Origin of the sequence: Geovibrio ferrireducens (assembly GCF_026226615.1) — a bacterium.
GTDB classification, from domain to species: Bacteria; Chrysiogenota; Deferribacteres; order Deferribacterales; family Geovibrionaceae; genus Geovibrio; species Geovibrio ferrireducens.
The window spans coordinates 57672-110501 of sequence record NZ_JAJAPB010000008.1; the positions used below are offsets into that span (position 1 = coordinate 57672).

Sequence of the window (52830 nt, forward strand, 5' to 3'; positions counted from 1 at the left end):
CAGGCTCGGCGGTGTTTTCATTGCCGAATATCAGCCTGCGTTTGTCATCGTCTATGTATCTGAGCCAGCTTTGCATATTTATTACCTTTTCATAAGCCGCTTGGCGAGGTTCTCGGCAAATGCCCATACCTCCGCCTTGTTCATAAGACTGCGCGGCTTCTTTCTCTCAGCAATCTCAAGGTCGCTGAAACCTGCCATACGGTAGAAATAATCCATGCCCTTCCTGTCCGCTTCGGTCATTTTTGCATAGACCATCTCTCCGTGAAGCATTTCACCGTAGATGCATGACTGCGTCAGCGCCGCATACTTCTCGAAAATCTGCACACCGCCCATGGTTTTGCCCCTGACCAGCATGCTCTCGGTCTTCATGGCGACACCGAAAAATGCCGTCTTAACCTCGGTGAGTTCATCCTTACGCTGTTCGATGAAGCTCTCCATCTCCGGCAGGAAACCGTTTGCGTAAATACCCGATCCCATCAGGACGAGATCATAGCCGGAAAAAGAGGAGGGAGCCTCGCGGGCTTCTCCCTTTTTTGTCTCCCATCCCTCATACATAAGCCTTTCGGCTATCCAGTCCGCAATCACCGCCGTTGTTCCGTAGCGGCTTGCGTACATGATCAACACTTTCATGCCCGGCCTTAGAAATCTGCGGAAACTTTGAGAATGAAATGTCTCCCCGGTTCGGGAATCGGCGACATAGCAAGCTCATAGTCCTGATTATTGATGTTAAGTGCTTCCACTCCCAGCATTATCCTTCTTCCGTCCCTGTAGGTGTACGAGCCTGTGAGAGCAAGGTTAAGCGTGGTGTAGGATTCGGTGGTATCTATCTCGCCGCTGCCTGAGGTGGACTCGGATTCGGCTTTGGATGCGTAGCGGCCGTAAATATCAGTATTCAGCGTGAATTTCTTTCCGAATTTCGCATCATGACGCAGACCGAACCTTGAAGTAAGCTCCGGAGAACCGACCTTATATGTACTGAATGTTTCAAGCTCATATTTGCGCCTCATGTAAGCACCGTTAACATAAGGGGTGAAATCGCCCAGAAATACCTGTGCAGTGAGTTCCGCTCCTGTGGTTTTCGCCTTTTCAACATTGGTGAACATGCGGGCGGTGGAAGAACCGTAAGGTATTGTTACTGTTGTTATATAATCTTCTGATCTCGTATGGAACACGGCAAGGTCTATATCTGCCGCTTTGTTGGCAAATCTTGCACCTATCTCAAAGTTGTCCGAGGTTTCAGGATCAAGATCCGGGTTTGAGAATGTTGGTGTGCTGCTGCCATGTGTTGTGCCCATATAAAGCTGCTGAAGGTTAGGAGTTCTGTAACCGCTGGAATACAGCGCGCGCAGAGCTGTGTCTTTTACCCCGGTATAAACCAGAGAAAGACTGCCGACTATATTATCATCGTCAGTGTCCTTATCGGGGATGCTTGCGTTGTTTGTTTTCTCAATTTCGTTATCCACCTTGGTGTAGCGGAGTCCGGCACTGAGGATGAAATCACCCAGAATCTGCTCATCCTGCACGAACGCCGATATTGTGGTCTGTTTCGCGTCGGTATCCGTCAGGGTCGCAACAGGAGCGCCAAAGGTCTGTATATTGTCCTTGGCATTCAGTTCATCCGTATTGTATTCAAAACCCGCTATGAGAAGATTACTCTCTGAAAGCGAAAAATCGAACTGACCAAGAAAACCGGTGGTATCCAGAGTGTTTTTAGTAAGCCCTCTGTAATACATCGGCATGGTAATCGGCCCCATACTTACAACCATGTCCATGTTGTTTATGAATTTTTTGTAGGTTTCCTGTGTGAACACATCAAGTCTTGCTTTGTTAAGGAAACCGCCCGGATTGCGGTATTCAAACCATCCGGCGTATTTTTCCCTGTTCCACTCAGGAAGCTGCATGAACATATCCGTAAACGGCGGTTCTATCTCGCCGACATAAACATCACTCTCTGATTCGTACTTGGTATACTGAACGCCTGTATCAAACCTTTTGTTTTTGTACCCTGCAAGAAGGCTCATATTGGTGTTTTCATATTCCGTGCCGTCAAGCTCATCACCGTGGGAATCTTCGCGCTTACCGAAATCATTCTGCGAAACTTCCGCTCTGTAGTAGAAGTTTTTCACTCCGCCGTAAAGTGAAGCTGCCGCATTGAACGAATCGCTGTTTGTGTTGTATGTGTAGCTCAGCATGCCCTGCACGGGTCTGTCGCCGCCCTTTTTGGTGATTATATTGATTGCGCCGCCTATGGCCTCCGAACCGTAAAGCACAGAGCCGGGCCCTTTGATTATCTCTATCCTTTCGATGCTGTTGACATCAATTAAGAGAGGCGTTCCGTCCATGGACTTCTGCTCTGTAATCTTCATTCCGTCCACCATGATCAGTGTTCTGGAACTGCTTTCTCCTCTGAGGCTCAGCCTCTGGACTCCTGCTGCTCCGGTACTTGTCATCTGAACGGAGGGGATGTCCCTTAAAAGCTCTGCAAGGCTTGTCGCGCCGGACTTGCGTATATCCTCTTCGGTGATTACGTTTACCGTGTAAGGAACTTCTTTCATCTCTTTTTCGACCCTAGTCGCCGTTACTTTTATCTTCTCCGTCTCTATCTCCGCAGCGGAAGCAGAAATCAGTGAAAATGCAAGCAAAGGAAGCACTAAAAACAGTTTTCTGTACATAGATTCTCCTTAACCTTATGAGTTTTATAAACAGGGGGATCCGCCCTTTAGTCCGTATTTCAGTTGTGAAGGCTGTAATTAACCGGAATCAGGAGAGTCACAGGCTCCGGCAGCTTTTCCTGTATGGGAAAAACCGACGAGGCAAGAGAAAGCGCCTCTTTATCCAGAATGTCAAACCCGCTGGACTCCACCATTTTCAGCCCCTGAAGCCTGCCTTCACAGTCTATATGAAGCTTCAGAAGAACCGTTCCTTCGTACCCTCTGCGCCTTGCTGCGTAAGGGTATTTCTTGTTTCGTCCCATTCCGTCCGTTAGCCGTGCCTTGAACCCTTCAAAGTCAAATTCAGGCTGAGGAGGCATAGATGGTTTTTCCGCCGCAGGCTTCGGGACACTCACCGCCACAGTATGGATTACAGGTTCCGCTGGGGCGGTTTCTGCGGCTTTTGTCTCCGTGTGTATCTCCTGTTCCGCCGGGGCTTTCACTGCGGAAGGCTTTTTGCTGACAGGCAAAGGTTTCTTTACGGGTTTCGGCTGTTTCACAACAGGCTGAGGCTCAGGAAGCGGTTCTGTGACTGGCGCAGGTTTTTCCGCCTGCACTGTCTGTCTCAGACTTACGGTGATTTTCTCCGGTTCTTTCTGTCCGGCGGGAGCTTTTTCCACCTTAACCAGAAACAGAACAGCACCGTGCATCAGTAACGAGATAAGAAGGCTTCCGATGAAAACACGCCCGTTATTATTGCTCACTCTTGCTCTCCGTAAGAAATTCAACCGATACAGCTCCGGCTCTCACCGCGTTGTCCATGATCTTCACTATGGACTCAAAGTTGACCTCTCTGTCCGCAGCGAGGGTTATCACCTTATCGGCGCTTTCAGAAATAATGCCTGTCAGAGCTGCTTCAAGCTCATCCGGCGCTACTTCGGTTTCATTTACCAATACCCGCCCGTCCGCCTTGAGAGTGACAAGGCTTTCCAGCTTGTCGGTTTTCTGCTCTGTGCTGCTTGCCGGAAGGTCTGAGTTAATGGACGGAACAGCAAACACCGAGGTGAGCAGAAAGAAGATCAGAAGAAGAAACACCATGTCTATCATTGGTGTCATATCCACCGACCTGCTTTTGCGGGCAAACATGCTGAGATTAATCACCGCTGACTCCGGCACGGCGGATCATTTCCTCGCTTTTCAGTTTTATCATCAGCGCTTTTTTGCCGAGTTCGTTTTCAAATATGTGAAAAATAATCAGAGCGGGTATGCCGACCATCAGCCCGAACACTGTAGTCAGAAGCGATTCCCATATCCCGCCCGCCAGAACGGAAGGATCAACAGCGCCTTTCTGCGCGGAGATAGACTGAAAAGCCTTCACCATGCCCAGCACTGTGCCGGAAAGACCTATCATGGGGGATATTCTGCCTATAAGATCCATTATGTGGAGCCCGCGTGAAAACTTCTGGAGCTCGGAGATTGCTCTGTTTTCGGCTATGTGCTCAAGGTCATGTTTTGAGCAGCTAATGTGGGTTATTATCTCTGCGGCCACTTTTTCCATTGCGCCGCGGGAATTTTTAAGAGAGGAAAGTGCGGATTTGAAATCACCTTTGGAAAATAAATGCTCGGCGTTTTCAAGAATATTTTTCGAGCTTCTGTTAAAGATAAAGAATATCAGTCTTTCAATAAAAACAGCCGTAAGCACAACTGAAAAAAACAGCAGAGGGTACATCATCACCCCGCCCTTGCTGAAATATTCCTCAATCATACAAACCTCCGCCTGAGTAATCTCAGCCCTTATTATCAAGAGCACTAACAATTGTCAAGATCTTTAACATAATTAGATCCATCTAATATAGTGGCTATACTTATAATATACTGAAACTTTTTTAGACATGTAAGATTTGTAAAGAAAAAAGAAAGGATGTACAAAGGCAGGCTTGAGCCTGCCCGTTATTTCTCTATACCTTTTCGGGCTGGGATGCCCTGTGAATAGTAATGTTTAACCTCACGCATTTCGGTTACAAGATCAGCCGCCTCCATAACTTCTTCCGCTGCGTAGCGCCCGGTGAGCACAAGCTCCACCCCTTCGGGCAGGGTTTTCATCAGTTCCAGCACATCATCCGCACTGATAAGCCCCTTAAATACGGCGACATTTATTTCATCCGCCGCCACAAGCCTGTACTGCCCTGAGAAAACAGCTTCCTTCACCCTCCGGAAGCCCTCACGCGCCATGTTTATATCTTCCTCGGAAGGCTCCCCTTTTATGAAGCCTCCGCGGCCGAAGGTCTCATGCTTTATCCTGCCGCCGAACAGCCTCAGCGATTCCGTTTCGGAATAATCGCCGTCTTTCAGGAACTGGCCGAAATACACACTAAACCCTGCTCCGGCACAGCGGACGGCAAGCCCCAGAGCCGCCGTGGTTTTCCCCTTGCCGTTTCCGGTGTAGACATGCACGCATGATCTGTTATCCGGCATGATTAACTATCTCCCCTATGATGATTGTCGCAGGGTGTTTGACAGCATTTTCCTCAACGAACCTGCCCGCATCACCCAGAGAGGTGAACATTATCCGTTCCCCGGCGGTTTCGATATTTTCTCCTATGAGCACGGGAACAGAAGCCTCCATGCCGTTTTTAATGAGCCTGTCTGCTATTCCGCCGAGGTTTTTAACCCCCATGTACACGACTATGGTGAGCCCCAGCTTTGCAAGCGCCTCCCAGTTGTATGCATCATCAAGAGTGCCTTCCTTTGTGTGTCCGGTAATGAACACCACGCCGGGTATATTCCTGCGGTCAGTGAGGGCGCTTTTAAGCTTTGCGGAGAGAACGGAGGCGGAAGTTACCCCCGCTATTACCTCAACATCCGCTCCGGCGGCTCTTGCAGCCTCAACCTCTTCCGCGGTGCGCGCAAAGACAGAACTGTCGCCCCCTTTGAGGCGGACAACGGTTTTGCCTTCCGTGAGATGCGCTGTTATGATTTCGTTTATATCTTTCTGCAGTATGCAGTTTTTATCATAAGGATGCTTACCTACATCTATACATGTGCCGGAAGCATATTCAAGCAGGGTTTTATCAATCAGCCTGTCATACAGCACAACATCGGCCGTTCTGACAGCATCTGCACCTGCAAGGGTCATGGAGCCTCTGTTAAGCCCCGCGCCCACTATAATAAGCTTTTTACTCATATAATTTCCTCAGCGCGGAATTAAGCTCAAGAACCGCATCAAAAGAACCTGTGTTGGCTCTTGAGTACTTCGTTTCATCCGCATGTATCCATTTTGTTTTCATTTTCGTGAATTCAGGCCGCTTCCACGGCTCAGCAGGGTTGCGGTTCATGGGGCCCGTCTGCCATATGTAAACATCCGGTCTGAGTGCAACCGCCTTTTCCAGAGACAGCTTCACAAGCTTGCCGTCCGCATCCGCCGCCATCTCCCCGCCTGCGGCGGTGATCACCGCTGTCACTATATTTCCTCTTCCCGCAACAGTGTAGGGAAGCTGGCTGACTTCATATATCACCTTCGGCTTTGACTTAAGCGGCTTAACGGAGGCCAGCCTCGCTTTCAGTTCCGCAGTAAGTGCAGCGGCTTCCGTCTGCCTTCCCGTAATCTCCCCTATCTCTGCCGCAGCAGTGAGAATCTCCTCAAGGCTCAGCGGGTCGTACTTATAAACCGAGGCTCCGGTGATAGCCTTAACTGCATCCGCGTAATATTCATCGGCCGAGCCGGTAATTATCAGATCAGGCCTCAGAGAGCGTATTATCTCCGCATTGGGGCGGATGTGCGTACCGACCTTCACAGCGTCCGGAAACTCGGTCACAGTCTTAGTAACACCGACAACCCTGCCGCCCGCGCCGAGCCTGTAAAAAATATCTGCGGCGGCGGGAGCCAGTATCACCACCCTTTCGGCAGCGAATGCGCTAAATGCTGAAAGTAAAATGATCAGCGTGAGAAACAGCCTGAACATTAAAAACCTCCGAAAGCATGGATGCATCCGCTTTTTCCGCGGGCACGTCATATATCAGTTTTCCTTTATTCATCATCCATATCCTGTCAAAATACTTCACCGACAGATTCACCTCGTGCATGGAGGCGATAAGTGTTCTGCATGAACCTGTGAGCAGGTTCAGAATCTCCAGAGAATGCCTAACATCAAGCATGGATACAGGCTCATCCAAAAGGAGAACATCCGGCCGCTGATTAAGGGCACGGGCTGTCATCACCCTCCTTTTCTCCCCGCCGGAAAGCTCCGTGAAGGCTCTGTCCCGCAGTCCGGTGAGAGCAGTCAGCCGCAGAACCTCTTCCGTGAGCCTGTCCGCATCTTTCATATACCCTGCGGCATAAACCCCCAGACGCACAACCTCAAACACAGTGAAAGGGAACACAACTGACGGAAGCTGAGGCATGAAGGCTATCATCCCCGCACGTTCCTTTCTGCCTGTTCTGCCCAGTTCTTTTCCGCTAAAGCTGACTCCCTCAGCGGGTATAAGCCCTGCAATGATATGCAGAAGCGTGCTTTTGCCCGAACCGTTCTCACCTATGAGGGCTATCTTTTCGCCTTTATGCACAGCAAGATCCGGCACACTGAGTGTAAAGCCGCCCCGCCTGAACTCAAGGCTTCTGATCTCAATCATGCCACATCTCCGTCTGCCTGCTGCGGAGCATATATAGAAAAAACACTCCGCCCAGAACAGCGGTCACTATCCCCACAGGAAGCTCGGCTCCGTTCGGGATAACGGTTCTGGCAACCGCATCCGCAGTTATCATAAGCAGAGCACCGAAAACGGAGGAGTAGAATATCCCCTGCCTCACGTCACTGCCGTAAAAACTTCGGGCTATGTGCGGAACAATAAGCCCCACAAAGCCTATTAGCCCTGTAAAACTCACCGAAACTGCCACAAGGGCGGTGGAGAACACAAACGCCCTCATCCTTTCGGCGCGCACATTAACGCCTGAGGTCTCTGCGGACATTTCATCAAGGGCAAGTATGTTCAAAGGGTGCGCCCTTAAACGGAAATATCCCGCACACAGGCAGAAAACAGCCGCCGCAAAAGCGGCCTTAGCCCATGTAATCATATAAAAGCCGCCCATCAGCCAGAAGACGATGGACGTTAAAGACTCTTCAAAAAAGAATTTGACGAAGCCGATCACCGATGAGGCAACTATATTCAGCACCACACCCGCCAGAATCATCGTAACGGGACTTATGCCGCTTCTGCGGTATGACACTCCGTAAACCAGCATCAGCCCGCCGAGACCCGTTGCAAGAGCCACAGGGGATGCGAGACCGGCCGGAAGACCGACAGCAATGGCGACAACTGCTCCCAGAGCAGCGGATGATGCCGCGCCTGTGGTAAAGCTGTCCGCAAGGGGGTTGCGCAGCACAAGCTGATATATTGAACCGCTTAAGCCCAGCATAGCGCCGGTAAGCCCGGCGAAGACAACCCGCGGCATACGCATATTCAGAAGAATATCCCTCTGCACCTCATCAGTGCGGAAATGGCTTATATCCGTGGAGCCCACAAAAGCCGCCGCCGCACATACACATAAGAGAATGAAAAGCCAAAAGGCTCTCAACCCTCAACCCCTTTCAGAATCCGCCCTGCTGTAATAAAGAGCACTGCGGCAACAGTGAGCATCACTCCCATATTAAGAAGCACATCGCACTCAGTGCCTATGAGGGAACACCTTATAAGCTGAGTGGAATAAGTCAGCGGGGAAATATGCGCTATCAGCTTTGCGATGAGAGGCATTTTATCCACCGGGTAAAAAGTGCCTGAGAGGAATATCATAGGTGTTATCACAAAAGTGTTCACCGACATCTGATCTCCGTGGTTTTTAACCACAAGGGCTACAATTATCCCCAGCAGAGAGAACACAACAAGATGAACAAACATCACAGGCACAAACATCGGGCTGATTTTAAGCCCCGCTCCGGCAATAACTCCGTAAAGAAGAATAATGCCGACAGGGATAAGCCCTTTGATGACACCGTAGAGCATTTCGCCCGCCACTATCTCCCATCTGCTCACAGGAGCAAGGAGGTATTCGTCAAAAACCTTGAAGTAAAATCTGGAAATATTTATTTCGCCTGAAATACCGTAACTCTGGTTCAGGCTGCTCATGGCAATCAGTCCGGGTATAAGAAACGTAAGATAATTAACACCGTCAACAGAGGCGAACCGCCCTATTCCGTACCCGAAGGCAAGAAGGAACAGAAAAGGCGATACGGCGGATGAGACGAGGACCTTCCAGAACCTGCTGCGCAGAACTCTGGTTTCGCGGTATAAAACCCCTTTTATGCCGTTCATGCGTCTATCCTCCTTCCTGTGATGGTGAGATAGACATCCTCAAGGTTGGTTTCCCTTATTCCGGCGGTTTCAGTCAGCAAGGCGAGCTGCTCAAGCCCAGCTTCACGGGTTTCGAAGAACTCTGTTACCGTTTTGCCGTTTCTGTAGATGTCAAGCGCCCATTTGCCGACCTTTGCCTTAAGCTCTGCTGCTGTGCCTTCTGTGACAATCTTAGCCTTATCCATAATCATCACACGGTCAGAGAGCAGTTCCGCTTCCTCTATGTAGTGAGTTGTAAGGAGGATTGTACATCGCTTTTCCTGATTTATGCTGCGTATGAAGTCCCACATGGTTCTGCGGACAGAGGCATCAAGCCCCACAGTAGGCTCATCCAGAAAAAGTACGGAAGGTTCATGCAGAAGGGCACGGGCAATTATCAGCCTGCGTTTCATCCCGCCGGAGAGGTTTCCGGCTGTTTTATCCGCATGGTCGGAAAGACCCGAAAACTCCAGCGCTTTTTCTATCCTGCTTTTGATATTGTCAGCGCCGAACAGAATCGCATGGGTCTTGAGGTTCTGATACACAGTAAGATCCCTGTCCACATTGTTATGCTGGGGAACAACGCCGATTGTCTGCTTAATCCGTCTGCTCTGCGGGTCGAAGATCTCTCCGCCGTAGCATATTTCGCCGGAAGAGGGAATCGTGAGCCCGGTCAGCATGTTTATCGTGGTTGTTTTACCTGCCCCGTTGGGACCGAGGAGAGCAAGTATACTCCCCTCCTCCACATCAAAGCTTATTCCGTCAACGGCAGTCTGTCTGCCGAAAACCTTGGTAAGGGATCTTACTGATATTTTATTCATACTATTTAAGCTCTATCCCCGCTTCTTTTGCTGCGGCTTCAAGATGGTTTATAAAAATCTGCCTCACGGCTGCCTTATGGCCGAGGCCTTCCAGCACAGGGGTGACATTGAACCCTGATTTCGTGAGCATTACTTTCCATGAATCTTCCTCATCACCGGCCATATCGTTTTCCGCATGGTCGCCCGCCACATACATAAGCGGTCTGAGGATTACGTTTTTAACCTTTTTGGCAGTGAGCTTTTCAAGAACGGAGTCATAATCCGGCAGACCCTCCACCAGACCAATGGCAACAGGAACGCCGTACATGCGGTTAAGTATAAGCTCAAGCTCGTAGTAAGCCCCCTGAGACATATGCTCATTACCGTGCCCCATGTAAACAAGAGCCGCTTTTGCTGCTTTTGCCTGTTTAATGTCTGATTCCAGAACCTTAGCCAGCACTTCCAGATGCTCTGCGTGAGAGTAAGCCCCGGTGAGGGGTTTGCCTATGCCCACAGCAACGAAGGGCTGGAGTCTGGGTTTAAGTGTTTTTATGGAGGCAAGGGCATCAACATAAGCTGTCATATCAGCGAACTCCTCACCGTCCGTTATAAGAGTGGGCTGAACAACTATGTTCCTGTAGCCGAGGTTCTGAAGATCCGCCATAACGCCCAGAACATTTTTAATGCCGTAAAGCATTTCGGGAATCTGAGGGTGCGCCCTGCGGTAAGCCGTGTCAGCGGCTCTTTCATTCCATATCCTGCGGATTACATTTGAGGTAAAAGCCAGACGCACAGGCGTTCCCGGATATTTAAGCTGAGTTTCCCTCACAAGGGCAAGTATCGGCTCCAGAGTTGTTTCATAAGTTGTGCCGAATGATGCGATTACGATTGCTGATTTCTCTTCCATTACCTTTTCTCCTCCTGATGCCTGAACTGCGCCCGTAAAAGCGAGAAAGGCAAGGAACACTGCGAATATGTGCTTCACATACTCCTCCTTTAAAAAAAATTGGGATTTTATACGGGTGCGACAGGAAATCCTGCGGGGGGGCATATTTTGGTGCCTTCATCCTCGTAAAGTTCAAACAGAACAGGTATCCTGACTTCCGGCACGGCATTTTAAAAATGCCGCCTAATTCCGCACCTTCCCATCCTTTTAACGGACAGTGGCTTACGCGGGTTCGTTCCGGTTACAGTAGCGGGACTGTTTTGGATTCTAACCAAATTCCCTGTTTCTGTCTCCACCTCGTATATCAGACGCATTTTCGGCCAAACGCGGCGGATAAGTCAATATAATTCTCCTTGACACATATTTTATTTCGGAACACCATCTCAAAATGCGAAAAGGATTTACCACAGGCACAGCGGCAGCGGCGGCGGCAAGAGCACACGCAGCCTTGATCATAAGCGGCATAATGACTGACTGCGCGGATGTGATCATGCCGGACGGCAGCAGAATGAGAATACCCGTAAGCTGCTCGGCAGAGGGCGCTTTTGCCGTAAAGGATTCGGGCGATGACCCGGATGTTACCCACGGGGCGGAGATACACGCCAGTGTGCGGCTGAACAGCAGCGGCAGAATCGAAATCACAGGGGGCAGAGGCGTAGGCAGAGTAACCAAGGCCGGCCTGCAAATCCCTGTGGGAGAAGCGGCAATAAACCCTGTGCCGCGCATGATGATTGAGCAGAATGTCCGCGAAGTCATAGGGACAGAAAACGGTGCGGTGGTGACAATATCCGTACCCGAAGGGGAAAGGCTCGCTGAGCGTACATTCAATGAGCGCATAGGGATAACAGGCGGTATATCCATAATCGGCACAACGGGGATTGTTCACCCCATGAGCGTGGATGCACTTGTGGATTCCTTTAAGTGCGAAATTGATGTCAAACTCGCCGAAAACAGACACATAACACTTGTTGCGGGCAAAATAGGCGAAAAACACCTTCAGGCCGTTTATCCTGATGATGAGGCGGTGATGGTAAGCAACTACTTCGGTGAGGCGTTCAGCTATCTGCGCTCAAAGGGCGTAAGTGAGGTCACACTCGCCGGACATCCGGGTAAGCTCGCCAAACTCGCCATGGGGCATTACAACACCCACTCAGCCGCTTCACCGCAGGCGCAGGGGTTTGTGAGCAGGGCTCTTAGTCTCAGCGGAGACTTCAACACGGTAGAGGAGATCTGCCTCACTCATCCGGAAGGCTTCGGCAGAATAGCGGAACTGATAAGCGGACGCGTGAGGATGGATTACGGCTTTAAGAGGACGGATGTTCTTCTGTTTAATATGAAAGGTGATCTCATAGGAACCTGCAGTGCCTGATATATACATAATCTCCACCGGAACCGGACACCCTGACATGCTCACGGGGAAGGCGAAAAAAGCGCTCAGCGAAATAGACCTCGCTGTAGGAGCGGAAAGATTCAGAAGCTGGGTCAGTGTACCCTACCACGAACCGGAACCGCTGATAAGCGGCACTCTGGAATTTATAAGAACCAACAGAGGCCTGCGCATAGGTGTGCTTGTCACGGGGGATGCGGGATTTTTCAGCCTCGCAAAATCCGTTGTGAGGGAGTTCGGCAGGGAAAATGTCAGGGTAATAGAGGGTGTAAGCGTTGTTCAGGCGGCATTCGCAGCCATAGCCGAACCGTGGGAGGACGCTGTTTTTCTCTCAGCCCACGGACGCGGCGGATTTGACAGTGAAAAGGCAGTGGGTGCGGATAAGTTTCTCATCATCTGCGACAAAGTTAATAATCCGAAAAAAATTCTGGAGGAAAACAGCCGTCTGATAAAAGGCTTTGAACTTTGGGTGGCCGCAAACCTCAGTCTTGATAATGAGATAATACACAAAATAACGCCGGATGAGCCGATCCCGGAGGATGCTCTCTCCTGCATAATTGGAATAAGAAAAACAGGTGAATAAATGGCAAAAGTCTACTTCATAGGCGCAGGTCCCGGTGACCCGGAACTGATTACCCTCAAAGGGATAAACACAATCAAAAAATGCGAAACGGTTATATATGCGGGCAGTCTGGTCTCAGAGGATATTCTTACCCACTGCACAAAAACCGCTGACATATACAACTCCGCATCCATGAATCTGGATGAGATTATAGAAGTGACAAAGAAAGCCATAGAAAAGGGGCACAGCGTCGCACGCCTCCATACGGGCGACCCGTCAATCTACAGCGCTCTGAATGAGCAGATGGAGGAACTGGATGCTCTGGGAATCAGGTATGAGATAATCCCCGGCGTGACAGCGCTTTTCGCCTCCGCTGCTTCTCTCAGGAATGAGCTGACTCTGCCGGAAATTTCCCAGACAGTGGTGATAAGCCGCATAGAGGGCAGAACCCCTGTGCCTGAGGATGAGAGCATGGAACGCCTCGCCTCACACGGCGGAACCTTCTGCTTTTATCTCTCCGTGGACAGGTTCGCGGACATTGCGGACACCTTCATAAAAAAGGGCTGGAGCCCCGACACCCCTGCGGCGGCAGTCTATCGTGCAAGCTGGGCTGATGAGCGCATTCTGCGGGGAACACTCACCGACCTTGGTGAAAAAATAAAAGAGAGCGGTATAACCAAGCATGCGCTGGTGATAATAGGACACGCACTGGGCGGCAAAGGATCTTACTCCAAACTGTACGATAAGGATTTTTCTCATGGAACACGCCCGTAAGACAGCGGTTATAGCAGTAACGGAAAAAGGGGCGGAACTCGCCGCGTTAATAGCAAAAGAGGCAGGCTTTGATCTCTTCCTGCCGGAGGAGATAGCCGGAAAATACGGCGCAGTGCCTTACAAAGCGCTCAAGGAATGCTTCACCCGCCTTATGGACGGTTCATACAGAGGCATAACGGCTGTCATGGCGCACGGTATAGTTACCCGCATGACCGCACCGCATCTTAAGTCAAAGCATACTGACCCGGCAGTGGTCACCTGTGACGAAGTGGGCAGGTTCGCCATAAGCTCCATAGCAGGACACGAGGGAGGAGCAAACAGCCTCGCCCATTTTGTGGCATCCATAACAGGAGCAGTGCCCGTAATCACCACCGCCACAGAGGCTAACAGAACACACATAATAGGCATAGGCTGCCGCAAAGGCACGTCAAAGGCTGAGATAATACACGCTGTTCACGGAGCATGCGCACTGGCGGGAATCGGCACAAAAGAACTGCGCCTTGCGGCATCCGCATGGGTGAAGAAGGATGAACAGGGGCTCCTTGAGGCAGTAAAGGAGCTTAATATCTATGTCCGCTTCCTTCCTGAAAAGGCATATAAAAACAGCCTGTACTGTTTTACAGAACATGAAGCTCCCATGAAGCATTTCGGTATTCCCGGCGTGGCAGAACCGTCCGCCATACTGGCAGCGGTCAACCCTGTTCTTGTCCTCCCCCGCACCGTCATGGGCACTGTAACTGTGGCAATAGTTAAGGAAAACCTCAATGGCTGAGGGCAGGCTCTTCGTAGCGGGAACCGGCCCCGGCAAAACGGACTACACAGCTCCGGCCGCTCTGAACGCAGTGAGAAATGCTGATTTCGTCTGCGGGTATATGCCGTATGTCGAGGCGGTGGCGGAATACATTTCCCCCGAAGCTGAAGTGTTCACCAACGGCATGACCAGGGAGACTGAACGGGTGGAAAAGGCTCTGGAAGCCGCACAGGCAGGGAAAAAGGTTGCCCTTGTCTGCGGAGGGGATGCCTCGCTTTATTCCCTTGCCTCCCTTGTTTACGAAAAAGCGGCAGATACTGATATTATAGAAGTTATACCGGGCATAACCGCCGCCCTCGCCGCTTCTGCACGTCTGGGCGCACCTGTTGCGGATGATCTGGCAGTTATCTCCATGTCTGACCTGCTGACACCGTGGGAGGTGATCAAAAGGCGGATAGACGCTGTGAACGCAGGGGATTTCGTGTGCGCAGTCTACAACCCCAGAAGCAGAAAACGGATGGAACAGATAGAGCATGCGCTGAAAGTTTTCTCCTCAAGGGGGGATCTGCCCTGCGGGTATGTGCGCAACTCCCACAGGGAGGGGGAAACGCTCTGGGTGGGCAGGCTGTCGGAGCTTAACACGGAAGAGCTTGATATGAGCACTGTTCTGATAATCGGCTGTAAAAAAACAGTGATAAAAAACGGCAGACTCGTCACCCCGCGCGGGTATACCGATAAATACGGAGAATAGGTTTGATACTGGTTCTGGGCGGAACATCCGCCACGCACAAAGCTGTTGAGGGGCTCAGGGGAAAGGATTTCATCATCACCCTCGCCACTGATTACGGCGAGAGGGAATTCCGCCTCAGATACCCGGATAATGTGATGAAGATCCGTTTCAGTGAAGAAACCATGGAAAACTTCATCAGAAACCGCCATGTAGCTGAAATAATAGACACCACACACCCTCATGCGGCGGAGATAACCGCAACTGCAAAAACTGTCGCAGACAGATGCGCCATACCGTACACCAGTCTGGTTAGAAAGACAGAGGAGATAGAGGAGACTGACCTTGTTCACGTCTTCTCAGGCTATGAGGAAGCAGCCGGTTTCCTGCGGGAAGCTGATTTCAGGCGGATTCTTTTCACCACCGGCAGCAACAATATTCACCTGTTCAAAGAGTTTGCCCATATCGGCTGGGTGCGGATTCTGCCCTATGAAAAGTCCATTGAAAAATGTGTGCAGTCGGGGTTTGAGCGTTCAAGAATAATCGCCATGCAGGGTCCCTTCACCACGGAGTTTAACGCCGCGCTCTGCCGTGAGCTCGGTGCAGGATGCGTGGTTTCAAAAAACAGCGGCGAAGGGAGCGGCTTTAAGGAAAAACTGAACGCCTGTCTTATGCTTAAAATCCATTTTGTGGTTATAAACCCGCCCGAAGAAGAAGCAGACCGTTAATCACTGTCGCGGCGCACGGGCTTCCGCCTTTTGCCCCTTTGTTTGAAACATGGGGGATGTCAGTCTGCATAAGAAGCTCCTTTGACTCAGCGGCCTTCACAAACCCCACAGGCAGCCCCGCCACAAACGCAGGGTTCATTCTGCCCGCCTCAGTCAGTTCGATGAGCTTCAAAAGCGCAGTGGGCGCATTGCCTATGGCATAAACCGCTTCGGGATATTTCTCCGCGGCATAAACAATCGCCGTTTCCGCTCTGGTGAGGTTAAGTTCCTTTGATTTTGCGATCACTTCCGGCTCGCTGATGAAGCATAGAACCTCATTGCCGCTTTCACCCAGATACCTCTTGGTTATTCCGGCTGTGACCATGGTTACGTCTGTTATTATCGGCGCTCCGTTCCTGAGAGCCTCAACCCCTGCCTCCAGACGATGAATGCGGGTCAGTTCAGCAAATTCCGGGTCGCCTGTGGTATGAACAAGCTTGCGTACAATGAGCTTCTCCGCCTCGCTGAAACGGGAGAGATCAATCAGCGAATCTATTATTTCAAAGCTTTCCTTCTCTATACTTAAACCTTTATCCATAAAAACTCCTTATTTCAGTATGAAATCCAGCAGAGACGGGTTTGAGGCGAAATGAAAATGTGCATAGCCCGCCAGTGTGTTATTTTTAAGGAAGCCGTCCTCAGACCGCGCCTTTGAAGTGACTTTTTCAAGCTGAAAAATGTATTTCTCCCGCACGTTTTCAAGCACGGAATAGTGGAACTCATGCCCCACAAGCCCGTTAAGCTGCGCACTGTCAGCAACACGCACATAACCCAGAGCCTGCCGTCTGTCCGTCATGCGGCATTCGGCATCAAACACACCTGCCATACGGTGAAACTCATCTTCAATATTAATGCCTTCCGTCAGGAGCATCATGCCTCCGCATTCAGCAATCATCCGCCCGCCGCTGAGGGAATACTCCCGCAGCCAGTCAAGCATTGCTCCGTGCCCCTCAAGCTCCCTTACGTAAAGCTCAGGGTAGCCGCCGCCTATGTAAACCAGATCGGCATTGTCCACCGTTTCCTCTTTCAGGGGGGAGAAGAAGCAGAGTTCATACCCTCTTTTTCTGAGTTCGCGGAAGTTTGCCTCGTAATAAAAGCTGAAAGCCTTGTCAAAGGCAACTGCGCACAGCTTATCCGGTTCAGGGTATCCGTTGCGGGCTTTTGTCAGCGGTTTGTTCACTTTCAGGGCGGCAAGGGCGTTTATATCAATATAGCTTTGCGCCAGTTCTGCGCATTTTTCGTAGTAAGCCTCTTCGGTTTCCAGAGCGGTGGCTATGCCCAGATGGCGGGATTGCACAAGGGGTTCAGTCTGCCTCGGCACACTGCCGAAAACAGGCAGACCTGTATGGTACTTAACGGCATCGGTTATCAGCCGCTCATGGTTAAGGGAGGCTGTGTTGTTTATTATAACACCTGCTGTCTCCGCATCTCTGCTCAGAGCCTGAATACCTTTCAGGAAAGCGGCCAAGGTGTATGAGCAGGAGGCTGCGTTCAGCACAATCACGGCGGGCAGACCGAGAACTGAGGCAATATCGTATGTGCTGCCTTTGAAATCTGCATGATCAACACCGTCAAAAAAGCCCATTACCCCTTCTGCCACTGCAATATCACGCCCGGCGCAGCCATCGGCAAAAATCTGCCTCACCGCCGCTTTATCAAGCATGACAGTATCAAGGTTCTCGGCCGGATGTCCGGCGCTTTTTGTCAGGTGGCGGGTGTCGATGTAATCAGGCCCGCATTTAAATGCTGCGGCTTTCCTGCCGGAGTTCGCAAAAGCCCTGATTATTCCCGTGGTCAGGGTGGTTTTCCCTGAGCCGCTCTTTTCCGCGCCTATGACAAAGCCGTTCATCCGTTCACCCTTTTTCCAGAAACGCCGCAATCCTGTCCCGCAGTTTTTTGGAGAACGAAGGCTCCTGCCCCTGTGTGGATACCGAAACAACCGTTCCCGTGTCCTCCTCCACATATACCGCCGGAAGGTGAAAATCGCTCATATCCGGATCATCCGCCACATTAACGGGTATGTTCTTTATCTTTGCCTCTATGGCAAACTCACGGTTCAGCTCTCTGTCATCCGTGCAGATAAAAAGAAAGTCCGCACCGCGTATATCCTCTGCGGATGCAGGCTTTAAGACCTTCTCAACCCTGACGTTATCCCTTATGCCGTCTGTTACTGAAGGTGCTATCACCCTTATCTCAGGCTCCATGCGGCTGAGGGAGGCGATCTTCCTCTCGGCGACCTTGCCTCCGCCTATGAAAACAAGCCTCTTGCCCCTTATATTCACTAAAAAAGGGTAATATGAAAGCTTCATAAAATCTCCTTCAATATCAGGTCCGTATCACAGTTTTGCTTTATGGTTTCCGCAAGCAGGTTAAGCTGGCGCTCTTTCTCATTGATATAGTCGGTTTCCTCAAACACAGTGCCGAGGAGGCTGTTCAGCGCCTTAATATTTCCGCTGTGTTCAAAAAAACCGTGGAGATATGTTCCGAACACCCTTCCCTTTGCGGTGCAGACACCGTTTTCGGCAAGAACCGAGGTTCCGGCGCCTGTTTCCGTTCTGCCCATGTGCATTTCATATCCGGTGAGGGTCAGTCCTTCCCATGCATTTTGTCCTTTATACTGTTTATGTATAAGCTCTTTCTGTTTTGTAATCACTGTAGATACATCAATAAGCCCCAGACCTTCCGTTCCGCCCTTTTCCCCTTCTATTCCGTCAGGGTCTGAAATATATTTCCCAAGAATCTGAAACCCGCCGCATATGCCGATGACTGGCTTATACACTGCCGCCTTTCTCACTGCATCGTCAAATCCGGTTTCCCGCAGGAAGTTCATATCATAAACAGTGTGCTTGCTGCCGGGAATTATTACCACATCGCAGTCGTTCAGCTCATGGGGCTTCACGGCATAAATTACCTGAACACTCCTCATTGCTTTCAGCGCGGCAAAGTCTGAGAAGTTGCTGATGTACGGCAGACGGATGATGCCAATCCTCACTTCGCCCTTTTCCGTGTCTGACTGAATGTCCTGCGAATCCTCCTCCTCAAGGGAAAGGCGCATATAGGGCATAACCCCTGTCACCGGAACGGGAACAAGCTCCTCAAACATTTTTATTCCGGGTTCCAGCAGGGTTTTATCTCCGCGGAACTTATTTATTATAAAACCTTTAACCAGCTTTGCCGAATCAGTGGGCAGAAGGTCGTAAGTGCCTTTCATCCATGCGAAAACGCCGCCTCGGTCTATATCGCCAACTATCTGTACGCCTGCCCCGGCGTATTCCGCCATGCGCATGTTGACTATATCTGTCTTATGGAGATTAATTTCAGCAGGGCTGCCTGCCCCCTCAATCACTATGATGTCATATTCAGATGCGAGGGAATCGTAAGCACCAGATGCTATGGAGAAATTTTCGGCCGAAAGCGTGTAGTAGTCCCTTGCGGAATAAACGCCCGCAACCGTTCCCATACGCACAAGCTGGGACTTAGCCTCACCCTGCGGTTTGAGAAGAATGGGGTTCATGCGTACATCGGGGATCACTCCCGCTGCCTCCGCCTGCAGAATCTGCGCCCTGCCCATCTCAAGGCCGTCCGCCGTTACTCCGGCGTTGAGCGCCATATTCTGGGATTTGAACGGAGCCGCGCGCAGACCCATATTTTTCAGCAGACGGCAAAAACCCGCAGTAAGAAGACTTTTGCCCACACCTGAACCTGTTCCCTGAAACATGATGGATTTTGCCATTTTTCCCCTCTTTTATACGAACTTAACGAATACTCTCTCAAACAGCAAGCATGATATGGAACGCACTTAATTAGTCATATAAAATTTTATTGATCTTATCTAATATTCCGTTAATATACCCCCACAGGTTTTTAATACCTGCTAAATACTGTTTGAATCGGGGGAAATAAATGTTTAATTATTCCGCAAAAACGGTCTACAGGCTGGATGTGGCATCCCGCACTGTGCTGGCTGTGCTCGGAGGATACTGGGGCTGCGCCGCCTTTACCCTTCTTTTAACGGGGCTTCTGCCTTATGATCCTAAGACTGCGGCTCTGACCGCTAATATGATTTTCTTTCTCATCTACACCTGCGTTTTTATATGGGTTTTCGCTGTTAAAAAGCCTCTTTTCGCATGGCTCGGCGTGGGGATTCCTTCCGCTGTCTGCGGGCTTATACTCCTCCTGCGGGGTGCAGCATGAAGGAGAAATTCCGCCAGTCAATGGGCTGGCTGCACACATGGAGCGGGCTTATACTCGGCTGGCTGATATTTGTGATATTTTTCACAGGAACCCTGTCATATTTCCGTCATGAGATAACCCACTGGATGCAGCCGGAGACCCACGGGTCGGTAAAATTTGATCCTGCTGCCGTGGACAAGGCTGTGGACTACCTGAAAAATAACGCACCTGATGAAGCCGCAGGATGGCTGATCGCCCTGCCGGATGAGCGCACAAAAACCATAGAGGCATCCTGGCGTGTGCTCAGGATTGACCCGAAATACGGCATACGTCCCGAAATAACGCAGAACTTTCTTGATGCTTCCACAGGGGAAAACACAAACGCCCGCAAAACCCATGGCGGCGAATTTCTCTACCGTTTTCACATAGAGCTTTACGGCATGGACAAAACCCTCGGCCGCTGGATAATCGGCATAGCCACAATGGCACTGTTCATAGCCATAATCACCGGAATCATACTCCATAAGAGGATATTCAAGGATTTCTTCGTTTTCCGCGGGAACAAGGGTGTGCGTTCATGGATCGATGCTCACATATTCGCAGCGGTTCTTGCCCTGCCATACCATATAATGATCACCTATTCCGGTCTGCTTCTTCTGATGATGATACTTCTGCCGTGGAACACAGAGGAATTTCTGAGGGAATATAAAGAGATGCGCGCAAAAATGATGTCTCAGCCTGTTGAGGTTATCCCTTCCGATTATGAAGCGTATCCGCCCGTTTCCCTTGTTCCTCTCCTGAAAGACGCAGAGGAGAGGCTCGGCGAAAAAATCGGCAGGATATATATCAGCAATCCGGGCAGACGCAATATGACGGCTCAGCTTGTGCCTTCCAGAAGTGACAAAATCACTTACACGGACAGAAGCCGCAGCGCGGAAGCAGTAGTAAGCTACAACCTGCGCAACGGCAGGTTCTATGGAGAGATGACGAGTGAGCCTGTGTCAGCGGCTTATTCCATTTTCAATGCTTTCAGCACCCTTCATGTGGCGCGTTTTGCGGACACTTTCATGCGCTGGCTGTTTTTTATCTCAGGGGTGATGGGCACGGTGATGACCGCCACTGGACTCATAATCTGGACACAGAAGAAGGCAAAAGCCGCAGATAAACCGTTCGGGCGTAAGCTGGTTGAGGTGCTGAATATAGGCGGGATCACAGGCCTTGCCGCAGCCACAGCCGCCTACTTCTGGGCGAACAGGTTTGTGCCCGCTGCCGCTGAAAACCGTATGAGTCTTGAACTCTGGGCATTTTTCGGCGTGTGGGCGCTGACCTTCATCCACCCCGCAATACGGGACAGAAAAAAGGCATGGGTTGACCAGCTATGGCTCTGCGCCGGGCTGTACGCTCTCATTCCCGCAGTGAATGCCCTCACTTCGTCCATGAACCTCTTTAAGGCTTTCTCTGCCGGAAACATGGTCGTGGCGGGGTTTGATCTCACCGCACTTGCTGCCGGAGTTCTGTTTGCCGTCACCGCAGTAATAGTTTCCGGAAAGGAGGCGAAATAATGTTTGCAGGTCTTATCACCATTGCTCTCACCTTCACAGGGTTCAGCCTGATAGCCCTTGCCGCGGACAAGCACCGTGCGCAGATAACTGACAGAGAGTTCAGCCCTAAGCTGAAACCAGCCCTTATGCTCGCCGGGTGGGTTCTGCTTATTGTTTCCGCCGTACCCTGCGTTCAGCAGTATAAAATATCCATCGGACTCACAGCCTGGTTCGGCTGCATGAGTGTTTCCGGCAGTGTGCTTGTGCTCATGCTGGCCTATATTCCCCGAAAAGTTTCCATAAGCGCCGCAGGGGCAGTTCCCTTTGCCGTGCTTATGTTTCTGATACAGGTTTTCCTGTAGATTCTGCCATTCTTAAGCCCGTGCCGCGCTGACTGCGGTGCGGGCTCTTTAAAATGCCTTTTCCCCGATAAATTTATGGACAAACCGCCGCTCTTTTTTATAAGCTTGGGATTATTGAGGTGCTTATAATGCTTATTTACGGAATCGGTCTCGGACCGGGCGATCCTGAACTTGTTACGGTAAAGGCGGTTAAAACTCTGGAAAAATCAGATGTGGTCATAGTTCCCCAGTCCGATAAAACAGGGCGGAGCATAGCGGGCGACATAGTGAAAAACTATGTGCCGGAAGAAAAAATCCTCTGGTATTACTTCCCCATGACGGGAGATAAGGCTGATCTGGATACCAGATACACCGCCCTTGCCACAGAGATGGAAAAGCTGGCAGCGGAAGGAAAAACAATCAGCTACGTCACAATCGGCGATACGCCTGTTTACAGCACATTCAATTATCTGCGGGATAAGCTTAAGGCAAAAAATATAGAAACGAAAATGATAGCGGGAATCTCCGCTTTCTCCGCATCCGCAAACAGGATGAATCTGCCCCTGTGCGAGAAGGACGGCTCATTCTGCGTGGCTGAAATGCCGGATACCGATGAGGAACTCCTTGAGCTGACACGCCGCTTCACTTCCGTTGTGCTGATGAAGGTACATAAAAGGCTCGGAGTGCTTACGGAATTTGTGCGGAAAAACAGCCTCAGTGAGGCGTACCTTTTTCAGCGTGTGACAATGGAGGATGAACAGATCTTCAACCTGCTCACGGAAGTTCCCGGAGAATCAGCGGGGTATCTCTCCACAGCGATTTTAAAGGCTTAGTAGAATATCAAGGGATTCAAGGAAGGCTTCTTCCTCAAAAACCTCAACGCAGACTGTGATGTCCTGAAGCTCCGCAAAGCTTTTAATCAGGCGGAGCGTTTTCTTGTCTATGTGCTTCAGGCTCTGATGGTCACGCATTCCGTCGGAGCCGTGCAGGTGAATGAGGCCTATGTCGATGCTCCAGCGCCTGATTATATCCTCAACTTTTCCGCCGTAATGGAGAACATGCCCCAAATCGGCGCATATTGCCGCATCTGCTCCCGCCAGTTTGCTGAAAAGATGCGCATCATCCTCTCCGTTTTCAACAGACAGGGGTACGGCTGATTTCCTTGCAAACTCTGTGAGGTTCCTGAAAAAACTCTCCTGATGCTGAATATGGATCGTGTGCGTGTATGCGTTCAGCGGTTTGAGAAGCTCAGCAAACCGTTCTATCACAGACCAGTTTTCCTTTACGGAAAGATCAATGTCATAAGGCATATGCACATTAAACCGCATCCCGGTCGCCGCAAGTTCCGCCACCTCCGCCGGATCGGGTTCGTCACCCATGTACATGCTTGACATATACAAAAGCTCCACCTCATCCACAAGCCCTTGCAGGAAGCGGACATTTGTAATCCTGTCAGCTTTTTTTATGAATGACGGAGCCGCTATGCGCATGCCAGCGGACACCCGCCGTAATACCTCAGCACGAAGTAAACGGCAACACACAGGGCAACGGCAAACACCGCCGCAGTTTCAAACAGCTTTACCGCCTCTTTTATCTTCTCCGGCGCAGGCTCCCCTGTTCCGTCCCCCATGAATGGCTTGTCCTTAACCCTGCCGAAATATGATACAGAACCGCCGAGACGAAGATTCAGGGCTCCGGCAAAGGCAGACATGGAGTGCGCGGAATTTGGGCTGTCATGGGCAAGCCTGTATTTCAGGGCAGTTTTCAGAGTGTTTTTCATACTCATGCCGCAGAAAGGGGCTGAAAAAGCGATTATCAGCACGGAAAGCCTCGCCGGAATGAAATTAAGCACATCATCAAGACGGGCGGCGAACCTGCCGAAATTTATATATTTTTCGTTTTTATAGCCGATCATGGAGTCCAGCGTACTGACAGCCTTGAAGAAAACAGCCCCCGCACCGCCTCCGAAAACAGCGTATAAAAGGGGTGAAAGCACGCCGTCGGTATAGTTTTCGGACACTGATTCCACTGCGGATTTCACAACCGCCGCCTCATCCATCCCTTGGGTATCACGGCTTACTATCATGGACAGTTCATGCCCGGCTGAGGGGAGATCGCCCGCCGTGAGCGGTTCATAAACCCTCATTGCATGCTGCTTCATGGATTTTGCGCTTACGGCTGTGTATATGATGACTGAGTTTAACAAAACAAACGCGTACACATGAAAGCCGTATGCAAAGTGCAGCAGAACCGCAGCGGCAGATGTCCACAACGCAGCGGAAACGGCAGTTAAGATCACTCCGCCCGCAAACCCAAGTCCGTACAGGTATTTTTCCAGAAATCTGTTAAGTCTGCCCATGAGGACAACAGGGTGGAGCCCTGTTCTCGGATCGCCGAAAATATCATCCAGAAAAAATGCTATGGCGGCGGAAACAAGATTAAGGCTGATAAACTGCGTCACAGCACATTCTCCAGAGCATCGATCAAAGGCCGCATATCTCCCCGCACAGAAAAGCGTATATGCTCACCCTCAAGCCCGGTGAAATTGGCGCAGTCACGGATAAGCACCTTCTGGCGGAAACATTTGCTGAAAACGTCCCCGGAGCTCACCCCGTGCAGACGGCAGAGTATGAAGTTCACGTCCGATTCCAGAGGCTCCAGCCAGCCGAACCTGTCAAGCTCAGGGAGAAAAGCCTTCTTGAGTTTTGCTGTTTTGGCGGCTGTTCCGGCGGTGTCTTCATTCAAAAGGAGCATACCCGCAGCCTGAGCAACGCTGTTCACGCTCCAGGGAGGCATAAACCCGCTGATTTTTTCGATAAGCCCTGTATTGCCTGAAATAACAAAACCGAGCCTCAGCCCCGGCACACCGAAGATTTTGGAGAATGACCGCAGAACGGCGAGATTGTCATAAAGACAGTTTTTCAGCGTGAAATCAGGCTCATTAACATGGAAAGGCATATAGGATTCATCAACCACAAACATCGTCTGCGGGTTGTCATTTATCAGCGCCAGCAGGTCATTGCGGGCTGTTGTGCGCCCTGTGGGGTTGCCAGGATTACAGATAAAGCTGAGAACCGCCGGAGCGAGCAGAGGATGGGTCTTCACACTGACTCCGTACATACGGCAGAAATACTCATAATCGGAGTAGGCAGGGAGCGCAATATGTGCCCTTTTGCCCGAAAATATACGGCATATCTTTTCGATGGCTTCCGTAGTACCCGCCGTCACGCAGATATTCTCAGGATTCACCCCAATGGAAGCGGCGTACGCACTTCTCAGTGTGCGGGATTCAGGCTCAGGCAGAACTGAAATAAGCTCAGGCAGGTTAAGCCCGCTGAGGCACTTCGGCTGAATATGGCTCACATTCCCGCTGTAGTCTCTTATTTCTGCCGGAGACACATTAAGTTCTGCCGCCGCTTTATATATGTCTCCGCCGTGTTTTCCCTGCTTCACGTGGGTTTCCCCCTTTAAAATAATAATGTTTTATAGCGTAAAGAATGATCTTGTCATACAATAATTTTGTTTTTACGGAGATAAATTATGATCACACTGATAACGGGCGGCGCGGGAACGGGCAAAACATCCTATGCCCTTAAGCTTGCTGAAAAGTATTCTAAAAAAGCCTATATCGCAACAGCGGAAGTGACCGACAGCGAAATGGGGCTCAAAATAGAAAAACACAGACAGGAAAGGGACGAAACCCACACCACTTACGAGGAGCCTCTGGAGCTTGATGAGGCACTCACAGAGGCGGCAGAGGAAAATGATATAATTGTTCTGGACTGTCTGACTTTCTGGATCAATAATCTTCTGTATTACAAGAAACCTGCGGCTGAATATACCGAAAGGTTCCTGAGAGCGCTCAAGAATTGCGGCAAGCCCGTGATAATAATCACCAACGAGGTGAGCACAGGCGTTGTCCCCGCCGAGAAACTGACGAGGGAATATGTCCGTCTCACTGCGGCGGCAAACAGACAGACAGCGGACGAAGCGGACAGAGTAATACTGATGGTGGCGGGACAGCCGCTTTATGTTAAGGGGGAGAAATGAGGCTTGAGCAGATAATCACAGACATAAAAGAGAGCAACAAGACGGTTTACGAAAAAGCCCGTGAGCGTACGGCAAACCTTATCATGCCGCCCAGAGCCATGGGCAGACTGAATGATATATCCGAAAAGCTCTGCGCAATTTACGGCACATTAAAACCTGTTACTGATAAACGCGCTGTCTTCGTGATGGCGGGCGATCACGGCATAGCGGCTAAGGGGGTAAGCGCCTTCCCGCAGGAAGTGACAGGGCAGATGATGGGAGCCTTCATGGGCGGCATGGCGACTATAAACGCCCTATCCAACGCCGCCGGAGCCAGAGTTTTCGTGACTGATGCCGGAACGCTGCACTCCATGGAGGATGCGGTAATATCCGAGAACGCCGAATTTTTTCAGCGCAAAACCGCCTCCGGAACAAAGGACTTCTCCGCTGAACCCGCCATGACCGCTGAGCAGGCGAAACAGTGCATCCTCGCCGGGTATGACGTTACAAGCGAACAGATCAGAAAACACGGACTCAACCTTGTCGCCACAGGGGACATGGGTATAGGGAACACCACCCCCTCATCCGCAATCGGCAGCGTCATCACAGGTGAAACTGTGGAAGTGATGACAGGCATGGGCTCAGGTCTCACAAATGAAAGAGTCCTGAATAAAATAAACCTCATCAAACAGGGGATTGAGATAAACAAACCTAACCCCAAGGACGGGCTGGATGTTCTCGCCAAAGTCGGCGGGTTTGAGATAGGCGCCATAGCCGGAACAATAATCGCCGCTGCTCACCACAGAATCCCCGTTGTGATAGACGGTATAATCTCCACAGCAGGGGCGCTCATTGCGGCATGCATAGCTCCGAAAACCCTTGACTACATGATAGCGGGGCATGTTTCCGAAGAGCCGGGGCATAAGCTTATGCTCCGCCACCTCGGACTTGTGCCTGTGCTCGATCTCGGCATGAGGCTGGGGGAAGGCACAGGGGCTGTCGCCGCTATGCAGATAATCGATCTGGCCGCAGCGGTTATCCGTGATGTAGCCACCTTTGAGGAGGCGGCCGTCTCCGGCAAGGATTAATGATGAAGGGCTTCATTCAGGCTTTATCCTTTCTCACCGTAATCAGAATACGCACAGGCGGGGAATACAGACCCGCCGCTATGATTCCGCACTTCGCGCTCACCGGGCTTTTTATCGGCGCCGGACTGTGGGCTGTATCTCATGTTACGGACGGCTTCTTTCTCCGCCCCGTGCTTATGCTCGTCTACCTCGCCGCTGTGACAGGGGCGCTCCATCTGGACGGGTTTATAGACACTGCGGATGCCCTCTTCTCCCACCGGAGCCGTGAGCGGAAGCTTGAGATTATGAAAGACCCTCACGCCGGTTCCATGGGGATAGTGGCTGTTGTGCTGCTGCTTCTCGCTAAATGGTCCGCCTTCTCGCAGACAGGAGATGTATGGCTCATAGCTGTAATCCCTGCATATGCGCGCTTCGCCGCGGTGGTCGGCATGCTCAGCCTCCCCTACGCCCGCAGGGAGGGTCTGGGAAAGATGTTTGCCGAAGGCGCTGGGAAAGCCGCTCTTTTGCAGATAATTCCGTTTATGATCGCCGTGTTCTGGTTCAGCGGTCTGCCGTTCTTCCTATGGTTTCATCTGGTGTTTGCTCTCTGCGTTTTCTCCGTCCTCTTTTTCTACCGTTTTTCCCTGGGCGGTATAACCGGAGACCTCATGGGCGCGATGATAGAATTTACCGAAGCGGTTTTATTCATCTTAACCGCTGTGCATTTCATAAAAACATAGAAGCCTGATACAAGCCTGACGGCATTAATAGAAAAATATAATTTAGATCGATAAAATTTTATTGACATTATCTAACTCATCTTTTATTAAATTATAAATTCCATGTGAGCAGTCTGCTCAGTTTCTTGAAATCCGTTCTAAGAGATTCAGAGAAGTTTCAGTTTTTTACCTGCCGCGCCTTTAAAAGGTACGCGGTCTATTGCCTTATCAAAATGTCTGATTAACCAAAAAGGCATATCCGGCAATAGTATGTGTGATTAGCACGGTGATGAAAGTGTGTTTAAACTCAAAAAATAATGAATATATAAATTTCTCTTTATTACCAGAGAGAAAGCAACCAAGGGGCAGGACGATCGCTTAAAAGCGACCGCCCAAATTATTTATCCGGAGGATATTGATGAATTTACGTGCCAAACTGCGCAGCTTATGCGCACTGACGCTGACAGCAGGCGCTTTTGCGATGCCGGCATCAGCCGGGGAAACAATCCAGCTTGAATCTGTGGTGGTTACCGCCGCAGGCTACGAGCAGAAAATCAAGGATGCTCCCGCCAGCATTTCTGTTATCACAAGGGAGGAGCTGGACAGAAAGCCCTATATCACCCTTCTTGACGCTGTAAGGGACATAGAAGGGATCGACATAGGCGAAACAGTGGACAAGACCGGACAGGGAACCATCAGCATAAGGGGTATGGGGTCGGATTACACCCTTGTGATGATCGACGGCAAACGCCAGAGCAACATAGGGGATATATACCCCAACAGTTTCGGCGGCAACCAGTTTAACCATATTCCGCCTCTTGACATGATAGAGAGAATCGAGGTTATCAGAGGCCCCATGTCAACCCTTTACGGTGCGGATGCCATGGGCGGCGTAATTAACATCATAACCAAGAAAGTTGCTGACCGCTGGACAGGTTCGGCAACTTTCAGCCGCAACTTTCAGGAAGATTCAGGCTTCGGTGACGACACCACCCAGAGTTTCAGCATAATGGGCCCCATTATAGCAGGTAAAATAGGTGTAAGCCTTTACGGAAGCATATTTGACCGTGAGGAATCAGCTCCTGCCCTTGAATCAGTAACAGCCCCCGACGGAGTGACATATGACCGCACACTGGGCTTCGGCGGATGGGGCAAAACCGCGGAAAACAAAACATGGAACCTCGGTGTCGGTGTTACTTTCACTCCGAACAAGGCACACACTATAAAGGTTGACTACGATACATCCAATCAGGAATATGACAACACTGAAAGCAACCTAGGAACAGTGGACAGCATAGAAACCATATGGAGAAACCAGCGTGTCGGCTACCACGAAACAATGAAGTTCAGGCGCGACCAGTGGTCTGTTACCCATAATGCGGACTGGAACCTCGGCAAGAGCGAACTGAGGCTTTCCTATGTGGAAACAGCAAACGAAGGGCGCTCCATGCCCCTCACCGCGTCAGAGCGTCTTCTTGTGCAGGATCTTAAAACTGCTTATCCCGCAAGCAGCTATGAAGCTTTCCTTTCTCAGCTTTCAGCGGACGAAAGAGCAGCCTTCTTAGCCCTCTTTCCCCGCGCGGACAGACCCCTTGAAACACGCCAGTACACTCTGGACGCAAAATACGAACTGCCTCTGGGAGCACACCACATAATATTCGGCGGTCAGTATATTGATGCCGAGATGGAGGACGGAGTTTTCGGACTCAAGGACGGAAGCTACGATGCGGGTACAGTGCAGGAACACCGCCAGTGGTCGCTCTTTGCGGAAGACAGCTGGAAGGCTCTTCAATTTCTTACCCTCACAGGCGGACTTCGCTATGACCACCACAACGAATTCGGCGGTCACTTAAGCCCGCGTGTGTATGCTGTTGTTGATATTAACGATGAATGGGCTGTAAAAGGCGGCGTAAGCACAGGCTACAAAGCACCCAAAGCCAGCGATCTCTATGCGGGAATAACAGGTTTCGGCGGTCAGGGCACAAGCCCGTGGGTCGGCAATCCGGATCTCAAGCCGGAAACAAGCGTAAACAGCGAGCTTGCCGTCTACTGGGAAGCCAAAGCCGGACACAGCTTCAACGCGACTGTCTTCATGAACAAGTTTGAAGATAAAATAGCCTCAGGAGAAACCATAATTGTTGATTTCGGTGACGGCTGGGATCAGATAGGCAGCGGCTACACTACATACAGACAGAAGCGCAACCTTGATGAGGCTGAGATAAAAGGTCTTGAGGTAGCAGGAAAGGTTCAGCTTCCTTACGGGCTTTCTTTCAGAGCTAACTACACTTATACGGATTCTGAAATCACAAAAGGCGATGAAAAAGGCAAACCCCTCACCGATACGGCTGAGCATATGGCAAATGCTACCCTTGACTGGTATGCAAACCCGAAACTTATGCTTTTCCTGAATGCCAACTACAGCGGCGAGAGAACAGGCGGAACATACACCCTGAACGGTGTAAGCCACGAGTTCAAGTACAAGAAATCTCTCCTTTTTCATCTGGGAGGCTCGCTTAAACTTTCCGAAAACGTGACATTCAACGCCCGTGTGAACAACCTGCTTGATAAAGATTTCAGCAAGTACAAAGTCATCTACAACGATGCCAACTCAAACGGAAGCTATGCAGACTCAGGCGACATCACATATCTGAACGACTATAACGTAATCCAGAAAGCGCGCAGCTACTGGGCATCAGTAAACGTAAAATTCTAAACCATTTATAACATTCATGCAGGTCTCATCAAAGAGGCCTGCATTCTTTCATAAGTTAGAAGGGATGAAAAATATTGACACTCACTAATAAAATTGTTATCCAAATGCTGACATATGCTTGGAGGCTTCGCCTCATAAGCCCCGAAATCCGTCCTTTTCAGAGATTCAGAACATGTCGGCAGCAAAAACGGAAGCAGCGCTTCCCGGCTGCTTCCTCAAATCAGGCATTACTTATTTACAGGGGGTCAGAATGACCAGCTATTCAGGACTAAAATACAGGCTTGAAACAGCCTCCCGTATTTTTCTGGCAATCGTGGGCGGGTACATACTTTCCGCATTTGCCGCAATATGGATCACACGCCTTGTTCCATTTGAGGCCAGATACGCCTCAATAACAGGCAACATGCTGTTTTTTATCATCTACACATGCGCGGTGATATGGACTTTTGCAAATATTAAAACAATTAAAGCATGGCTGGGGATCTGCATTCCCGCCGCTGTTCTGGGCGGTCTGCTCCTGCTTCCGTGGAGCGGGCAATGAGAGAAAAATTCCGTCAGTCAATAGGCTGGCTCCATTCATGGAGCGGGCTGATAATAGGTTGGCTCCTTTTCGCTATTTTCTTCACAGGAACCTACTCATATTTCAGAAACGAAATAACCTACTGGATGCAGCCGGAACTGCACGGCTCAGCACCCGCGGGAAATGAAGCCATGCTGGCGGCGGACTACCTCGACAGAGTAGCCCCTGAATCATCATCATGGTCAATAACTCTGCCGACAGAAAGAAGCAGGGTAACTCAGGTGGCATTCAGAGAGCAGCCCGCCGCGCAGAATACCGAACGCCCGCGGAGGGAACGCCAGCCCGGAGAGGAAAGCAGCCGCCCCGCAGGTGAAAGAAGAGAACGCGCAGCAGCACCGGAAAGCAGAGAACAGCCCGAAGCGGGGAACACTCAGCAGACTGATGCATCCCCCATGAGAATACCCATGGCAGTTCACTACCTCGACTCCCAGACCGGAGAGCGCATAATCCCCAGAGAAACAAGCGGAGGAACATTCCTCTACCGTTTTCATGTGGAGCTTTACGGCATGGACAGAATCACCGGGCGAAAAATAATCGGAGCCGCCACAATGGTTATGCTCATAGCCATAATAAGCGGCATAATTATCCATAAAAGAATTTTTGCGGACTTTTTCACTTTCCGCAGAAAGAAAGGGACGAGAACATGGATAGACGCACACATATTCACCGCTGTCCTCGCCCTCCCCTACCACATCATGATCACCTACTCCGGTTTAGTTCTGCTTATGATGATTCTGCTTCCGTGGAACACGGACGGCCTACGCAGAATGCCCGCCCAGAACCAGCAGCAGAGGCAGGCGGAAATCGTAACCGAAAGGGTGAAGCTCACTCCATTAGCCCCTATACTGCAGGACGCTGAGGAAAGGCTCGGTTCAAAAATTGAGCGTATAGCGATCAGCAATCAGGGTAAAAACAATATGATAATGGAAATAACCCCTGTCGGCAGAAAAAGCATAACCGCAACAGGAAGAGGGAGCGGCTCCTCCGTAAAAGCTGTTTATAAAGGTTCAAACGGCAGATTCATGGGAGAGTCAGTAACCGAAGCCCCGAACAAAATCGCAGCAACTATGAATGTTTTAAGCTCGCTCCACCTTGCCAGATTTGCAGATACATTCACAAGATGGCTGTTCTTCATCTCCGGCGCCCTAGGTACTGTGATGGTAGGTACGGGGCTCATAATCTGGACAAACAAAAAAACCAAATCAATGGACAAATCCTTCGGAAGAAAGCTTGTCGAGGTGCTTAACATTGGCGGAATAACAGGCCTTATCGCCGCTACGGGCGTGCATTTCTGGTCAAACAGGCTCCTCCCTTTTGATCTCGCATCAAGATCCGGCTGGGAAATACGGATGTTTTTCACTGCGTGGCTTCTCTGCTGCCTGCATCCGCTGATAAGACCCGCAAAAAAAGCATGGACGGAGCAGCTTACGCTCTGCGCTGCGCTCTACTGCCTTATGCCCGTGCTGAATGCCTTCACCTCCAAGGTGAACCTGTTCAGCGCGATAGTTCAGGGGAATGCGATTATTGCCGGGTTTGACCTCACTGTTTTCGGGCTTGGAGTTCTTTTTGCATACGCAGCATGGAAGACTTCGGGCATAGAGATGAAAACGGCTGTAAATACCGCTATGCAGGAGGCGCGCTGATGGTTTACGGAATAATGTCGCTTATTATATCGTTCATCGGTTTTTCCGCCCTCGCACTGACACTGGACAGGCACTGGCAGCAGTTCAGAAACGGTATACCCGGCGCAAAGGAAAAACTCGCGCTCCGGTCTGCCGGATGGCTTCTGCTTCTTGTATCAGTATTTCCCTGCACTGCAAACTGGGGAACAGCAATAGGCCTGAGCGTCTGGTTCGGCATCATAAGTGTTTCCGGAAGCGTTCTGGTGATGCTTTTGTCATACGCCCCTGTGAAAGCAATAAAATAATTTCAGTGTTACCCCTGGGCAAAGTTAACCCGTCATTGAATCAGTATGGTTTAATTTTGTCTTATAACTTGAAGTCGCACCGCTTCCTGTAGGTCGGTGCGGCTTCTTGCTTTTAAGGAGAATGGAGAAGTATGAATAATTTGCACACATTTGAGCAGAAAATACACTGCACAAAAGCGGTTACACTTTTTTTATCCTTATTTACAAACCATTAACCTTAAACCATAGCAAAGGCACAAATATTGCTGATAACGAATACGGCAATCAGAATCTCAGAAAAGTCTGTTGCCTGTATGATTTATATTGATAGGGATTGAAATGAACAGAAAAAATGCACCGTCAAAAACAAAAAGAGTACTTTTTTTTACCGTATCCGCCGCCATAGCGGTAATCATTGCCGTGACAGCATTCAGCCTATGGAAAGACATTTCCTCAAAGCGCAATGCCGTTTCAGCAAGGGCAACCGCACAGGTTCAGAGGGGAAATATCGAGGTTCTGGTATCGGCAACGGGAACATTGCAGCCCCTTGATTATGTTGATGTGGGCGCGCAGGTCTCAGGACAGCTTACAAAAATACATGTCGAGGTGGGGAGCGAAGTCAAAACAGGGGAACTTCTGGCAGAGATCGACCCTACCCTTTTTATGGCTCAGGTTGATGCCAGCCGTGCGCAGCTCCGCTATCAGCGGGCTCAGCTTAAGGACAGGGAAGCGCAGCTTGCTCTTGCGGTGAGCCAGCTCGCACGCCAGCAGAATCTCTACAGCGAAGATGCCACAACCCTTGAAACAGTTCAGAACGCTGAGGCCAGCCACAAATCAGCCGCCGCACAGCTTGAAATGCTCAAGGCGCAGATAGAACAGACAGAATCAGACCTCAGAGCAGATGAGGCGAACCTGAACTATACCAAAATTTACGCTCCGATGGACGGCACGGTGGTTTCTGTCAGCGCACGTCAGGGGCAGACACTGAACGCCAACCAGTCAGCACCGACCATACTCCAGATAGCTGATCTCACTACAATGACTGTTCAGACGGAAGTGTCCGAAGCGGACATCATAAAGCTCAAAACAGGCATAAGAGCATACTTCACAACTCTGGGCAGCCAGGGAAGAAGATGGTACGGAGAACTGAGGCGCATTGAACCCACACCCACTACGGAGAATAATGTTGTGCTGTACAATGCGCTCTTTGATGTGGAAAACGCTGAACGCAGCCTTCTTCCGCAGATGACTGCACAAGTATTCTTCATAACAGCATCAGCCCGTGACACGCTTCTTGTGCCTGTGGCGGCGGTAAAAGCTTTATCCCCGGCGGAACCGGCAGAAGAAGCACGCCGTCCGCGGGAGAATGACACAGCCGCAGAAGGCCAGAAGCCGCGCAAAAGAAGGCAGCAGGAAAATTCCGTTCAGCTGTCAGCGGCGGAAGCAACGATTATAAAACCTGACGGAACATCAGAGACAAGGGCAGTAAAAATAGGGATCACAAACCGTATTCTGGCTCAGGTGCTTGAAGGTCTCAGCGAAGGAGAAACAGTGCTCCTTTACCCGTCTGAGACCAAGAAAGCCACTCAGAACAACAACTTCGGCGGGCCTCCCGGAATGGGTATGCCGGGGATGCGCTGATGAACGGAAACAGGATGCCCCTGATAGACCTCCGGGGCATTTACAAAACATATAAAACAGGCGAGCTCTCTGTTGAGGTTCTCCACGGAATAGATCTCAGGATACATCAGGGCGAGTTTGTAGCCATAATGGGCGCTTCCGGCTCAGGAAAATCCACCCTGATGAACATTCTCGGCTGTCTGGATCAGGCCACGGACGGCACATATCTTTTCATGGGAGAGGATGTGTCACACCTCGGCAAAGACGATCTGGCCAGACTCCGGCGTGAGGAATTCGGTTTCATATTCCAGAGCTACAACCTCATAAGCACTGCAACTGCGGCGGAAAACACTGAGGTTCCGGCAGTTTATGCAGGCATTCCCCAGCATGCCCGCAGGAAAAGAGCAATTGAGCTTTTAACAGATCTGGGGCTGGACGACAGAACCCACCATCGCCCGTCACAGCTTTCCGGCGGGCAGCAGCAGAGGGTTTCAGTAGCCCGCGCACTGATGAACGGAGGGCGTATAATCTTAGCTGATGAACCCACCGGAGCATTGGACAGCAAAAGCGGCACAGAGGTGATGAAACTCCTCGGTGAGCTTTCAGCCAAGGGGCACACAGTAATACTCATTACCCACGAACGAAGAATAGCAGAATACGCAGACAGAATAATAGAAATAAGCGACGGAAACATATTAAGCGACACACAGATAAAGACCGCACCGGAAAAACCGGAGATATACCGTCCGGAACCGGAGAAGGTTTCAAGGTTCGCAGAGCTGGCTGAGGCAACAAAAACCGCAGTGCGATCACTCAGGAGCAATGTTTTCAGAACAATACTCACTCTGCTGGGAATAGTCATTGGTGTAGCCTCTGTTATAACCATGCTGGCCATAGGTGACGGCGCAAAGCAGGAGGTTGTGGACAGAATAAGCTCTCTGGGCAGCAACCTGATGAATGTCCGCCCCGGAGCGCCGAACATGAGGGGGCGCTCAAACGTAGCCACCCTTGTTCCGGATGATGTGAAAGCGATAAAAGACCTTCCGAACATATTAGCGGCAGTACCGGAACAGGAAAGCTCCGTAACGGTAAGGTTTGAGGAATCTGACCACTCCACACGCATAAACGGAACCTCGCCGGACTATATCATCGCCAGAAACTGGAAAGTAACAGACGGAACTTTCTTCACCGATGAGGACGAAGACCTTTACGCCACAGTGGCTGTTCTGGGTAAAACCGTTGCCGATGCTCTTTTCAGCGGTAAGGAACCGGTGGGAAACTACATACTCATCAACAATATCCCGTTCCAGGTAATAGGAATTATGGCTGAAATGGGCGCAGGTCTGGGCGGGCAGGATCAGGATGACATTATATTTGTTCCGTACACCACAGGCAGTCTGCGTATTACCGGACAGAACTATCTGCGCAATATAACCGTTGCAGTTAAGGACACATCAGTCATAAGCGAAACGCAGGATGCAGTCTTTACCGTGATCCTCGCTATGCACGGCGGAGTTGAGGACTTCCAGATACGCAACATGGCATCGCTGATCGAAAACGTTTCCGAAACGCAGAACACCATGACGATACTTCTGGGCTCCATAGCCGCAATATCGCTTCTGGTCGGGGGGATAGGCGTAATGAACATAATGCTTGTTTCGGTAACTGAGCGCACAAGGGAAATAGGCATACGCATGGCCACAGGAGCCAGAATGCGGAACATACTCCAGCAGTTTCTCATCGAAGCGGTCACGGTCTCAGCCCTCGGCGGACTCATCGGTGTGGCGGCAGGTATAGGTACTGCCGGTGCGGTTGCCGCTTTCGGCATGCCTGTAAAATATGAAATGACTCCGGTAATCGCCGCTTTCGGCTGTGCCTTCGCGACAGGGCTTATATTCGGCTATCTGCCCGCAAGAAAGGCGGCAGGTCTGAACCCCGTTACTGCCCTTGCTTCGGAATAGAGGTTAAATATGATAATACGTAAAATAACATACACTCTGTGCGCGTCCGCCCTGCTCTTTTCTGCCGGGTGCGCCGCAAGACAGGCGGAAACTTTCACCCCGCCCGCCATGCCTGTTTCATGGTCTGCCGTGCATGACAACAAATCTGCCTCAATAGATGCTGAATGGTGGAAGAGCTTCAACTCACAGATACTGGCAGAACTGATTGATAAAAGCCTTGAACAGAGCCCGGACATCGCAACTGCCGCTGAAAGCATAATACAGGCAAAGGCACAGCTGAAAAGCACCGGAGCATCCATGTTCCCCTCTGTTAATCTTAACGGCGGTTCATCTGCCAGCCGGAATTTCCCTTCGGAAGGTTCGGCCAGAACAAGCGAATCAACCAGCCTTTCACTTGGTGTAAGCTATGAGGTGGATCTCTGGGGCAAAATATCAGCACAGGTGCGCGGAGCCGGTGAGTCACTGAAAGCAGCCGGTTACGACTATGACGCGGTGAAGCTTACACTCACATCTGGGGTGGCAAACGGGTATTTTCAGCTTCTCGCACTGGAAAAAAGGATTGAATACGCAGAAATAAACCTCGAAACTGCCGAACGGATTCTGAAGATAGTACAGTCAAAATACAATAACGGCAGTGCGCTTAAATCGGAACTCCTTAATCAGGAATCCACGGTTCTCAGCAGAAAAAGCACCCTTCTTTCCCTTGAAGAGGAGAAAAAGCAGACGCTGAACGCCCTCGCCGTTCTCACTGGAACTGCTCCGCAGGATTTCAAAACCGCCACTGACAGCTTCAGTGAGCTGGAAATACCTGAAATCTCTGCCGGGCTGCCCTCGGATCTTCTGCTGAGAAGACCGGATCTGGCAAAGGCAGAGGCGCAGATAGCCGCCGCAGACGCAAATGTTGAAGCAGCCAGAGCAGCTCTTTTCCCCTCCCTCTCCCTCTCCGGCTCCACAGGGCTGGCAACGGATGCCCTGCTCTCCCTCACAAATCCTGCGGCAAGCATAGGGTTGTCAGCCTCAGTGGTTCAGTCGATATTTGACGGCGGAACAAGACGAAGCCAGATACAGATAAGCGAATCACAGAAGCGGGTGCTGGCGAAAAACTACCGCAAATCGGTACTGACAGCACTGCAGGAGGTTGAGGATGCTCTCAATTCCGTTAAATACGGAGAGGAAAGAGAAGAGATCCAGAACCAGACAACAGCCAAGCTTGAGTACTCTCTCCGCCTTACAGAGATTATGTACAGAGAAGGTTCATCCAGCCTGTCTGATGTTCTGGATGCCCAGACCTCGCTCTTTCAGGCAAGGGATCAGTTAGCCTCTCTGCGCCTGACTAGGATAAATGCGGCGGTTGATATGTTCAAAGTGCTGGGGGGAGGCTGGAAAGTGCCTGAGAAACCGGCAGAAAAATAATGAATACGGGCTATGCCTCTGTTTTAAACTGCGGCATAGCCTCATTATAAATCATTTTACCGTTCCCGCACGCAGCGGAAAAAGAAAAATCACAGTTCCGCCAATGCCTACAGCACCGGAAACAAAGAAAACCGCACCGGAACCCAAAGCACCGTAGATTAATGACCCTGCCAGAGGTCCCGCCGCAAGCCCCATATTCATAATAAGATTAAATACTCCTATGGCTCTGCCCATACCCAGTTTTCCGCCCTCCTCAAAGAGAGCGGCGGTACAGGCAGGCTGTGATAATGCGCCGAAAAACCCCACTCCTGCGCACACTAACACCAAGCCTGAAAAACCAGAAGCAAACGGAATAAAGAGATACATTGCAGATGCAGCAGCGCCGCCGAAACCTATTACATTTTTAAGGGGGAAAAATCTGTTCAGCACACTCAGAGGGCGCAGACTGAAAGTCATAAAAACAGTGGATATGCAAAGTACAATGCCTGAGCGGAAACTGTCCAGCTTCATGCCGTGCTCTATAAAAAGCGGAAGAAATGCTGCGCATGAAGATATTCCGAATGCCCTGCAAAAAATGAACGATACTAGGCCGATATACCTTATACCCGGACGGAATGGCAGGGTATTGATGTTTTCCTTTTCTTTTTTGCTGTTGATTCCTGATGCTCCGGTTAGGAGAACAATCAGGAGTGAAACAGCACAAAGGACTGCAAGCAGAATGAAAACCCCGTCAAACCCTGCTGAATTTCTCACTGCGCCGCCCACCAGAGGCCCTGCGCCCAACGCACCGTAAAATGACATATCGAAGGTTCCGCTCACTGATGCAAAGCTGGTTTTACGGGTATTGTTCCCCAGAACAGCAAGAACCGATGCACGGAAAGCCGCACAGGCAGCACCCTGAAATATACGCAGAATGACCACTGCGCTGACACTCCCTGCAAAGAGGTAACCGCATGATACCAGACAGAAACATACAACGGAAAGCACAAGCACACGCCCTGCCCCGGAATCCGAAACAGCGTTCCCTGCCGGAACACTGAAAAATATCTTCGAGACTGAGTAGAAAGCCAGAGGAACACCGAGAAGCGCCCCTCTGGCTCCCAGTTCAAACACGTACAGGGAAAAAAAGGAGTCCACAACCCCGTAACCGAGGGTTATGCAGAAATTTATAATAAAAAGCGCAGTAAACAGCTTTCTGTTTTCCATATCAAAATCCGTTAAGGAGGAGCCGGACACGCCCGTGGAAGCGTGTCCAGCTGTTACGTTTATGTCCGCCTGCTGTGTGATGCTGCGGAAACAGGCGGACAGGAGGTCAAAAGACTGTTATTTCTTGCCGTTTAAGGCAAAGTTATATCTGAGGTAGACTCTGAAATCGTTGTAATCCTCTCCGCCGTCAACATTGATCATGGCATATCTAAGGCGGAGGCTGAGTCCGTCAAATGCGCCGGAAAAATTATATTGAGCGCTTAAATCCGTCTCGCTCATATCCATTGAAGCATTGCTGCCGGATTCCGGAGTGTCGTATATCGTGTGAAAAGCGTAAGCACTGAGCCCGTTAAGTCCGATTTTAGAAAAATCGTAGCCGACTTTAAGAGCATAGGCATCCTCTTCCGCTCTTCCAGCAGCAAGAACCTGCTGGATTATTACTTTGCCGTCGCCCCATGGAACAAACAGATCATCGTCTCCTGTTTTCGCATAGAAGCCTGTCACATCAAAACCGTATGCAGCAAAACCCGTGTTGAAGCCGAACTGATCCGTATCAAACTCTCCGCCCAGATCATCACCTTTGGATTTCTGGAAAAGCGCCGAAGGGTTGAAATACAGGTTATAGTCTCCGAGCTTTTTGGAGGCTGAAAGCTGAACATAGTTCGAGCCGAAAACATCCTCCATGTCATAATGCCAGCCCTGAACGGTGATTTTTGCCGCTTCAACGGGAAGAGTATATTTCACCCCGCCCACTATGAGAGCTTTGTCATCATCGGCTCCCGCATTTACGGACTTAACGATGTCCATCGCCTCATCATCTGTCCAACCCATGTAACCAGTTATATAATAAGCTGACAGTTCAAGGTTTTTAATACTGTTATTTACGATGGAGAGCCCTTCATATGACTTAGGCATCATGCGTATATCGTGAGTGTTCATGAAAGGGGTGTTGATCTCCTGAGCGCCGTATTTTACTCTGGTATTAAACCATTCCCCCTGAATATAATATTCCTGAAGACGTGTGAAGCTTTCGTGATTGCCGTTTGAATCTCTTTGAAGAAGTCCGTATACAGCCTTGTCATCATCGCTGTATATGTCGCTGGAAGAGGCAAAGGCAAATCCGGCGCTGATACCGTAAATAGGCGCAGTTTTGTAATAAAACAGTGTGCCCACGGCCATGTCCGCCCTGTCAGGAGTATTTTCATCAAAATCTCTTGCGAAATAGAAGTTCCTTATTTCGCCTTTCAGTGTACCGTTTGTGAAGGCATCTTTAAGTGTGTCTGCAGCGAATGCGGAAGCAGAAACTAAAAAGACTGCCAAAGCTGTAAATAAAACAGAAAGTCTCATTATACTCCTCCAATAAAAATTAAATCCCGCCGTTCTTAAGCAGACGGCGGGAAGATGTGTAAATGCTATTTGGAGATGAATTTTACTGCGTTCTCGCCAGCTATGCGTCCGGAGTTAATAGCAAAACCGAATGTACCGCCGCCGAGTTTGAGATCGTAGCTGTCGCCGTACATCCCGCCAGCATCAAGACCGCCTGCGTAAAGTCCGGGAATAACTGCACCTTTTGTATTGATAACCTCTGTTCTTTCGTTGATTTTTATTCCACCGAGCGTACCCAGTGCTCTGGGATTAAGCTTTGTCACATAGAACGGAGCTTTCGCAACGGGTCTGAGATAATCTGCTTTTTTATGGTAGAGATCATCTTTATGCATTTCTGCCGCTTTGTTGTTGCGCTCAACAGTTGCTTTAAGAACTTTGGGGTCTGCACCAATTTTGGCAGCAACCTCTTCAATAGTGTTGCATTTGAAAACATTGCCGTTGTTTTTGGACAGTTCTTTTGAGAAGTCCTGTTCAAGTTTGTCGAGTTTTGTCCCGAAGATTACCCATTCACCGAGAGGCATCTGGATACCGTCGTTAATAAACATCTGTTTAGTTGTTTCGTCATAGATTGAATAAGCAGTTCCGCCTATTCTTTCGAGAGCATTACCTGACTGCGGCCACTCTGTGATGTTTGATTCGTCAGTATATCTGTGCCCCTGAGGATCAACAAACAGATAAGGCTGAACAGCAGCAGCTATGAGATGAGAAGCCGGATGAAAACCGGCAAGACCGGGACGGTATGACTGCATAACATCCACACCTTCTTTATCGGCGCCTGCCGCCCACGCCATCTGTATTCCTTCACCCATTTTACCGATCTGACCGATAAAAATCATATCGGGGTATCTTGAGAACTGCTTCATCATCTCTTTGTTATTTGCAAAGCCGCCTGTGCCTATAACAACCGCTTTTGCGTTTATAATCACTTTTTCGCCGTCTTTGTCCTCAGCCATTACACCCGCAACTTTACCGTTTTTCACGATGAGAGATTTGCCGGGAGTCTGAAGAAGCAACTGACCGCCTTTATCTTTGAGGGCTTTCGTAAGAGCCTGAACAACAGCCGCACCATGGTGGTAGTGTTTGCCGTCCTCACCGAGATAATCGCCAACAACGTGCCATGTGAGAGGGCCTCCGAAACCGCCAACACCAATGTATTCATACTGGATACCGAACTGTTTGAGCCATTCGATAGTCTCTGCGGACTTGTTTACGAATGCACTTACAAGGGGAGCATTGGCTCTCCAATGGCTGTAGTCCATGATAGTTTTGAACGCGAACTCTTTTGATACATCAATACCCTGTCTTTTCTGGAGAGAGCTTTCAGCAGCGAAAAGACCTTCGGCAAAGTTGCTTGTTCCGCCGGGAATGGCCTGCTTCTCAATAACAATAACTTTAGCACCGAGAAGAGATGCCTGTACTCCGGCAGAAAGACCTGTGGCTCCTGCACCGATTATGGCTATGTCCGTGTTGTACACTTTTTCCGCATAAGCGGGTAAAGACATTACTGCCGCGATTAACAGCGCAAGCAGAAACTTGATGGAAAATAAACGTTTCATCAGTCAACCTCTCTTTATATATTTGGCACTTTCATAAAGCGCCTAAGGTTACCAAAATAAAATTCTCTATTTCACTTTCATGTCAAAGTTATGGCATTCCTTGTTGCAGAAGAGCTCTGAGGGTCTGTGGATTCCGTGGCATTCCTTACAGGCGAGCTCACCCATGTGATTTTCATGAGGGTTTGCTTCTTCCACATTTTTTGTCAGCTCAGCAATAGATTTGTAATCACCGTGACAGGAAAAACATGAAGATGTTTTTGCAGCTGAATCAGGAGTGTCTGTTCCATGACAGTCGGCGCACTGAACATCGTTTTCTTTGTGAGCTCCCCTGAGTTCCCCGGAAGCAAGAACAGAACCCGCAATGAGAACAGCGAACATAATTAACAAAATGATACCGATAAGTTTAGTGATTTTCATATACTGCTCCTTAATAAAAAAATTAACTTTTATATAGCATACCGTAATACATGATATGTCATATGTTATACATTTAATAATTAAACATATAATCATGCACGCTTTCTTGTCAAGAAAATTTTATAAACTGAGGTTGGGCAAGGTTTGATAACTGTTAGTTACCAATAAATAATAAAAACAGATTCATTAAGAAGCTTAACATTTCGACATTTACAAAACTATACAGAAAACAATTAATAATATCTTGACTTTAGCACCCTTAAATATGGTATTATTAAATGTTAGAGCATTTGTTATTAAGTCTTATGATTACTTACAGATACACGGAGAACACAATTGAAGGTATTCCAGCCAGTCAGGCAGGTAAAAGCTTCTGATGAAGTTTTTAATCAGCTAAAAGATTCCATTATTACAGGTACGTACAAGACAGGAGACAAACTCCCCTCTGAAAGAGAGCTCATTGAGATGTTCAAAGTCAGCAGAACTGTTGTGAGAGAGGCCATGAAGGTTCTGGCCGCCACGGGTTTTGTTGAAATACGTTACGGTGCAACCGGCGGGGCTTTTGTAAACGACCTGACATTTGACAGACTCAGCGATGCATGGGGGGATCTTTTCTCATCCGGCAAACTGTCAATTCCTGAACTCTGTCAGGCCAGAATACTCATTGAACCGCATGTAGCACGGCTTGCAGCAGAAAATAGAAATAATGAATACATTGATAAGCTGGAAAAAGCCCTCTCAAACGAAGGGCTTCACAACACATACCCCGATACCGTGCATGAAAGGCAGAAGGTGCATTATGTTTTGGCAGAAATGTGCCGGAACAGATTCCTTGAATCTATAGTCAAATCGCTTGTGATCCTTATCAGAAATATCACGGAAGAGTTTCAACCGCCCACAGATGAAGTCCACCCTCTCGGCATGCACAATGCTCTTGTGAAAGCCGTTATCGCAGGAGACGGTGACGCAGCGGAAAAAGAGATGCGCGCGCACCTCATAGAATTCAATGACCGCATGGCTGCGGCAGAAGAAAAATACAGAAAATCCCAGAAAAAAATCTGGACTGCAGGCTGACATTTTTTTCATATAATAATTTTATTTACTTAAAAATTTACTGACAACTTAGTTGCATTATCCGCTAAGGGCAATATTTCTTTAGAGGAGCGGATAATGCTTAACAGAAGAGACTTTCTGAAAATAACCACAGTCGCGGCGACCGCGGCTTCACTCGGCATGCTCGGAGGGTGCGGAAGCAGCTCCGACGGAGACAACACGGAAGTTTCTGCGGAACACTTCCCTCAGTCAGTAGTTTCCGGAGACCCAAAGGCAGACAGCGTAATACTTTGGACACGCCTCGCCGGAGACACCCTCGGAGGAGGCTCTCACAAAATCACACTCATAGCAGCCTCAGATAAAGAGCTCAAAAACACAGTCGCATCACACGACCTAACCGTAACTGCGGAACACGATTACTGCACTAAGGTTAAAATCACCGGACTTCAACCCGGCAGTTTCTACTACTACAGGTTCCATTACGACAAGAACGGAAAACGCTACACCACACGCACAGCCAGAACAAAAACCGCCCCCGCAGCGGATGCGGATGTCCCGATTAAGTTTACCTTCCTGAGCTGTCAGGACTATATAGGCAGATACTACAACTCTCTGGCTTACCACCTTCAGAATGTTACAGACATTGACTTCGTGGTCCATCTCGGTGACTACATTTATGAAACAACCGGAGACCCTTCCTTTCAGAACATTACTGATGCAAGAAAAATTACTTTCACAGATACAGCAGGCGCTGTCGCCCTCGGAACTGATCAGCCCTACTACGGTGCGGCTTCAGTCTCCAACTACAGAGAAATATATAAAAAATACAGAACAGATTCTGTACTCCAGAGATTTCATGAGCTTTACCCTATAATAGCAATATGGGACGACCATGAGTTTTCCGATGACTGCTGGGGAGCCACAGCAACCTATTTTGATGAAAAAAAGGATGAATTTGATACTTTAAGAAGAATGAACTCCGAGCAGGCTTTCTATGAGTTTCTCCCGGTTGACAACACTGCTTCGGAAGGAGCCTTCCAGACTCCCGATTCGCAGCTTTACGGACAAATTAACAACGCCGGGGTGTACAGAGATTTCCGCTTCGGAAAACATCTGCATTTAATACTATCAGATTACAGAACATTCCGTCCCGATCACCTCATACCCGAAGGAGCATTCCCCGGAAAGGTGGTTCTGGATAAGGCCGCAGTAACTGCTGTCTTTGAGGCGCAGTATCCCGGACAGGGCGCGGCTGTTTATGAACTTCAGAAGGCAGCCTTCGGCCCTTATGTGGATATGACCTCAGCACCCTGGAACGCATACTCCGCGGCTCTGGTTCCCACACTTGCTTATGTTTACATGCAGGAAGGACTCAGCCAGACAGACGCAGGTATAAAAGCGACAGCGGATCTGAACGGGCTTGTGAGCGCATATGTTTTCAATGCGCTTGTAACTGCATACAACTCCGCAGTAACCGCCGAGAACCAGCTTCCTCTCATTGATGACAACACGTATAATAACGTCCTCGACAGAGGCATAGCCTACATGCACATAGGGAAACAGGGCTATTTCAGTGACATAGGCTCCAGATACGGCGTAGTAAAAGCCACATACGATATGCTTGCGGGCTATAAGGCAATGGTGGATGTTCTGGCAGCGAAAACCCCTGAGAATGTTTTCGGCGATACTCAGCTTGCGTGGCTCACAAACAAAATAAGCACCAGCAGCGCGACAAACATCTGTTTCGGCAGCTCAGTTTCCACAACGTCACTCATATGGGATATGGCAGCCCTTGACATCCCCGCAGACTACAAACAGAGATTTTACGCAAACGTAGACCATTGGGACGGCTTCCCGAACCGCAAGAATATGCTCCTTGAGCAGTTGGGCGCAAGCGGCAAAAGAGCTTTCGTTATCTCCGGCGACATACACGCCTCATTTGTAACAGACCACACCACTTCGGGAGCAAATGTTGCGGATTTCACAGGGACTTCTGTTTCCTCTTCCACTTTCATAAACATGGTGGAGCATGCGGTAGAGGCTGTTCTGGCGGCAGGAGCATTCACGGATGACCAGAAAACGGCAGTGAGAGCCAAGCTCATCACAAATCTTGATGATTCGCTGCTTGAGGCGTTTGATCCTATGATTTTCGCCGATACGGCAAGAAACGGATTCGTAACCGTGACGGTGACAGAGGGTAATGTCACAGCGGATTACTACCTTACAGAAAGAGATGATGTTTTTGAGAGCTTTTATAAAAAAATGAACGAGCTCACTGTCACTCACAAAAAGTTCGTGTTTGACGGAACTCAGGTGGCAGAAGAACAGTCCTGAAAAAAGGGGGCAAATGCCCCCTTACCCTTTATATTCCTTTTTCGTCACCGCTTCCGCCTTTATCCTGTCCAGCAGAAGAGCGAGAGCGGGTTTGACATTCTCTCTTATATCACCCGCGACTATGAGAAAAAGCACATCGTCCCCCGGCGACATAATGCCGGAGCGGGCTTCTATAACCACTTTGTATATACCTTCCATAGCCTCGACATCACGGCGTATCTGCTCTATCTTATCCTGATCGCTGTGAACTTCCATCTTCTGGACGGAGGCATGGTCTCCCCTTGACCAGCCGCGCACTGTTCCGTTATGTATCAGAATCATGCCGACATTGGCCGCAAAGTCTTTATCTTTTTTGAGTTCCGCTATAGTTGCCGAAATATCCATTATATCTCCTTATTAATAAACCTGTGAAATAATAGAGACTATAACGTAAAGCTCAGGTAAAAAGAAGGGCGGCATTACCCGCCCGCTTAAAAAGTTTAAACTCCGAGATAAGCCGCTTTCACATGAGGATCGGTGAGGAGCATCTGGCTTTCTCCCTCCAGAACCACCTGCCCCTGCTCCATAACATAGGCTCTGTCGCTTATTGCCAGCGAGTTCACAAGATCCTGCTCCACAAGAACAATTGTCGTTTCATAATCTATCGCTATGCGCTTGACAGCTGCGAAAATATCCTTTTTAAGCACAGGAGCAAGACCAAGGGAAGGCTCATCCAGCATCATAAGCTTCGGCTGTGCCATTATGCCCCTGCCTATTGCCACCATCTGCTGTTCTCCGCCTGAGAGTGTGCAGGCAAGCTGCTTCTGCCTTTCAGCCAGACGGGGAAACAGGGCGTACACCTCTTCCAGATTGCGTTTGAAGTTTGCCTTGGCGTTTTTGTTATATGCCCCCATCTCAAGGTTTTCATACACAGTCATCAGTGAGAAAAGCCTTCTCCCCTCCGGAACATGGACAAGCCCTCTCGTCACGATTTCATCGGCCGGAACACGGCTGACATTCTCTCCTCTGAAGCTCACAGAACCGGACATGGGTTTGATAAGCCCTGATATGGCTTTAAGCAGGCTGGACTTGCCGGCTCCGTTCCCGCCGACAATGCTGACGACCTCGCCCTCATTGATATGAAGGGAAACATCGAAAAGCACCTGTATCTCGCCGTAGCCCGCGTTCAGTTTTTCAATGCTGAGTAGCGACATATTCATCCCCCAGATAAGCCTTAATAACTTCCGGATCAGCGACAACCTCGTGCGGATCGCCTTCAGCTATCTTTTTCCCGAAGTTGATAACATACACCCTGTCAGACAGGTTCATAATAGCCTGCATTATATGCTCAACTATAACGATGGAAACCCCGACGGAATTGATTCTTTTAATAATAGGCAGCATCTCCGAAACCTCGGATGGACGAAGACCCGCCATAACCTCATCAAGCAGCAGAAGCTTAGGCTCGGTAGCCAGCGCACGGGCAAGCTCAAGCCTTTTGCGTTCCGGCAGTGTGAGGTTTTTCGCCTGAACATCTCTTTTATCATATAGATCAAGCATTCTGAGAACTTCCAGAGATTTTGCCTCAGCCTCGTCCATTCTGTTGGTGTTTGCGAATGCCCCAACCACTGTATTGTAAAGCACAGTCTTTGTCACAAAAGGCTTAACCACCTGAAACGTTCTGGTTATGCCCAGTCTGCATATATCATAGGGCTTTTTGCCCGCTATCTCTTTCCCCATGAATTTGATACTGCCGGAAGTGGGGGGAAGCGCACCGGCTATGCAGTTGAAAAGCGTGGTTTTCCCTGCACCGTTGGGGCCTATTATGCCCACTATCTGCCCTTCCTGAACCGCCAGATCAACATTGTTTACAGCGGTAAGGCCGCTGAACTGCTTGACCGCCTTGGTAACTTCGAGTAAAGCCATATTCCGCTCCTTAATCCGTGACTGCCTCGCCGTTTTTTACGGCGGGCTTCTCTTTTGACGCGAACCTGTCCTTAAGCATGCCTATCCATCTGGAAACCGGCTCCACAAGCCCTCTGGGCTGATAGCGCATAACAATGATCAGTATCAGGCCGAAGATTATCAGGTGAAGTCCCGGCAGAGAATCCGAAAGGTATATTCTCGTCAGTTCGTTCACAGGGCGGAGCAGAAGAGCGCCGAGAACAGGACCCATTATAGTTCCCCTGCCTCCTATGAGGGCAATGAATGCTATCTCGTATGAAAGCTCAAGCCCAAGAACCGATTTGGGGTAGAAATAAAGCATAAGCTGGGCGTAAAAAGTGCCTCCGAGAGCCGTGAGGAAGCAGCTTATGATCATGGCTATGAGCTTATAGCGTGAAACCTTTATGCCCAGCGCCTCCGCCGCGTCCTTCTCTTCGCCGCCCGCCGCAAGATAGTAACCTATTTTTGAGTTCATCATGATGTAGGTAAGCAGAAGAACCAGAAGCAGCATAACGAGGATTATGTAATAGTAAGGAACCTTGCTCATAAACTGGAAATGAACAAACGAGCTTTCTGTAAGATTAATCAGAAGCCCCTTCGGCCCCCTGATCTCAAGCGGGCCTATCTTCTCCACGTTTTCTACAAAAACCCTCAGCCCCTCACCGAAGGCTATTGTGGCAAGTGCAAAATATGCTCCCCTGAGCTTAAGTGTGGGCAGACCGATGAGTATTCCCATCAGCGCGGCAACCACGCCTCCGGCAAACATCCCTATCCACGGACTGAGACCGTAGGTGAGATAAAGAGTGGTCGATGTGTACGCCCCTATCCCCACAAATGCCGAATGCCCCAGAGGGAGAACACCCGCAAAACCGCCCACAAAGTTCCAGCAGGAGGTGAGATAAGCGTAGAATATTATAAGTATAAGAATCTGCATAACCGAAGGGCTGCTCACAAACACAGGAACAGCAAACAGCAGAGCGATTATTGCAAGGGTAATGCCTATGTTGGATGGCTTTTGATTAAGAAGAAATTTCATTCCGCCCTCCCCTCAATAATCCTGTTTCAGACCGAAAAGCCCTGACGGCTTAACGAACAGAACAAACAGGAAAAACACGTAAATCAGCATCTCTGTCCATGTGGCCGCCATGAACTGAGCTCCGACTGTTTCTATGAGGCCGATTATTATTCCGCCGAGAATAGCACCGGGAACACTCCCCAGACCGCCGAGAACGACAATCACAAACGCCTTGATGTCAAACGGAACGCCCACTGTGGGGTAGACATAATAGAACGGCACAAGAACACACGCCGCCACGCCGCAGCAGGCGCAGCCTAATCCAAAAACGATATTGTATATTCTGGTCTGCTTTATCCCCATGAGCGTTGCCGCCTCACGGTCAAGACTTGTGGCGCGCACCGCCTTGCCCATGCGGGAATGCCTGAGAAACCAGTAAAGATAAATACCGAGGAGAAGGGTTACACCCGCACCTATTATCTTTGACCAGAGAAAATACATATCGAATATCTCAAGCATCTGACCGGAGACAGCGGTCTTAGCCACCCTGAACTCAGCGCCGAAAAGAAGCAACGCAAGGTTGTCCAGAACATACCATATCCCTGTTGTCACAATGATCACCGTTATTGGCTCGCGGATGTCCTTCTCCGCCTCAAATATAGGCTTGATGACAAACTTCTGAAGATAAAAACCGAAAAAATAAAGAAACGGCACGACAACAAACAGCGCCAGATAAGGGTTAAGCCCGGTGAGGGTGACAAACCAGTAGGCGGCGAACATTCCCACCATAAGGATTGAGCCGTGGGCGAAGTTGATAACCTTCATAACGCCGAAAATAAGAGTAAGCCCTACGGCGGTGAGGCCGTATATTGACCCCATAAGAATGCCGTTTATCACAGACTCGACATAACCAATCATGTGTAAGCTCCTTGGAAAGACCCGGAGGAGAGCCTGCGCCCTCCTCCTGTCCTTATATGACTTTTATTATTTGTTAGGTTGAGGGAAAACAGGGGTGTAACCTGCTCTTCTCACGTTTTTCGGCCATACGGTGATGCGTTCCATGTCTTTCCCTTTCTGACGGATCTGAACAATAACCAGACTGGCGTTTTTGTTCTGTCCGCTCTGGTCAAACTGGATGCAGTCATAGGCAAGAAGACCCACAGTACCGCCGCAGAGGTTGGTTTCATTGAGCGCTTTGCGGATAGCATCGGGCTTTGTGGAGCCTGCTCTTTCAAGCACGTCTTTTATGAGATACATAGCGGCATAAGCATCAACGGATTCACCCGCAAGGCTGTAGCCGTATTTTTTGGCGAATTTTTCGTTGGTTTCCTTAAGTCCGGGACGGTTAAGGTCGGCTTCCCACTCAACAAGGTCGAATATGTATTCTGCGTTCTTTCCGGCAGCTTTGAGGAAGGAAGGGTCAGCGTGTCCGCCGCCGCTTGTTACTATGGCTTTTACGTTTACTTTCATTTCAGCCATTGTGTTTGTGAGGAGGATTGCATCAGCGGCGTTTGAAGTCATAAAAACAACATCAGCCTTGGAGCGTTTAAGCTTAATCACAACAGGTGTGAGGTCGCTTGCTGTACTGGGATAGGGCTCATCAAGAACAACTTTGTAGCCTCTTTCTTTTGCCATTTCACGCCATTTTTCAGCGAAGCCCACGCCCCAGTCACCGTTTTCATAAACGAAGGCAACGTTTTTAACATCAACGCCGAATTCCTTTTTCATGTCATCAAGGAACTTGAACTGATCCCTTGTCCACCATGAATCTTTTGCGGCTATACGGAAAACATTTTTGAAGCCTCTTTCTGTGATGGTGTCACGCACAGAAACAGGAACAATAAAGGGCATGCCGTAACGCTCAGCAGTCTGAGTAACAGGGTAAGTAACCGCAGAGTTCCACGCTCCTGTGAGTATGTGCACTTTTTCAGAGTTAATAAGACGCTCAGCCTCTGTAACTCCGGTGGTGGGGTCGCTTTTGCTGTCAGAGAAAATAAGCTGGAGCTTCGCTCCGCCGAGGGCTTTTATGCCGCCTGCGGCATTGATCTCCTCAACAGCCATTTCACGGGCATTTTTACCCTGAATGCCCACAGACGCAGAAGGGCCTGAGAGGGGGATAATGTTGCCGATTTTGATTGTTTCTGCGGCTTCCGCCTGCCCGAAAGAGCAGAGTGCGGTAAGCAGTGCAAGAAAAGGAAGGACTTTGAACAACTTCATATCTTTCTCCTGTTTTATTTTTACGGACTTGGCCGTATGTGATATTAATTTTTAAGCAGGCTGTGACAGCAGCAATCCGCACATCCTGTCGGATTGCCGCACACGCTCACGGCGGGGTAAACCCGCCTTCGCTGCGCACGGCGCAGTTCCATCCATGGAACTGTTCTTATTTCAGCGTTTTGCGCACAGCGGATTCAAATATGTCCATAGCCTGAGTAAGCTGTTCATTGGTGAGTACGAGGGGTGGGAGGAACCTCACCACGTTGCCGAAGATTCCCGCGCCTATTACAAGCAGCCCCTGTTTGAAGCATTCTGCGTTTATGGCGCTGACAGCGTCCTTATAAGGCTCCTTTGTTACCGGGTCTTTCACAAACTCAATGCCTATCATTGAGCCAAGACCCCGCACATCGCCGATCTGGGGAAACTCTTTCTGAAGAGCTCTTACCCTGTCCATAATGTAAGCGCCTATTTTCAGCGATTTTTCGCTGAGGTTCTGCTCCTCCATCATTCTGATAGAGGCAAGCGCAGCTTCGCATGCAACGGGGTTTCCGCCGTATGTGCCGCCTATTCCGCCTGCGCCGACTGAGTCCATAATCTCCTTTTTGCCTACCACAGCGGAGATAGGCATCCCTGAACCGAGGGATTTGGCCATAGTGACGAGATCTGGCTCCACACCGAAATGGTCAACGGCAAACATTTTTCCGGTACGGCAGAAGCCTGACTGCACTTCGTCTGCGATGAGCACTATGCCGTACTCATCGCATATTTCCCTTAAGCCCTGCCAGTAACCCTTGGGAGGCACATTGAAGCCGCCCTCACCCTGAACGGGCTCAAGTATCACCGCAGCTATATTCATCGGGTTGACTTCGGAAACGAAGAAACGCCTGAAATAATCAAGGTATGCTTTGCATGCCTCCTCCTCGGAGGTATTTATCTGTCCTCTGTAAATATTGGGGAACGGAACCTTGTAGATTTCAGGAGCAAAGGGGCCAAAACCGTCTTTGTAAGGCTTGACCTTGCTTGTGAGTGTCATGGTAAGGAGTGTTCTGCCGTGAAAGCCTGATTCAAATGCGACTATTCCGGTGCGTTTGGTGTATGTTCTGGCTATTTTGATGGCGTTTTCAACAGCTTCCGCTCCGCTGTTTACAAACATTGCTTTCTTGGGCGATTTGCCCGGCGCTATCTGCGTGAGCTTCTCTGCCAGACGTACATAAGGTTCGTACATGCTTACCATAAAGCAGGAGTGCAGAAGCCTGTCCGCCTGTTCCTTGATGGCTTTGACCACCTCATCGGGGCAGTGGCCGCAGGAGGTAACCCCTATGCCTGCATAAAAATCAAGGTAAGTGTTGCCGTCCGTGTCCTCTATGACAGCGCCTTTAGCCTGTTTAACAACAAATGGGAATGTGCATGATATGCCGCCTGCCACGTAAGTGGCTTTATCCTCAATAATTTTCTTTGTGCGTTCGCTCTGGTGGGCGCTGATTTTCGCCAGTTCCTTTCCGTTTAACATGAGAAACAGCCTCCGGATTAATAACGTTTAATAGTTATGAGCAACGGCTGTGCCACAGAGGTTTTTATCTGATAAATAAGCGAAAAAGGCTGATACAGTGACTTTGAAACGGCAGAGGTTAACTTTGGTTTACCGGAGCGTCAACCATAGCTTACCGGGTCAACTATGGTTTACCGTGAAATAAAAAGCCCGCAGCACGGGAAAAACTGCGGGGCTAAGATATTTGGGAAGAGTAAGTCCTGATTAATGTTGATAAGAAACACATGCACATTTGTGATTGCACCTGAAAAAAATCCCCCTCAATCCCCCTTTGACAAAGGGGGAAGCGGCTGTCCTGACAACATAAATCCGGACATCCTGTCGGATTTATTTACACGCTCACGGCGGTATAAACCCGCCTTCGCTACGCACGGCGCAGCCCCTGTCCGTGGGGCTGTTTACGTCATTTTGAACCCTGAAAT

The 52830-nt window shown here is 49.7% G+C and carries 54 protein-coding genes and 1 riboswitch (1 of these 55 cut by a window edge); of the genes, 22 read left to right on the forward strand and 32 right to left on the reverse strand.

Annotated elements, in window-relative coordinates:
- The 14 genes from hutW to OSQ85_RS09725 all read right to left on the reverse strand — a co-directional run.
- Window positions 1-76, reverse strand: the start of a protein-coding gene (gene hutW, locus OSQ85_RS09660; RefSeq protein WP_265822736.1) for a heme anaerobic degradation radical SAM methyltransferase ChuW/HutW. The gene continues 1322 nt to the left of window position 1, outside the view; only the first 76 of its 1398 coding nucleotides appear in the window; it begins with the start codon at window positions 74-76; the stop codon falls past the left edge of the window.
- A gap of 5 nt (window positions 77-81) precedes the next feature.
- Entirely contained in the window at window positions 82-630 is a 549-nt protein-coding gene (locus OSQ85_RS09665) for a flavodoxin domain-containing protein (protein ID WP_265822737.1), read from the reverse strand.
- 8 nt (window positions 631-638) lie between these two features.
- A complete protein-coding gene (locus tag OSQ85_RS09670; RefSeq protein ID WP_265822739.1) occupies window positions 639-2672 on the reverse strand; it encodes a TonB-dependent receptor plug domain-containing protein in 2034 nt (677 codons plus the stop codon).
- Window positions 2673-2731: 59 nt separating this feature from the next.
- On the reverse strand, window positions 2732-3415 hold the full coding sequence (locus tag OSQ85_RS09675) for an energy transducer TonB (protein WP_265822740.1): 684 nt from the start codon (window positions 3413-3415) through the stop codon (window positions 2732-2734).
- Window positions 3405-3812 carry an ExbD/TolR family protein gene (locus OSQ85_RS09680; RefSeq protein ID WP_265822741.1) on the reverse strand — a complete coding sequence of 136 codons (408 nt, stop codon included), beginning with the start codon at window positions 3810-3812 and terminating at the stop codon, window positions 3405-3407. Before OSQ85_RS09680 ends, OSQ85_RS09675 begins: the two co-directional genes overlap by 11 nt.
- Window positions 3805-4416 (reverse strand): MotA/TolQ/ExbB proton channel family protein, encoded by a 612-nt coding sequence (locus tag OSQ85_RS09685; RefSeq protein WP_265822742.1) that lies wholly within the window; start codon window positions 4414-4416, stop codon window positions 3805-3807. The genes OSQ85_RS09680 and OSQ85_RS09685 overlap by 8 nt, the downstream gene beginning before the upstream one ends.
- A gap of 185 nt (window positions 4417-4601) precedes the next feature.
- A complete protein-coding gene (locus tag OSQ85_RS09690; RefSeq protein WP_265822744.1) occupies window positions 4602-5126 on the reverse strand; it encodes a cob(I)yrinic acid a,c-diamide adenosyltransferase in 525 nt (174 codons plus the stop codon).
- Entirely contained in the window at window positions 5116-5835 is a 720-nt protein-coding gene (cobA, locus tag OSQ85_RS09695) for a uroporphyrinogen-III C-methyltransferase (RefSeq protein WP_265822746.1), read from the reverse strand. Before cobA ends, OSQ85_RS09690 begins: the two co-directional genes overlap by 11 nt.
- Window positions 5828-6613, reverse strand: a complete 786-nt coding sequence (locus OSQ85_RS09700) for an ABC transporter substrate-binding protein (protein ID WP_265822747.1) — start codon at window positions 6611-6613, stop codon at window positions 5828-5830. Before OSQ85_RS09700 ends, cobA begins: the two co-directional genes overlap by 8 nt.
- Window positions 6567-7280 carry an ABC transporter ATP-binding protein gene (locus tag OSQ85_RS09705; RefSeq protein WP_265822748.1) on the reverse strand — a complete coding sequence of 238 codons (714 nt, stop codon included), beginning with the start codon at window positions 7278-7280 and terminating at the stop codon, window positions 6567-6569. The genes OSQ85_RS09700 and OSQ85_RS09705 overlap by 47 nt, the downstream gene beginning before the upstream one ends.
- Complete coding sequence (locus OSQ85_RS09710; RefSeq protein ID WP_265822750.1) at window positions 7273-8223, reverse strand: FecCD family ABC transporter permease; 951 nt, start codon at window positions 8221-8223, stop codon at window positions 7273-7275. The genes OSQ85_RS09705 and OSQ85_RS09710 overlap by 8 nt, the downstream gene beginning before the upstream one ends.
- On the reverse strand, window positions 8220-8957 hold the full coding sequence (locus tag OSQ85_RS09715; RefSeq protein ID WP_265822751.1) for an ABC transporter permease: 738 nt from the start codon (window positions 8955-8957) through the stop codon (window positions 8220-8222). Before OSQ85_RS09715 ends, OSQ85_RS09710 begins: the two co-directional genes overlap by 4 nt.
- Entirely contained in the window at window positions 8954-9796 is an 843-nt protein-coding gene (locus OSQ85_RS09720; protein WP_265822752.1) for an ABC transporter ATP-binding protein, read from the reverse strand. The genes OSQ85_RS09715 and OSQ85_RS09720 overlap by 4 nt, the downstream gene beginning before the upstream one ends.
- A gap of 1 nt (window position 9797) precedes the next feature.
- A complete protein-coding gene (locus OSQ85_RS09725; protein ID WP_265822753.1) occupies window positions 9798-10760 on the reverse strand; it encodes a sirohydrochlorin cobaltochelatase in 963 nt (320 codons plus the stop codon).
- An 84-nt stretch (window positions 10761-10844) separates the two neighbouring features.
- Window positions 10845-11055: riboswitch (cobalamin riboswitch) on the reverse strand.
- 54 nt (window positions 11056-11109) lie between these two features.
- Here OSQ85_RS09725 and cbiD point away from each other — a divergent pair.
- From cbiD to cobK, 6 genes are read left to right on the forward strand one after another with little or no spacing between them, the layout of a single operon-like run.
- On the forward strand, window positions 11110-12090 hold the full coding sequence (cbiD, locus tag OSQ85_RS09730) for a cobalt-precorrin-5B (C(1))-methyltransferase CbiD (protein ID WP_265822754.1): 981 nt from the start codon (window positions 11110-11112) through the stop codon (window positions 12088-12090).
- Complete coding sequence (cbiE, locus tag OSQ85_RS09735; protein ID WP_265822755.1) at window positions 12083-12691, forward strand: precorrin-6y C5,15-methyltransferase (decarboxylating) subunit CbiE; 609 nt, start codon at window positions 12083-12085, stop codon at window positions 12689-12691. Before cbiD ends, cbiE begins: the two co-directional genes overlap by 8 nt.
- Window positions 12692-13444: a precorrin-4 C(11)-methyltransferase gene (gene cobM / locus OSQ85_RS09740; protein WP_265822757.1), complete on the forward strand. Its 753-nt coding sequence runs from the start codon at window positions 12692-12694 to the stop codon at window positions 13442-13444.
- Window positions 13428-14216 (forward strand): cobalamin biosynthesis protein, encoded by a 789-nt coding sequence (locus OSQ85_RS09745; protein WP_265822758.1) that lies wholly within the window; start codon window positions 13428-13430, stop codon window positions 14214-14216. Before cobM ends, OSQ85_RS09745 begins: the two co-directional genes overlap by 17 nt.
- Window positions 14209-14946 carry a precorrin-3B C(17)-methyltransferase gene (cobJ, locus tag OSQ85_RS09750; protein ID WP_265822759.1) on the forward strand — a complete coding sequence of 246 codons (738 nt, stop codon included), beginning with the start codon at window positions 14209-14211 and terminating at the stop codon, window positions 14944-14946. The genes OSQ85_RS09745 and cobJ overlap by 8 nt, the downstream gene beginning before the upstream one ends.
- Window positions 14947-14948: 2 nt before the next feature.
- On the forward strand, window positions 14949-15650 hold the full coding sequence (gene cobK, locus OSQ85_RS09755; RefSeq protein ID WP_265822760.1) for a precorrin-6A reductase: 702 nt from the start codon (window positions 14949-14951) through the stop codon (window positions 15648-15650).
- Here the strand turns inward: cobK and OSQ85_RS09760 are convergent.
- The 4 genes from OSQ85_RS09760 to OSQ85_RS09775 are packed head-to-tail and all read right to left on the reverse strand — an operon-like array spanning window position 15616 to window position 19422.
- The gene (locus OSQ85_RS09760) at window positions 15616-16227 is read right to left on the reverse strand and encodes a precorrin-8X methylmutase (protein WP_265822761.1); all 612 of its coding nucleotides are present in this window, start codon (window positions 16225-16227) and stop codon (window positions 15616-15618) included. The genes cobK and OSQ85_RS09760 overlap by 35 nt on opposite strands.
- A gap of 9 nt (window positions 16228-16236) precedes the next feature.
- Window positions 16237-17538: a cobyrinate a,c-diamide synthase gene (locus OSQ85_RS09765; RefSeq protein WP_265822762.1), complete on the reverse strand. Its 1302-nt coding sequence runs from the start codon at window positions 17536-17538 to the stop codon at window positions 16237-16239.
- 4 nt (window positions 17539-17542) lie between these two features.
- Window positions 17543-17998, reverse strand: a complete 456-nt coding sequence (locus OSQ85_RS09770; protein ID WP_265822763.1) for a precorrin-2 dehydrogenase/sirohydrochlorin ferrochelatase family protein — start codon at window positions 17996-17998, stop codon at window positions 17543-17545.
- Window positions 17995-19422, reverse strand: coding sequence for a cobyric acid synthase (locus tag OSQ85_RS09775; protein ID WP_265822764.1), 1428 nt, complete (start codon window positions 19420-19422; stop codon window positions 17995-17997). The genes OSQ85_RS09770 and OSQ85_RS09775 overlap by 4 nt, the downstream gene beginning before the upstream one ends.
- 170 nt (window positions 19423-19592) lie before the next feature.
- On the opposite strand from OSQ85_RS09775, the gene OSQ85_RS09780 reads away from it, so the two are divergent.
- The 4 genes from OSQ85_RS09780 to cobI all read left to right on the forward strand — a co-directional run bounded on the left by OSQ85_RS09780 (window position 19593) and on the right by cobI (window position 22577).
- A complete protein-coding gene (locus tag OSQ85_RS09780) occupies window positions 19593-19883 on the forward strand; it encodes a hypothetical protein (RefSeq protein ID WP_265822766.1) in 291 nt (96 codons plus the stop codon).
- Window positions 19880-21424 carry a PepSY-associated TM helix domain-containing protein gene (locus tag OSQ85_RS09785; protein WP_265822767.1) on the forward strand — a complete coding sequence of 515 codons (1545 nt, stop codon included), beginning with the start codon at window positions 19880-19882 and terminating at the stop codon, window positions 21422-21424. Before OSQ85_RS09780 ends, OSQ85_RS09785 begins: the two co-directional genes overlap by 4 nt.
- Window positions 21424-21765, forward strand: coding sequence for a DUF3325 domain-containing protein (locus tag OSQ85_RS09790; RefSeq protein ID WP_265822768.1), 342 nt, complete (start codon window positions 21424-21426; stop codon window positions 21763-21765). The genes OSQ85_RS09785 and OSQ85_RS09790 overlap by 1 nt, the downstream gene beginning before the upstream one ends.
- Window positions 21766-21893: 128 nt before the next feature.
- Entirely contained in the window at window positions 21894-22577 is a 684-nt protein-coding gene (gene cobI / locus OSQ85_RS09795) for a precorrin-2 C(20)-methyltransferase (RefSeq protein ID WP_265822769.1), read from the forward strand.
- On the opposite strand, the gene cbiR is transcribed toward cobI, so the two are convergent.
- The 3 genes from cbiR to OSQ85_RS09810 are packed head-to-tail and all read right to left on the reverse strand — an operon-like array spanning window position 22566 to window position 25197.
- On the reverse strand, window positions 22566-23234 hold the full coding sequence (cbiR, locus tag OSQ85_RS09800) for a cobamide remodeling phosphodiesterase CbiR (RefSeq protein WP_265822770.1): 669 nt from the start codon (window positions 23232-23234) through the stop codon (window positions 22566-22568). The genes cobI and cbiR overlap by 12 nt on opposite strands.
- Complete coding sequence (cbiB, locus tag OSQ85_RS09805) at window positions 23225-24205, reverse strand: adenosylcobinamide-phosphate synthase CbiB (RefSeq protein ID WP_265822772.1); 981 nt, start codon at window positions 24203-24205, stop codon at window positions 23225-23227. The genes cbiR and cbiB overlap by 10 nt, the downstream gene beginning before the upstream one ends.
- Window positions 24202-25197, reverse strand: coding sequence for an aminotransferase class I/II-fold pyridoxal phosphate-dependent enzyme (locus tag OSQ85_RS09810; protein WP_265822773.1), 996 nt, complete (start codon window positions 25195-25197; stop codon window positions 24202-24204). The genes cbiB and OSQ85_RS09810 overlap by 4 nt, the downstream gene beginning before the upstream one ends.
- A gap of 87 nt (window positions 25198-25284) precedes the next feature.
- Between OSQ85_RS09810 and OSQ85_RS09815 the strand changes: the two genes are divergently transcribed.
- From OSQ85_RS09815 to OSQ85_RS09860, 10 genes are all read left to right on the forward strand, one after another.
- A complete protein-coding gene (locus OSQ85_RS09815; protein ID WP_265822774.1) occupies window positions 25285-25794 on the forward strand; it encodes a bifunctional adenosylcobinamide kinase/adenosylcobinamide-phosphate guanylyltransferase in 510 nt (169 codons plus the stop codon).
- Window positions 25791-26861 (forward strand): nicotinate-nucleotide--dimethylbenzimidazole phosphoribosyltransferase, encoded by a 1071-nt coding sequence (gene cobT / locus OSQ85_RS09820; RefSeq protein WP_265822776.1) that lies wholly within the window; start codon window positions 25791-25793, stop codon window positions 26859-26861. The genes OSQ85_RS09815 and cobT overlap by 4 nt, the downstream gene beginning before the upstream one ends.
- Window positions 26861-27580 carry an adenosylcobinamide-GDP ribazoletransferase gene (cobS, locus tag OSQ85_RS09825; protein ID WP_265822778.1) on the forward strand — a complete coding sequence of 240 codons (720 nt, stop codon included), beginning with the start codon at window positions 26861-26863 and terminating at the stop codon, window positions 27578-27580. Before cobT ends, cobS begins: the two co-directional genes overlap by 1 nt.
- Window positions 27581-27977: 397 nt before the next feature.
- Complete coding sequence (locus OSQ85_RS09830) at window positions 27978-30272, forward strand: TonB-dependent receptor domain-containing protein (RefSeq protein ID WP_265822780.1); 2295 nt, start codon at window positions 27978-27980, stop codon at window positions 30270-30272.
- A 250-nt stretch (window positions 30273-30522) separates the two neighbouring features.
- Window positions 30523-30813, forward strand: coding sequence for a DUF3649 domain-containing protein (locus OSQ85_RS09835; protein WP_265822782.1), 291 nt, complete (start codon window positions 30523-30525; stop codon window positions 30811-30813).
- Window positions 30810-32495, forward strand: a complete 1686-nt coding sequence (locus OSQ85_RS09840; protein ID WP_265822783.1) for a PepSY-associated TM helix domain-containing protein — start codon at window positions 30810-30812, stop codon at window positions 32493-32495. The genes OSQ85_RS09835 and OSQ85_RS09840 overlap by 4 nt, the downstream gene beginning before the upstream one ends.
- Window positions 32495-32779: a DUF3325 domain-containing protein gene (locus tag OSQ85_RS09845; RefSeq protein ID WP_265822785.1), complete on the forward strand. Its 285-nt coding sequence runs from the start codon at window positions 32495-32497 to the stop codon at window positions 32777-32779. The genes OSQ85_RS09840 and OSQ85_RS09845 overlap by 1 nt, the downstream gene beginning before the upstream one ends.
- Window positions 32780-33097: 318 nt before the next feature.
- The gene (locus OSQ85_RS09850; protein WP_265822787.1) at window positions 33098-34399 is read left to right on the forward strand and encodes an efflux RND transporter periplasmic adaptor subunit; all 1302 of its coding nucleotides are present in this window, start codon (window positions 33098-33100) and stop codon (window positions 34397-34399) included.
- Window positions 34399-36339 (forward strand): MacB family efflux pump subunit, encoded by a 1941-nt coding sequence (locus OSQ85_RS09855; RefSeq protein ID WP_265822789.1) that lies wholly within the window; start codon window positions 34399-34401, stop codon window positions 36337-36339. The genes OSQ85_RS09850 and OSQ85_RS09855 overlap by 1 nt, the downstream gene beginning before the upstream one ends.
- 9 nt (window positions 36340-36348) lie before the next feature.
- Window positions 36349-37752, forward strand: a complete 1404-nt coding sequence (locus tag OSQ85_RS09860) for an efflux transporter outer membrane subunit (RefSeq protein ID WP_265822790.1) — start codon at window positions 36349-36351, stop codon at window positions 37750-37752.
- Window positions 37753-37803: 51 nt separating this feature from the next.
- Here OSQ85_RS09860 and OSQ85_RS09865 read toward each other — a convergent pair whose 3' ends face one another.
- The 4 genes from OSQ85_RS09865 to OSQ85_RS09880 form a co-directional block, all read right to left on the reverse strand.
- Entirely contained in the window at window positions 37804-38958 is a 1155-nt protein-coding gene (locus tag OSQ85_RS09865) for an MFS transporter (protein ID WP_265822791.1), read from the reverse strand.
- 117 nt (window positions 38959-39075) lie between these two features.
- Window positions 39076-40305 (reverse strand): OprD family outer membrane porin, encoded by a 1230-nt coding sequence (locus OSQ85_RS09870; RefSeq protein WP_265822792.1) that lies wholly within the window; start codon window positions 40303-40305, stop codon window positions 39076-39078.
- A 65-nt stretch (window positions 40306-40370) separates the two neighbouring features.
- Window positions 40371-41900 carry an FAD-dependent oxidoreductase gene (locus tag OSQ85_RS09875; protein WP_265822793.1) on the reverse strand — a complete coding sequence of 510 codons (1530 nt, stop codon included), beginning with the start codon at window positions 41898-41900 and terminating at the stop codon, window positions 40371-40373.
- Window positions 41901-41966: 66 nt separating this feature from the next.
- Entirely contained in the window at window positions 41967-42317 is a 351-nt protein-coding gene (locus tag OSQ85_RS09880; protein WP_265822794.1) for a cytochrome c3 family protein, read from the reverse strand.
- Between the two features lie 336 nt (window positions 42318-42653).
- On the opposite strand from OSQ85_RS09880, the gene OSQ85_RS09885 reads away from it, so the two are divergent.
- Window positions 42654-43391 (forward strand): FadR/GntR family transcriptional regulator, encoded by a 738-nt coding sequence (locus tag OSQ85_RS09885; protein WP_265822795.1) that lies wholly within the window; start codon window positions 42654-42656, stop codon window positions 43389-43391.
- A 96-nt stretch (window positions 43392-43487) separates the two neighbouring features.
- Window positions 43488-45704: an alkaline phosphatase D family protein gene (locus OSQ85_RS09890; protein WP_265822797.1), complete on the forward strand. Its 2217-nt coding sequence runs from the start codon at window positions 43488-43490 to the stop codon at window positions 45702-45704.
- A gap of 21 nt (window positions 45705-45725) precedes the next feature.
- Here OSQ85_RS09890 and OSQ85_RS09895 read toward each other — a convergent pair whose 3' ends face one another.
- The 7 genes from OSQ85_RS09895 to gabT all read right to left on the reverse strand — a co-directional run bounded on the left by OSQ85_RS09895 (window position 45726) and on the right by gabT (window position 52369).
- Complete coding sequence (locus OSQ85_RS09895; RefSeq protein ID WP_265822798.1) at window positions 45726-46088, reverse strand: molybdenum cofactor biosynthesis protein MoaE; 363 nt, start codon at window positions 46086-46088, stop codon at window positions 45726-45728.
- Window positions 46089-46183: 95 nt separating this feature from the next.
- Window positions 46184-46897 carry an ABC transporter ATP-binding protein gene (locus OSQ85_RS09900; protein ID WP_265822799.1) on the reverse strand — a complete coding sequence of 238 codons (714 nt, stop codon included), beginning with the start codon at window positions 46895-46897 and terminating at the stop codon, window positions 46184-46186.
- Window positions 46878-47609, reverse strand: a complete 732-nt coding sequence (locus tag OSQ85_RS09905) for an ABC transporter ATP-binding protein (RefSeq protein WP_265822800.1) — start codon at window positions 47607-47609, stop codon at window positions 46878-46880. The genes OSQ85_RS09900 and OSQ85_RS09905 overlap by 20 nt, the downstream gene beginning before the upstream one ends.
- Window positions 47610-47619: 10 nt before the next feature.
- A complete protein-coding gene (locus OSQ85_RS09910; protein ID WP_265822801.1) occupies window positions 47620-48663 on the reverse strand; it encodes a branched-chain amino acid ABC transporter permease in 1044 nt (347 codons plus the stop codon).
- A gap of 12 nt (window positions 48664-48675) precedes the next feature.
- The gene (locus tag OSQ85_RS09915; protein WP_265822802.1) at window positions 48676-49560 is read right to left on the reverse strand and encodes a branched-chain amino acid ABC transporter permease; all 885 of its coding nucleotides are present in this window, start codon (window positions 49558-49560) and stop codon (window positions 48676-48678) included.
- A 66-nt stretch (window positions 49561-49626) separates the two neighbouring features.
- On the reverse strand, window positions 49627-50859 hold the full coding sequence (locus OSQ85_RS09920) for an ABC transporter substrate-binding protein (protein ID WP_265822803.1): 1233 nt from the start codon (window positions 50857-50859) through the stop codon (window positions 49627-49629).
- Window positions 50860-51025: 166 nt separating this feature from the next.
- Entirely contained in the window at window positions 51026-52369 is a 1344-nt protein-coding gene (gabT, locus tag OSQ85_RS09925; RefSeq protein WP_265822804.1) for a 4-aminobutyrate--2-oxoglutarate transaminase, read from the reverse strand.
- Between the last annotated feature and the right edge of the window lie 461 nt (window positions 52370-52830).

What these genes read in the sequence shown, in the direction of transcription:
- cobS (WP_265822778.1), top strand. Translation starts at nt 26,861, where the DNA reads ATGATGAAGGGCTTCATTCAGGCTTTATCCTTTCTCACCGTAATCAGA.
- OSQ85_RS09685 (WP_265822742.1), bottom strand. Translation starts at nt 4,416, where the DNA reads ATGATTGAGGAATATTTCAGCAAGGGCGGGGTGATGATGTACCCTCTG.
- OSQ85_RS09890 (WP_265822797.1), top strand. Translation starts at nt 43,488, where the DNA reads ATGCTTAACAGAAGAGACTTTCTGAAAATAACCACAGTCGCGGCGACC.
- OSQ85_RS09835 (WP_265822782.1), top strand. Translation starts at nt 30,523, where the DNA reads ATGACCAGCTATTCAGGACTAAAATACAGGCTTGAAACAGCCTCCCGT.
- OSQ85_RS09785 (WP_265822767.1), top strand. Translation starts at nt 19,880, where the DNA reads ATGAAGGAGAAATTCCGCCAGTCAATGGGCTGGCTGCACACATGGAGC.
- OSQ85_RS09870 (WP_265822792.1), bottom strand. Translation starts at nt 40,305, where the DNA reads ATGAGACTTTCTGTTTTATTTACAGCTTTGGCAGTCTTTTTAGTTTCT.
- cbiD (WP_265822754.1), top strand. Translation starts at nt 11,110, where the DNA reads ATGCGAAAAGGATTTACCACAGGCACAGCGGCAGCGGCGGCGGCAAGA.
- OSQ85_RS09715 (WP_265822751.1), bottom strand. Translation starts at nt 8,957, where the DNA reads ATGAACGGCATAAAAGGGGTTTTATACCGCGAAACCAGAGTTCTGCGC.
- OSQ85_RS09860 (WP_265822790.1), top strand. Translation starts at nt 36,349, where the DNA reads ATGATAATACGTAAAATAACATACACTCTGTGCGCGTCCGCCCTGCTC.
- OSQ85_RS09830 (WP_265822780.1), top strand. Translation starts at nt 27,978, where the DNA reads ATGAATTTACGTGCCAAACTGCGCAGCTTATGCGCACTGACGCTGACA.
- OSQ85_RS09700 (WP_265822747.1), bottom strand. Translation starts at nt 6,613, where the DNA reads ATGTTCAGGCTGTTTCTCACGCTGATCATTTTACTTTCAGCATTTAGC.
- OSQ85_RS09840 (WP_265822783.1), top strand. Translation starts at nt 30,810, where the DNA reads ATGAGAGAAAAATTCCGTCAGTCAATAGGCTGGCTCCATTCATGGAGC.
- OSQ85_RS09815 (WP_265822774.1), top strand. Translation starts at nt 25,285, where the DNA reads ATGATCACACTGATAACGGGCGGCGCGGGAACGGGCAAAACATCCTAT.
- gabT (WP_265822804.1), bottom strand. Translation starts at nt 52,369, where the DNA reads ATGTTAAACGGAAAGGAACTGGCGAAAATCAGCGCCCACCAGAGCGAA.
- OSQ85_RS09705 (WP_265822748.1), bottom strand. Translation starts at nt 7,280, where the DNA reads ATGATTGAGATCAGAAGCCTTGAGTTCAGGCGGGGCGGCTTTACACTC.
- OSQ85_RS09875 (WP_265822793.1), bottom strand. Translation starts at nt 41,900, where the DNA reads ATGAAACGTTTATTTTCCATCAAGTTTCTGCTTGCGCTGTTAATCGCG.
- OSQ85_RS09900 (WP_265822799.1), bottom strand. Translation starts at nt 46,897, where the DNA reads ATGTCGCTACTCAGCATTGAAAAACTGAACGCGGGCTACGGCGAGATA.
- OSQ85_RS09775 (WP_265822764.1), bottom strand. Translation starts at nt 19,422, where the DNA reads ATGGCAAAATCCATCATGTTTCAGGGAACAGGTTCAGGTGTGGGCAAA.
- OSQ85_RS09720 (WP_265822752.1), bottom strand. Translation starts at nt 9,796, where the DNA reads ATGAATAAAATATCAGTAAGATCCCTTACCAAGGTTTTCGGCAGACAG.
- cobJ (WP_265822759.1), top strand. Translation starts at nt 14,209, where the DNA reads ATGGCTGAGGGCAGGCTCTTCGTAGCGGGAACCGGCCCCGGCAAAACG.
- OSQ85_RS09855 (WP_265822789.1), top strand. Translation starts at nt 34,399, where the DNA reads ATGAACGGAAACAGGATGCCCCTGATAGACCTCCGGGGCATTTACAAA.
- OSQ85_RS09865 (WP_265822791.1), bottom strand. Translation starts at nt 38,958, where the DNA reads ATGGAAAACAGAAAGCTGTTTACTGCGCTTTTTATTATAAATTTCTGC.
- OSQ85_RS09845 (WP_265822785.1), top strand. Translation starts at nt 32,495, where the DNA reads ATGGTTTACGGAATAATGTCGCTTATTATATCGTTCATCGGTTTTTCC.
- cbiR (WP_265822770.1), bottom strand. Translation starts at nt 23,234, where the DNA reads ATGCGCATAGCGGCTCCGTCATTCATAAAAAAAGCTGACAGGATTACA.
- OSQ85_RS09905 (WP_265822800.1), bottom strand. Translation starts at nt 47,609, where the DNA reads ATGGCTTTACTCGAAGTTACCAAGGCGGTCAAGCAGTTCAGCGGCCTT.
- OSQ85_RS09780 (WP_265822766.1), top strand. Translation starts at nt 19,593, where the DNA reads ATGTTTAATTATTCCGCAAAAACGGTCTACAGGCTGGATGTGGCATCC.
- cobA (WP_265822746.1), bottom strand. Translation starts at nt 5,835, where the DNA reads ATGAGTAAAAAGCTTATTATAGTGGGCGCGGGGCTTAACAGAGGCTCC.
- OSQ85_RS09790 (WP_265822768.1), top strand. Translation starts at nt 21,424, where the DNA reads ATGTTTGCAGGTCTTATCACCATTGCTCTCACCTTCACAGGGTTCAGC.
- OSQ85_RS09770 (WP_265822763.1), bottom strand. Translation starts at nt 17,998, where the DNA reads ATGAAGCTTTCATATTACCCTTTTTTAGTGAATATAAGGGGCAAGAGG.
- OSQ85_RS09880 (WP_265822794.1), bottom strand. Translation starts at nt 42,317, where the DNA reads ATGAAAATCACTAAACTTATCGGTATCATTTTGTTAATTATGTTCGCT.
- cobI (WP_265822769.1), top strand. Translation starts at nt 21,894, where the DNA reads ATGCTTATTTACGGAATCGGTCTCGGACCGGGCGATCCTGAACTTGTT.
- OSQ85_RS09920 (WP_265822803.1), bottom strand. Translation starts at nt 50,859, where the DNA reads ATGAAGTTGTTCAAAGTCCTTCCTTTTCTTGCACTGCTTACCGCACTC.
- cobT (WP_265822776.1), top strand. Translation starts at nt 25,791, where the DNA reads ATGAGGCTTGAGCAGATAATCACAGACATAAAAGAGAGCAACAAGACG.
- OSQ85_RS09895 (WP_265822798.1), bottom strand. Translation starts at nt 46,088, where the DNA reads ATGGATATTTCGGCAACTATAGCGGAACTCAAAAAAGATAAAGACTTT.
- OSQ85_RS09670 (WP_265822739.1), bottom strand. Translation starts at nt 2,672, where the DNA reads ATGTACAGAAAACTGTTTTTAGTGCTTCCTTTGCTTGCATTTTCACTG.
- OSQ85_RS09910 (WP_265822801.1), bottom strand. Translation starts at nt 48,663, where the DNA reads ATGAAATTTCTTCTTAATCAAAAGCCATCCAACATAGGCATTACCCTT.
- OSQ85_RS09915 (WP_265822802.1), bottom strand. Translation starts at nt 49,560, where the DNA reads ATGATTGGTTATGTCGAGTCTGTGATAAACGGCATTCTTATGGGGTCA.
- OSQ85_RS09690 (WP_265822744.1), bottom strand. Translation starts at nt 5,126, where the DNA reads ATGCCGGATAACAGATCATGCGTGCATGTCTACACCGGAAACGGCAAG.
- OSQ85_RS09745 (WP_265822758.1), top strand. Translation starts at nt 13,428, where the DNA reads ATGGAACACGCCCGTAAGACAGCGGTTATAGCAGTAACGGAAAAAGGG.
- OSQ85_RS09765 (WP_265822762.1), bottom strand. Translation starts at nt 17,538, where the DNA reads ATGAACGGCTTTGTCATAGGCGCGGAAAAGAGCGGCTCAGGGAAAACC.
- cobM (WP_265822757.1), top strand. Translation starts at nt 12,692, where the DNA reads ATGGCAAAAGTCTACTTCATAGGCGCAGGTCCCGGTGACCCGGAACTG.
- OSQ85_RS09850 (WP_265822787.1), top strand. Translation starts at nt 33,098, where the DNA reads ATGAACAGAAAAAATGCACCGTCAAAAACAAAAAGAGTACTTTTTTTT.
- OSQ85_RS09665 (WP_265822737.1), bottom strand. Translation starts at nt 630, where the DNA reads ATGAAAGTGTTGATCATGTACGCAAGCCGCTACGGAACAACGGCGGTG.
- OSQ85_RS09760 (WP_265822761.1), bottom strand. Translation starts at nt 16,227, where the DNA reads ATGGATAAAGGTTTAAGTATAGAGAAGGAAAGCTTTGAAATAATAGAT.